We start from the raw sequence: 57,671 nt of genomic DNA, 5'->3' as shown, positions 1-57,671 counted from the left end.
ATGGTAAGCACCTCGAATAAAATGCTGTTGCTTTGCTTGTTTCCAATTTTCTGCAAAACGAGAATCTTGTTTATCGGATCCAGCCGAAGCACGAATAAACACAAAATGTAACGGAAACTTGCTTTCTATTGAATCAACTTCTGTCCAATTAATATCCCCTTGAAATTGCGATACATCCAAACCAAAAGTTAACTCTTTATGGGCTTTTAATATTTGAAATATTCGAGCCTGAGCCACTTTATCTTCTTTGGCTTTTCTTTCTGATTTGGAAGTAAGATAATAACGAATGGCAGTTCTATAATGGTAAGCACCATAAACTAATCCGAGAAATAAAACAGAAATCAGAATTATTTTAATAGGAAAAACCGACTTCTTTTTTTTGGAAGTTTTTCTGCGAATTGGTGGTTTTCGAGTAGTAGTTTTTGCCATAAAGGTGTAAAATCCAAAGTTTAAAATTCCAAATCCCAAAGGTCTTTGGATTAAAACAAGTCTTAATTCTTAATACTTTGATCTTAATACCTCTTTATAACTCCTTTTTTGCCAAAATATTATTTACAACCGATAATAAAACATAGGTTATTATTACCAACGGAACGGCAAGAAACTGCAAAGTAGCAATCATAATAAGAGACACTACTAAAAATCCGATTTGTAATTTGTATTTCTGGAAACTGAAATTTTTAATTTTTAATGAAAATAACGGAATTTCAGCATTCATTATATAAGCACTTAAAATCGTGATTATTATTAAAACCCAAGAATTTTGAATGTAAGGTCCTACAAAAGAATTGGTTACCAAAGGCAAACTCATAATAAACAAAGTATTGGCTGGAGTTGGTAAACCAATAAACGAATCCGATTGGCGGGTATCAATATTAAAATTTGCTAAGCGATAACATGCGCCAAGCGTTATTATAAAACCTAAATAAGGCACAGTAAGATTAGTAGAATAATTACCGTTGGTTAACATGCAAAACATTACAAAGCCTGGCACAACACCACTAGTTACCATATCGGCCAAGGAATCCAATTGCACTCCCAAAGGTCCAGCAACGTTAAATTTTCGAGCAAAAAACCCATCAAAAAAATCAAAAAATATCCCTAAAGCAACAAAGTAAAATGCCATGTCAAATTTTAAATCGGCAACCATTATTATGGCAATGCATCCGCAAAATAAATTTAGAAGGGTGATAAAATTCGGAATGTGTTTTTTGAGGCTCATGCTTTTAATTTTTAATTGACAAATTTAGCACAATAAGTTAAAGGGAAGTACGTTTTTTATAGAGATTTTTTAATTGAAAATTCTTAACGAACATATTTTACTAAAGGACGAAATAAACTCGGTAATAATTTCTATTTTTGACATCCAATAAATTAACAAAACTTCGGTTTTCAAAAGCATTACAATTGAACCAAAAAGTATTCTTTTTTCTTATAGTTACTACTCTAGGCTACAGTCAAGCAGTTAGAAAATATTCTAATGAGTTTATGAATATTGGTGTAGATGCTGCTGCATTGGGAATGTCGAATGCCGTAGTTGCAAATACCCACGATGTAAATTCAGGCTATTGGAATCCCGCAGGTTTAATGGGTCTTGAAGACGGTCAAGTGGCCGTCATGCACGCTAGTTATTTTGCAAATATAGCGCAATACGATTATGCGGCTTACGCAAAACCTATTGATAATGAAAGCGCTTGGGGAATATCAATGATTCGTTTTGGGGTAGATGATATTTTAAACACCACCCAACTTATTGATGCTAGCGGAAATATTGATTACAACCGAATAAGCAAATTCTCTACAGCCGATTATGGTTTTACCTTTTCGTATGCACGGAAATTAAAACTTCCTGGCTTTCAATATGGTGTGAATTCCAAAATAATTCGCCGTGTGATTGGAGATTTTGCCAATTCTTGGGGATTTGGTTTTGACTTTGGTTTGCAATGGGAACGGAACGATTGGCATTTTGGATTGATGCTTCGCGATATTACTACAACTTATAATGTGTGGAATATTAATGAAGAGGAATACAATAAAATTAAAAATACGGTTGCTGGACAAAATCAAGAATTACCAGAAAGCACCGAAATCACCATGCCAAAAGCACAATTTGGTATGTCTAAAAAAATTGAATTCCACAACGAAACGAGTTTATTAGCATCCGGAAATTTAAACATGCAATTTGCTAGAACCAACGATATTATTTCTTCCAGTTTGGTGAGTATTGATCCTGCCTTTGGATTTGAATATGGCTATACCGACTTGGTTTTTCTTAGAGCCGGATTTGGGAATTTTCAAACAGTAACCCAAATTGACAATACCAAACGAATTGGATTTCAACCTAATATCGGACTTGGATTCAAATATAAAGGAATTCAAATTGATTATGCTTTAACTGATTTAGGAGATCAAAGTGCTGCTTTATATTCTAATATTTTTTCATTGAAAGTAGATTTAAGCATTTTTAGATAATACAATTATGATGAAAAAATTACTTTCCGTAGTATTCCTTTTACTTTCTTTTTTAAGCTTTTCGCAAAATACTCCCTTATCCAATAAAGCCACTGTTAGTATTTTTACCTGTGGCAGAGGAAATGAATTGTACACTACTTTTGGACACACTGCTATCCGAATAAAAGACGAAAACACCAATCTAGATGTGGTTTATAATTATGGCGCCTTCGATTTTAATACCGAAAATTTTTATTTGAAATTTGTAAAAGGAGATTTGCAGTATTTTATCAATGCTTCATCTTATAACGATTTCATCTACGAATACCAAATGGAAAAAAGAGAGGTTATTGAACAAACCTTAAATTTTTCGCCTACGCAAAAACAAGAACTTTTTGATTTATTAAATGCCTCTTTATTTTCAGAAGAACGCAGTTATACCTACAAATTTATCGATCGGAATTGTACTACGATGGTAGTGGAAAAAATCAATAAAATGATTGGAAAAGAGTTGATTCAAAAAGTAGATGATACTTCCATTTCTTACAGAGAATTGTTGTATCCGTATTTTGCGAATCATTTTTATTACAAACTAGGAATCAACATTATTTTTGGTGCTAAAACAGATAACAAAGCGGTAAAACTTTTTCTTCCATCAGAATTAATGCACAGTTTGGATAAAGCTAAAATAAATGGTATTCCTTTAGTGATAAAAAAAGAAACGCTAATTCAAGGAAACGAATTAGAATCTGGATTTTCATTTGTAGATAGCATTTATTTTATAGCTCTACTCCTATTGCTTTTGGTTGTAACCAATAAGAAAAAAGTATTTGTAACGTACCTATTTGTTGCAGGATTACTAGGATTATTCTTATCTTTAGTAGGATTGTATTCGCTTCACAAAGAATTGTTATGGAACTACAACGCATTACTATTCAATCCTTTGTTTTTGTTATTGCCCTTTTTGAAAGGTAAATGGTTCAAAAAATTAATTCAAACTTGTTTTGTTTTTTTAGGAATATATAGTTTACTACTATTAACAAAACCACATGTTTGGTTAATGTTACCTTTCATTGCGGCAACTGCCTATATGCTTTGGAAATTACAAAAATCAGAACGTAAATAAATTTATTGACCTCTATAAAACAGTACGGTACTAAAGGTTTTAATGACAATATCTATATCTAAAAAGATACTTCGGTGCTTGATATAATACAAGTCGTATTGTAATTTTACCAAGCTATCCTCAATAGAATCTCCATACGAATAATTAACTTGAGCCCAACCTGTAAGTCCGGGTTTCATAACGTGACGGGTTTCGTAAAACGGCATGACCTCAGCAATTTCATTTACAAATATCGGGCGTTCGGGTCTTGGCCCAATAATTCCCATATCACCTTTTAGAATATTTAAAAATTGAGGGAATTCATCCAATCTAGTTTTACGGAGAAATTTTCCAAAAGCGGTAATTCTCGAATCATTAATAGTAGTAAATACGGCACCATTGACTTCGGCGTTTTGAACCATCGTTCGATATTTGTATATTTTAAAAACAGAACCATTTTTACCTATTCTTTCTTGGCTGTAAAAAAGAGAACCTTTATTACCTACTAAATTTCCAATATATATTAATGGCACAAATAGCAATCCAATAGCTAATCCGATGAGGGAAAAAACAATTTCTGAAATCCGAACAAAGGAAAGATATAGTTTATTTTGATTGCTTCTACTAAATGGAAAATACCTATAAAAATCTCTTGAAACATAATGCACAGGAATGCGTTGGGTAATAGCTTCATAGACATGTGTATATTCTCTAATAATAAAACCGTTTTCAAGCAAATGAATTAATTGATTGTATAAGCCCACAGTAATTGCTTCGGTTTTTTGGGAAGCGATTACAATTTCGGAAATATTATTATTTCTTACATAATTATCTAATTCATTTAGTGGAATAGGATTAATTGCACTTATATTTACTATTTCTGAATTTACATCCGAATTAACAAAACCTATGATTTTATAATGTGGATCGGCATTTATAAGTCCTAAAACGAGTTCATCAAGTTGGTCTTCATCACATACTAATATGGCTTTCTTAACAAATCGATGAGAGGCTAAAAATTTTAAATAAAATATTCTCCATGCTAATAATGAAAAGAAAATAGCTACAAAAAACATAACTATTTGTAACCTATTAGATGGTAAAAATGGAGTATAAACAGGAGTTAATAAATAAAACAAAACAGTAGTGCATGTAGTTAGGATTATACTACGTATTATTTGAAATTGACTACTAGCCACTTGAAGATTATACATTTCAAAAACAGAACCAAAAATATTAAGATACAAGACTAATACTAAAGTCCAATAATAGTTAGTAGTAGAGAATCTAAAATACTTGAAATCAAAGAAATAACTCACCAAAAATAGGGAAAGAAATACAAAAATCAGATCAAAAACCTTGAGAAGAATTTTTCGTTCGGATACTTCGAAGTGAATTTTCTTATTCTTATACATTAAATTTCGAGTTTAAAAACTGCAAGTTAGTAAAATATTAAAACAATCAAGTTACATTAACATTTCTAACCACTGCAATTTAATTATTTGCCAATCATATGACTCTACTTTCTTTCTAGCATTAGTGATTAAAGTTATAGTGAAATCTTGGTTTAAAAACAACTTCTTTATTGCTAAATTCATTTCTATATAATCATTCTCTTGCACTAAAACACCTTCTTTCTGATCTGAAATTAGAAAAGGAATTCCTCCAACATTGGTAGAAATTATTGGTAAACCTAACGCCATTGCTTCTATTACAGAAACTGGCATATTATCAAAATTGGACGTATTAATAAAAATATTATGTGTTTTTGAGAGTGAAATCCATTCTGATTTAGAAAGTGCCCCTGTAAAATTTACATTTACGTTATGTTCCTTTGCAAATAATTCGCATTCGTTTCTGTAATTTTTAATATCCGGACCAACCATTGTAAGTTGTGCATCTGGATAGCTTTTCTGCAATTCCAAAAGCACTTGAATTGCCATTTTAGGATTGTAAATAGGCGAAAAAGAGCGAACCCAAAGCAGTTTAGGAACCTTCATTTCTCTTATGTAAAACGGATAATTTTCAATCTCAATTGAATTTGGAATAGAAATTAAGCCATTAGAATATTTATCTTTAAAAGCATTATATAAATATTTTGAAGGTGCTACAATTCGGTACGCATTATTGAAAATCAAATTACAAATAAATGGGTTTTTGTCTATTCTATTTGGCAAATTTCCACCATGAAGAAATGGGATATATTTTAATTTAAACAATCGGCACGTTTGACTGACAAAAAAAGCATACCAAAAATTTAGAGTGCTATAAGTATCAATCACCACGTAATCACCACTTTTAGAATGGTAAATTGTAGCAAAAATCATATCTAAAAAGCGAAAGAAAATATTCTTATGCGAAGACGCATAGTAAACCGTATAGCCTTCAGAAGATAGCAAACTGCCTAAAGTTTCCATTACAGTAATAGTGGATCCATGATTGGATAATTTATTTCCAATATAGAGGATTTTTCTATTTGTCATCAAATCGAATATTTAATAAGGCAAGTGCATAAATAAAACATGGAGATGCCGTTCGCATTGCTGCATGATTAATGGTTAGAAACCAAAAAAAGAAAAATGAAAACAAGAAAATATTTTGTTTATTTCCATAATAAAAAACAATAGGAGTAACTATTAATAATAATAGTGCTATTACTCCAAGTGACCCATGTTCGGCTAACATTCGGGTGATTTCATTATGAGAAGCCGTTAGATACCCATTTTTTTGGGTACGAATTTCGGTTCCCTTACCTACTCCAATTCCAAATACTGGATTGTCTAAGAACATTTCAATTTCATCTACCGCCAACTCTGTTCTTCCAGAAAATATATCGTTTTTTTCAATTCCGTGAGCATTTTGACCAGCATACCGTTTATTAATCAAGCCGTCGGTTAAAAAAGAAGTATACGACCATGTAAGAAAGAAAAGTACACTAAGACTGATTAATAAGTAATTTAACTTCACTTTTCCACTATGTCTAGAATGTAGGTATATGAAGAAGATAAAAATGCCTATCATTCCGAATCCTGTCATCATTCCACCTCTAGAAAAAGTTAAAAGACCACGATAACTAAAATAAAAAACAATAAATAAATTGAGCAAGAAAATAAGTTTTGTTTTAGAAAATAAAATACTTCTTACAAAAAAAACAAACATTCCAAGCCCTAAAATAGTTGCCACTTGATTTGGACCAAAACCACCAGACAAATCCGAATTAGAGCCCGTTCCAATTAAAGCCGATTTAATATCAAAAGTATATATAGAAACGTAAACTGCCATAGTAATAATAGGCAGACCTATAAGTAGAAGTAAATTACCAACTTCCAAAACTGTTATTTTTTTTCCAATAACGTACACAGAAGTTATTCCCAAACAAATAGGACCCGATATATTAAAGGCAATTTTATTACGAAAATCTATATCGTAAGCAATAGTATCTCCAGCAATGTAGATTGACGGAATCAATAAAACCAAAAAAAGCCAATAAAGGGATGCTAATTTTGAAAAACCAGAATATATTATTCCAATAAGCATAAAAACAATAATAGAATATTTTCCAAATTCATGATTAGGACTTCCATCGGTCATTCTCAAAAAAACCTCACTACCAACAATATAGGAGCAAATATAGAGTACTTCGTTATTTTTATTTTTAGTCATCACAACAATAAAAATACCTATTCCTAAAATAGCGTAGCCATAAATTTTAGCAAGAAATGGGACATAAAAGATTAGTAATCCCAAAAGAACATGACTAAAAAGTAACGCTAAATAATGTTTATTTTGCATTGGTGATTATAATTTTATTTTGGAAACCCAAGAAATATAGTTACTAATAACAACTTGTTCAGTATAATTTTCTACAATCGATTTATGCAGTTCGTCTCCAAATTTAACTCTTAATTTTTCATCCTTCAGAATTGTTGCTAAATTAGTTGAAAATGCTACTACCTCCTTTGGTTCTGAAATAAATCCTGAAAAATTGTCCTTAACTACAAAAGGAATCTGTCCAACATTCGTAGTAACAACTGGCTTTTTAAACATTCCAAATTCTAACAAAGCAACTGGTAAACCTTCGGAATTAGAGGTAAACACACCAACATCCGATTGATTAATAATACTTTCGATGTCCTTTTTAGCACCATATAAAAAAATAACTTCTTCTAATTGGTATTCTTTTATTTTAGATTTTATGGTTTCGGAATAAGTATCCTTTAAGTCACTTCCCACCAAATGAAAAGTCCAATCTGGAAAGTTTTTACGAATGCTATTAACTACTTCCACCAACATTAAATGATTTTTTTGAGGTCGTAAATTTGCCAAATACAATACTCTTTTACCTTCAATTCCATGCAACGTTGTTTCGCTGGTATAATTCTTATTTTCAGAAATATAATTTTGCAAATAAATAACATTTTTACAAAATAAGTTCTTTTTAGACCATGCTTCTAAGTCCAAATTCACAGCAATTACCCCTTGAAATAGAACAGAGAAAATTCGAATAAAAAAAGAATTTTTACGCTTTGGCGTAACAAAATTCCCATAATGATCGTGCCAAATAACAGCAACACTTGGAAGTAGCAATTTTACCATACAAGCTAGAAAAAAAGAACTCGAATGCGCTTGAATAATTTGCACTTTATTATTTTTACAGTAATTCCTTAATTTCAGAATAGCTTTAAAATCAAAGCTTTTCTTTTTGTTTAAAAACAAATAAGAAACACCTTCCTGAATACTATTTTTTAATTCCCCTTCTTTTCTAGTAGAAACCAAACCTGAAAATTCAATACATTTCGCTAACGAATTAGCATAACTAACCGCCATTTTTTCGGCACCGCCAATGTCCAACGAATCAATTAGTTGCACTATTCGCATGGTGTCACAATTTTAGTTACCTCTTTTTCGAATTTTTCAAGGGTGTAGTAACGTGACCATTGCATTGCAGCAATTCTCCTTTTTTCACATTCTAAAGGATTCACAAGTAGTTCCTGAATTACCTTAATATTTTGCTCCAAAATAGCCTCCAAAATAATTCCTCTTTTTCCAAAATCCAACATATATGGTACACAAGAAACCGAACTAGCAATGGGCAAACATCCCCAAAACATAGCTTCAGCAACCACTTTAGGCCAACCCTCACTTTTGGAAGGAAGCATTAAAAAATGACTATTTTGATAGATTTCTTTCATCGTTTCGCGATCTTGATTTCCTCTTAAAAAAACCGAAGACTGCAACGAATTTTTAGCAATATAAGTTTCTAACGTTTCATGCTCCACTCCTTCTCCATAAAAGGATAATTCCGCATTTGGATGGTCTTGTAGTATCCTTTCAAATAGTTGTAAAGCCACTAAAGGCTGTTTTCCTTTCACTAAACAACCTACAAAAATAAATTTTATTTTATTCTCTAATCTTTTGGGAGGCAAAGTTGTAGCTTCCGTTTCAGAGTAAGTTGCTGTAAAAAAGGACTTCATATTTTTAGATTGATTTTTCCAATCACCATAAACCAGCACTTTCATATTGTGGGTTAAAAAGGTATTTCGCAATAGAAATTTTTGAAACTTATAACTCAGAGGTTGCTTTGCATTTGGATCCCAGTTCCCTGCATATTTAGCACTTTTGGCTTTAAAAGGGAAAAACATCTGAACCAAACTACCTAACAAACCCATATTTCCAGGGCATCGTAAGTGAATGTGTTGCGTGGTAGCCATGGCTCGAAATAGTTTCCAAATAATAATTGGAAGTACCCCAATTGCCTTTATACTTTCTTTAAAATTTATAAACGAAAACTCTGGAACTGCAATAAAATTAATAGTACTAGAATTGTATTTTTGTTGTAACGATGCAACCTCCCCTTTTCGTAAAGGTGCTATAATGGTAACCGAATTTACATGGCGCAACCAAATATTCATCTCATTTACGTAAGGCGAATACGCAAAAAAGTCGGTGCCTTTTTGGGTATGAACGACATGGGTTACTATTAAAAAACTCACAACAATTATTGGATTAATTTAGTATAAAAATCTATATTTTTTTGGACAATAAGTGCCGCAGCATATTTATCTAAAACACTCTTTCGGGCATTTTTACAAATTACGTCAACTTTTTCTTCATTTGAAAATGCCCAACAAATTTTATCCGCAATATCCAGCGGACTAAAAGGATTACATAATAATCCATTTTCTAAATTAGTTATGGTTTCTGGACCTGGACCTTGGTTGGTAAAAACTACTAATTTCTCCATCGCCATTGCTTCGGGAGCCACTAAACCTTGGGTTTCCATGTGGGATGGAAAAACACAAACTTGCGCTTGAGCATAAATTTCTGGAATGTTTTCATAATTCACCCTTCCCTGAAAATGGATATCTATAGCACTGCTTCCTAGTTTTGGAAGTTCTGTTTCTTGAAGCATCTCTATATAGGATTTCCCGCTCGGAAAAAACCAATCGCGTCCATAAATTTCTAATGTTGCTTCAGGAAATTGTTTCTTAACTAAAGGAAAAGCCTGTATTAATTGACGAACGCCTTTTTTTTCGCAAACACTACCTACAAAAACTATACTATTCTTTATTACAACACTATTTTTTGGTGTAAAAAAATCGACATCTATGGGATAATTAATCATTACAAGATGCTTGTCGTGGAAACTTAAAAACTCGTTTGTTTTTGTTTTCACATAATTGGAAACGGCTATAAACGCGTCGGCTTTTTTAAAGGATATTTTCTCTTGAAAACCTTTCCAAAAATCAATTTTTCGGTGTTCCGATTCGGAAAAAAAATGATGCCCACCATGCAATCGAATCACGTACTTTATTCCTGGTATTTTAGTTAAAAATGCCAATTCCAATTCGGCTGATTCAATACTATCTATTGGATTTTCTTTATGAATGGCAGCAATTTTTTTATTCATGGCTTTAAATCCATAAAACCATCCAAAACGTTTTACATTTTGGTATCCCAATCGGAAAATTCGTACTCCTTGGTCTTCTTCATAATCTTCTTGGTAATCATAACTCAAACCTACCACAGTAACCTCAATGCCTTGCGCTACTAATTTTGGAGCAAGTGTTTTTAAAAAACTACCTATTCCGCCATGAGCAAAGCCAGATTTGGGATATTCGTGGGTAATTAAACAGAGGTGCATAGGATACTTATTTCTTGTGCAAGATTTTGACTATTATTTTGTAGCGGATGTTTCACAATTTTTTGCATCCATTGTAATCTATCTGGACCAGTGGTTTCTGAATCATCCAATGCTTGCTGTATTTTATCTTTAAAATCCAATCGATTGTTTATCCATCCCACAGGAACTATTTCAGCCATACTTTTAAAATGTTGAAAACCATAAACATCCTTTACTTTAAAAGTTGAAGGATTTACTGGATCGTAATTTAAATATAAACAAGGTTTATTATAAACTGCAAAATCATGCGCCATGGTACTTCCTAAATTTACCACCACATCGCTATGCAAAACGGTATTTACTAACAAACTAATATCCGAAAAACTGGGGTAAATTTCAGTAAAAGAATTTTCTAAATCAGATGCAATGCGCCATTCGGGGTTAATTGAAATTACCAAATGATGGTATTTATTTAAAACAACATCAAATCGATTGGATACATCTACCGGACATTTTCTAAAAAGAATTTGGGGTCGGTTAGGCTCCTCGATTCGCATTAGCGACTCACATAAGTCTTCCAAATAAAGGGCTTCGTATGGCGAAGATGCATCGTTAGCCGAAAAACAAACCGTCTTTTTATTAATATCTAAATTATAGGTAGTAAAAAATTCTTCTTTGGATAATTGAAATTGCACTTTAAAATAAAATTCAAATTGTGGAGTTCCCACCACTTTTATAGTTTCCGCTTTTATTTCTGGATACAGTAGTTCCATTTCGGATTTCATCAAATCCGACCAAACAAAATAGGAATCGTATTTAGATAGCAATCGTGCCTTTGGAATATTGTCCCAAGAGAAAATAACGGTACCGTTTTTAATCCCTTTCTTTTTTGCTAAAGCAATAATTGGAGCAGTAGTTACCGCGCGCTGGTGCAAATTCAAAATATAATCGGGATTGATTTTAGCAAGTTCTGCTTTAATTATTTTAGTAGTGGGATGCTTCAAAATTGAGGCTTCGTACCAATTTTCTAATTTCAAAATCCAAGAATAATTTTTGGAGAAGCAAAAACCTAAAAGTTCCGAAATTCGCAACAAAACCTTTCGTTTGAATGTTTTGGATTTTCCATTCCAAAAAAGCATAATGGTATTGTTTTGCAACTTATTAGAATTTTGCAACAAACGAGCATACGCGATGCTTTCTCTTAATATCCGACTAATAAAACGCTCTTTAAAATCAGGAATTCGATAATAAGCAGTTATTAAATCACCTTGAATTTTCTTAATTTCTTGTATCGCTGGGGTTGGAATTTGGTGGTACAGAACTACTTCAAAATTGGCTTGATGTAATTCTTGTATAAAGTCGGAATAAATATAGTTTCGAACGGCAACACCATCCGGAACCAGCAATACTATTTTCATATTCTTAAAAATCTATACGTAACAGATTTATTTTTGAGCGATAAAAATCAAATTATTATACCCTTTTTTTCGGTTGTATTTGATGTTTTTCAATTGGTTATATTCTTCTAATGAATAAATTTCAATATTTCTAAAAGACGCCATTTGTATATTCTTCATTAATTCATTCTTAGTGTAATAATAGCCTTGAACCTTATATCCATTGTAACCAGTTACTCTATTTCCAACTTTATCCCCGTAATAAAAAGAAAATATATTTCTAATTTTAAAGAACATTGTTTTAAAAAAAGTCCCTTCCTGATTATGAACGGTTCCAATTATTACTCCATTCGTTTTTAAAATTTTATAAGCATTATTAAAGATTTGAGCTCTAGCTTTACTTTCAGGAACATAAGTGAGCATGCTGTTTAAAATAGTTACTAGATCAAACTTGTTTTCTACTTTATTATAATCTTTGGCATCCATAACATTAGTTTCTGTTATATTATCAATATTCCATTCTTTTAAATTTTCTCTGCACTTTTCAATCATGTTTACTGAAATATCTGAAGCAATGATTGTAGTAGGTTCATAAAAATTAGCAATATGATTTATTTCTCTACCGGTTCCGCATCCAAAAATTTTTATAGTATTAATAGTCCCTTTGGAAATATACAACTCTTTGGCTTTTTCAAACATAAACAACTCGAACTTGGCAGCATCTTTATTCCTATCTTGAACTTCGATTACGTTACTAATTTCCCAGAATTCTTTATTTTCGATTTTCATGATTATTTTTTTATTTGCGTAGTTGTATGAATTTTATGAAACAAATTTAACTTATAAAATTAATTAATCCCTATTTAAAATCTTTTTAAAAATAAATAGTAAACTAGCAATAGATTGCTTATACGGTTTAATTCTTTCCTCTAAAAAAATATAAATTTTAAAATAAAAGGGTTTGAAAACCCAATATCTTGAGTTTTCAAAATTGAATAATTGACTACCAAAACCTTCTTTAAATCTTATAACACCTTCGCTTCCCCCAACAGAAAAATCATAACTTTTGTAACCTTTTTCAATAGAATATTTAATTAATTCAGTGTGCATATAAACCGAAATCGGCAAATTGTGATATTCTTTTATTACGCCTCCATTAATATAAATCAGCCGCTTTCCGCAAATCATTACATAAATTGCTCCCACTACTTTATTTTGATAGACACAAGTCGCAATAATTGCCTGATCATTAGCTACATAATTCTGCAACGTGTCTTTCATAGAATTATACGAACGTAATGGATAACCTTTGTCTCTGGAATTTTGAACAAAACAATTATAAGCTTCTGCAATGGCTTCTTTGGTTTTTACCTGCTGAAATTGAAAATCAAATGAACTTGCTTTTTTTAAATTTCTTTTATGATTGGAACCAAATCCTTGAACAACCTCATCAAACGTTTTATCACACAAATCAACCAATCGCATTCCAAAAAGCGGAATTACATACTTGAATTTCATCCCTTCTAATCCGCTATAAAAAATACTGTTTGATGAAATCTTATCTAAAGTATAATCATGAAAACCAACCCCTTCTTTAATTATTGGTAAATTAATTTGAAAAAAACAACAGTTCTTTTGAACAGCATATTCTTTCAAATCATTTAAAATTGAATCAATTAAATGTTCTTGATTTTTATCCAAAACTGGACCACTCGGAACGATTAAAAATTTAAAAATAGAAAACCTAGCAATCACTATTCCGCATCCTCCAATTATTTCATCATTATCTGTAACAATGTAAAAATCGTGATTGAAACCATAAACGCTGTAGGCTTTTATCCAAAAAGATAATTGATTATACAATCCTCTTTCAGTTTCCTGAAGATAATTGTCCCATTTATCTAGCCAACTTTGGTCTTTAGTAAAAAAGGATTTTATCATGTTATACTTCTTGAAGGAATATCGTAATTATTTTTTATAAAAATAGTGCCATTTGTATCGATATCCAAAACGATATTTTGATACTTGGTATAAAATTCCAATAACTGGGATAATGTAGGATTCCAAATGGCTTTTTGTTCTATTTTTTGGGCTAAATAATTAAAGTTGGCAACCACTTTTTCATTCAAGGAGTTATCGGAATTTATAAGTTTACCCTCATAATTATTAGTGTTCACCGAAAAGTAAGTATGTGCAATAAACAAGCCCGATGCCTCTACTAAAGCATCAATGTTTTTGGGAGTCAATGCCGAAATAAAATCTACCAATTCAATAGTTTGAAAAATTGTAAACTCCTTTTTATCTATTGTATGTTTAAAGAAAATAGGGCTGTATTTTGCAACTTTGTACGTCGTTTTCTTAGCCAAATTCCATGCAAACAAAACTCTCAAGGAAAGTAAGACTAGTGGAATTGCATTTTTTAGCAACTTAAAAATGGCGCTCCAATCTTTTTTAACCAATAATGCCTTAGTAGAAGATACGGTATCAATATAATTTCGTACTCTAAGTTCGTCGTTATCATAATGAAAAATAATATTTTTCAGCAAGGAAACCATTCGTTTTAAAAAGGAATTTCCTTTTATAGAAGCATAATATTTTTCTAGATTAAACGGACTAGAATCCAATTGATTAAGAACTCCTGAGGTTGCAGTTCCGGCATCGATATAATTCCAAAGTACCGCAATATTTTTATTTAAAAGTGTGGCTTCGTACTGGTCGTTGGAAACACCATTTTTTTGAAATAAAGAAAAATTATAAGGTTGGTATCCGTGATCGATCCAAACTGGAATATTCGGGTAAGGCGGAATAAAATTTTGAAATTCTGCAAAGGCTTTTTCATCGTTTCGGATGGATTGCGTTAACGAATGGTAACACAATTCATGTCCGTCTTGGCGCCATTGCTCAATTTCGGAAGCATTATTTTCAAACGAAGCGTTATCTTCTCTTTTGGAAAAATCATTTAAGAAAAAACCTTTGGTGATTTTGATTCCTTTTTCTTTAAAAAATTCTCTTTGAATCTTTAAATTTTCGGCAGTATCAAAATCGCAATGATCGGTAAAACAAGCGATAGCGGAAAACGGAATTGGGGATCGGCTTAATTCTACTATTCCTTCGGATGAAATTAATAAAGCTAATTTTTCGGGAAAATCAAAATCCGATTGTGCAGAAACTATCTTTTTAGTATTATTTTCGTTACAATATTGTGTGATTGGCGCAGCAAATTCGGGGTTAAATCGCCATAATAATTGCTTCGGATTTTTAGCATTTACTTCCCAAATTCCCAAATTGCAATTGGCTTGAACGTACAATCCGTTTTGTAATCGAATCGCTTTAGTGGAAAAATCATTTGCAATTCGATCTTGAGAAATAGCAACCCAAGTATAATCGTGATTTCTAAAAGCGGAAATTGGCGAAGGAAATTCTACAAGAATATCAAAGGCATTTAAATGTTCTTGAGAAACCGTATCTAAAGTAATTTTACCATTAAGCATTTCATCCGAAAGGATAAATGAAATAATAGAAGAAGTTGCTTTAGAATTTTCTGACATAAATTAAATATCTCTAAATTGTTTCTGGTGATTTACATTCCAAATGTCGCTATTTAAAAGAGAATTTAAAAATTGAGTAGCACTAGTTCCATCTCCGAAATGAGAAATCACTTTTTCGGATTTCTGCAAATCGATATTTTTCAAAGCAGTACTAATAGAATTTAAATCGTAATCCACATTAATGATTTCGGCATGTAAATCCCTATTTTGTTGGCGGGTTCCAATATTAATTATCGGAATACCGTAATAAGGCGCTTCCCGAATTCCGGCACTACTGTTTCCTATAATAAATTGGGCGTTTTTAAGTAAGGTTAAAAAATATTCAAATCGCAAGGACGGAAAAACTCTAAAGCGAGAATTGCCTTGAAATTCTTGGTATTTTTTAATTATCTGTTGGCTTCCCAAATCGTTATTAGGATAAATTACAACATAATTATGCGTGTCATTTTGTAAGGCAGCAACAAAATTAAAAGTGTATTCTTCCATCTCTTTTGCTTCGGTAGTCACGGGATGGAACATTACAATGGCATACTTTTCAAAGTCAATTTGGTAATATTCTTTAGCCACAGTAAGTTCGGGCAATGTATTGGAAAACATAATATCCACATCTGGAGAACCAATGGTGTAAATGGAAGATTGCAATTCACCCATTTGAACCAACCTATTGGCAGCATCGGTATTGGAAACAAAATGAATATGACTCAATTTGCTCACACTATGCCGAATTAATTCATCTACCGTTCCCGACAATTCGCCACCTTCAATATGCGCTACCAAAATATTATTTAACGACCCAACGATAGCACCAGCAAGGGTTTCTACCCTATCGCCATGCACCACAATCAAGTCGGGTTGCACTGCTTTGCAATAACCAGACAAGCCTTCAATGGTTTTGGCCAAAGTCAAATCCATTGTGGTTTCGTGGGTGTGATTCTCAAAAGTATGTACATTTTTGAAATTACAGCGTTCAATTTCAATCAACGTATAGCCGTATTCTTCCTGCAAATGCATGCCAGTAACAAAAACGAAAACTTCCAATTCTGGGGCAGTTTCCAAAATAGAAATAAGCGATTTTATCTTGCTAAAATCAGCACGAGTACCGGTTAAGAATAGGATTTTTTTAGTGTTATTCAAAATCATTAAAATCTAATTGTTCATCATTTTCAATCCTTCTGGTTGCAGTTTTTCCGAGTAAATCGTTAAAATGTTCTGCCAGAATTTTGCCAGTTCCAGGGCGTTTTACCCAAATATTTTCTTTCGATAGTTTTTCTCCTTTTTGGATGGTTGCTATGGAACAAACGGTTGCAAAGGCAAAATCGATTGTTACTTGTTCTTCTTTTGCAGGTTCTTTTATTCCGCCGCGCATTTGCCAAATTTCTTTGGATGAAATAATCAGTTCGGCACATGCTTTTTCATCCATACTGCACACAATATCGGGTCCAGTTCGTTGCATGTGGTCGGTGAAATGGCGTTCTAAAATGCTTGCGCCAAGAGCAACAGCACCAAGACAAGCATTATTATTTAGAGTGTGATCGGACAAACCGAAAACCTTATCGGGAAATGCTTCGTGTAATTGCGTCATCGCACCAAATCGCACCAAGTGAATGGGCGTTGGATATAAATTAGTGGTATGCAACAAGGCTACCGGAATGTTGTGTTTATCAAAAATAGCAACGGCTTTTCGAACACTTTCAATGGTATTCATACCCGTGCTTAAAATTACAGGTTTTCCAAAAGTACAAATATGTTCCAATAACGGATAATTATTGCATTCTCCCGAACCAATTTTGTAGGCTGGAATATCCATTTTTTTTAATCGTTCGGCAGCCGCACGAGAAAATGGTGTAGAGATAAAAATCATGCCTTTACTTTCTACGTAATTTTTTAGTTCCAATTCGTCGTCTTCGTTTAGAGCGCAACGTTCCATGATTTCATAAATAGAAACATCGGAATTGCCAGGAATCACTTTTTTGGCGGCACCACTCATTTCATCGGCAACAATATGGGTTTGGTGTTTTACCACTTCCACACCTGCACGATAGGCGGCATCCACCATTTCTTTGGCAACAATAAGCGAACCTTCATGATTAATTCCGATTTCGGCAATAACCAAAGGTGGGTAATCAGGACCTATTTTTCTTCCGGAAATTTCTATGTAGGTGTTCATAAATTTATAATTCTAATTTTAAAAAATTCTCTAAACCAATAACCGTTATATTTTCTTGTAATTGGTAAGTATCGTTAGTTGGTGCAATAATATAGGTTCTATTTGGTTTTACAACTTCTAAACTTCTATAAAATCCTTTAGTTACCTTTGGTGCATCCGATGCTTTACATTCTATAGCTATAACTTGATTTCCTTTTTTAAGAAGCAAATCTATTTCATCTCCAGTGGCTGTTCGATAAAAAAAGTAATCCCAAGAAGGCATATTTACAATAATGTTTTCAAGAACCATCCCTTCCCAAGAGGATCCAAAAACCGGATTACCTAACAAGGAGTTAAAATTTGGAATTGCTAACAATTGATGTAAAATTCCAGAATCACGAAGGAATACTTTTGGCGATTTTACCAATCTTTTTTTAATATTAATTTCAAAAGGCGGAATAGTTCTTACAATAAAAGTTTGCTCCAACAAATCGATATATCGTTTAATTGTGGGATGGGTTAAACCAAGAGATTCTGCTAATTTAGAAAGATTTAACAGTTGTCCCTGATTGTGAGCACACATGGTTAACAACCGTCGGAGTTGTAATGCAGGAATTTGAAAACCAAGTTGTGGAATATCCCGTTCAATATAGGTTCGGATATAATTTTCTAGCCATATTGCACTATTCTCGTCATTATCGGCTAGATAACTATTTGGAAAACCACCTCGAAGCCAAAATTTTTGCAAATTAAAACTTTCTAGATAATTCAATTCATTCATTAAAAAAGGGGAAAGATGCAACATCCCAATTCGTCCAGCCAAACTTTCGGATGTATGCTGAAGAAGATCTTGAGAGGCAGAACCTAACAAAATAAATTTTCCGTTAATCCGATTGCTATCTATTGTACTTCTCAGGACCGAAAACAATTTAGGAACCAATTGAATTTCATCCAAACAAATTATTTTATCTGCATTAGAAGCAAAAAATATTTCAGGTTCTGATAATTTATTTAAATCGGATTCTTTTTGCATATCCAAATAAAGCAAACCATCAAAATGCTGATCTAAACTTTTTACCAATGTAGATTTTCCGCATTGACGGGGCCCGAGAATAGCAACCGCAGGAAAAACAGTAAGGTATTTTTTTAATTGATGCAATAGCACTCGTTGGATATAATCTTGCATATTGTAAATATAACTTTCAATTTGCAGTAAAAATACTAAAAAAAGGTATTGGAAAGTGATTTTTAGTGATTTTTTTGTCTAAAAAATGAAAAATAAAAAAATTAAACTAAAAATAGAAGGAATTAAATTATTGAATTACAATAAATTAAAAATTTAAATATAATAATTGTGCAAATTGAAAATATAATTTTCAATTTGCACAATTATTAATATTATTCACTTTCTAATATTTAAAAAAAAAATATTTCAGATGGTTAAAAGTTATTAGTTTCCTTATAAATTATTTTCATTTTTGGAAAATAGATACAGCAGTTGAGCAAAATCAAAATCTTCTTGCGTATCAATATCTACCTTGGCAAAAAGATGGTTTACTACATATGGAAATGCATCTTCGGTAATTATTTTTCCTTGTTTAATACCAGAGGATTTACTAATGTATAACAAGCCATTTTCAAAATAAAGCGGTACTAAATCTTGACTTCTTTGCCCAATTTCGTAATTGAACGGCTGGAATTTTTCCCCTACTATTTTTCCTAGTTTGTGCAGGTTTGGAGATACCGTAAAAAGGCTATCACAATTCGTATTCTGGAATTTTTTAAAGCAATCTTTCAAAAGATGTTCTGGTCGCAACGGATTGGTAGGTTGTAACAGAATTACAGTATCTACAGTATCCTCTAAAACACTCAAAGCATGTTGCAAACAACTAATAGTTGGCTCTAAATCTCCCGAAATAGAACTCGGTCGATCTATCACTTGGGCGCCATATTGCAGGGCTATTTCCTTAATAGCAGCATCATCGGTACTAACATAAATAGCGTCAATAATAGCACTATTGGCTTGCGCATATTGAATGCTATGCACCAATAACGGAATTCCTCCCAAAGCAAGAATGTTTTTATTGGGCAATCGTTTAGAAGCGCCTCGTGCCGGAATTACAACTATATTTTTCAATTTAAAAAATCTTGGATTCGTTAATAATATGATTCATTCCCTTTCGCCATTCTTCAAAAGAATATAAATCTTTAGGTAATTTGTAGGTATTTTCTGACAAAGTAAGGTATTCGTTTATGGCATTTTCCCACTCGGGAATACTATTTGGATTGGCAATCAATTTTCCTAATTTTCCATAGTGCAAAACTTCGGGCACACCTCCTAATGCTGAGGCTATACAATAACAACCGCAACTTAAGGCTTCGATCAAACTTAAGCCAAAACCTTCTTGACACAAGGTTGGAAAAAGATAGACATCCGAAACTTGGTAATATTGAGGCAAATCGGAATTTGGTATCCTTCCTAAAAAGGAAACTCCGGGAAGGTTCTCATTTCTTGAACTTCCAATAACCAACAATATACAATCTGGGAAAGAGTTTTTCTTCCACAATTCCAAAACAATATCTAATCCTTTTTTAGGACGGTCTTGCGAACACCATAGAAAAACATTTTTACCCGTTAAATGTAATGATTCTTTTAGTTGTTGCTTTTTTAAAGTCTCTAATGGGTGAAATTTACTAGTATCAATTCCGTTAGGCAGAATAGAAAATTTACAGGGTACGGAAGCGTAAAAATCCAGATGCGCTTGGTAACTATCTTTTGTAAGCAATACCATTTCATCAATATTTTTGAAAAATTGCTCTCCTTTTTCTCTATCTAAAAAAGGTGGAAAGCCATGGTAAAAAAATTGGATTTTGCAGTTTTCCCGAAACCCTTTTTCTTGTAAAAGAGTTACAATATCAGGAACTATCTTAAAATTATCTACTACTTGGATATTATAATTTTCTTCCTTTTTTAAAATCTTTTTCAAGGCAGACAAGGCACTTAAATGGGATTTCTTATATATTTTAGATTTAATCTTGTCTATGAAATTATTGGATGTATATTGGTAGGTAACCGTTTCAAACTTAGTTTCGGGCTCTGGGCAAATTATATAATCTATGTTATGATTTCCTTCTAGATAATTTTTATATAGCGTCGTCCAACTGCCAATTTTGGAACTTGGCAGTTCCAATTGGGAGATTAAAATCACGCTACACTTTTTCAAATCCTGCTTCATCTCAATTAATAGTTGGAAGGATTTTTTAATCCAAATTTTTTAAAAAATAGATTCCTAGTTTTTTTATTGCTCATAATTCTTAGAATTATTCTGCCGATTTTTCTAGAAAAAGCACCAATTTTTTGATCTAAAATTTTAGAACTATCCAAACCATTGGAAGTTTCTGGACTTAAATTAGAAACCATATCGACCATCCAAGGCTCGGTTTTATTTCCGATATGGTAGGCAAAATTCCCTTTGGTAGCAAGGCGTAAATAACCCAAACTATCGTTAGGAATATCAATATATTTTTGCTCCACACCACCATCAATTTTTATAAATGCAGGTTCTTTTGACCCTAAATCGAAAATATTTCTTTTTAGAGTTGCCACAAAATGACCGCAACCTACAACTGCTTCACCCGAATTATTTTTATTTTTTAAAACCAAATAATTTTCCAAATGAATGGCGTCGTACATTAATTTTTCATTGCCCAAACTCAAGTCAAATAAATGCATGGCTTCGGGATGTAGTACTTTTTGAAATTCTAATTTTCCTTTAAAAAAACCATAATACCAAGTACTGGCAGTATGATTCGTTACCGCTTTGCTACTCGGCACCGGACTTACCATTCCAGCTTCTGGGAAATTAACAAAAACGTCTTCAATTGCGGCTTGCCATCCTTGTTGGAACAAGACATCCGCATCGGTAATGGTAATTAAAGGTTCTAAATTTCCTTTGGAAGCTGCTAAAATAGCGTTAATCTTACCCAAATTTTCTTTAGAATGAAAAACCTGATCAATATAAACAGAATTTTTATATTGCAAATCGATATATTCTTTAACTAAAGGATGGCAATTATTATTGTAAATAGTAATTCGGGATTTGGTATGCACCGTCTTCAGTAGCGACTCGATACACAATTTAAAGCCATCAAAAGAATGTTCGAAATAGCCTTCAAAATTAGGTATATACACCGGAACAATCACACGATGGTAATTGTCTAGAACAAGTGATTTGTTGTCTTTTTCGGGGTTACTTCCTATTCTCATACTACTTTAAAGCCTTGGTATTATTACTTATAAAAGATATTTTACTTTTATAAGGAAGTATATATTTTATTAATTTTTATTCGATTCCATTCCAAATCCAATCTGGTTTTGGCTAGTTTATCGTTTAAAATAAATGCCTTATCCAAATCAATTGCGCCAGTTAAAGCCTTTAAAATTAATGCTTTTATTTCTAATACACTATTGGGATTTTCAATTAACAAGCCATTATCTATTCCAATAACTTCGCTTGTGGCTCCTCCTGGATTGGATTGTATAGGAAAAGTTCCCATTACAACTGCTTCCAAAAGTGTATTTGGAATGCCATCAGAAACACTATTACCGATGTAAAGCAACGATTTTCCCATTAATTCTAGCACTTCTGAGTGGGACAATGCTTCTTTGGAAAAAACCGTAAATGGTAAAGCGTTGTTTTTAACATAATCCAAAACAATAGGATGGCATGCAAACACCACCACTTCATAATTAGCTATAGTTTCTTTTAATTCTGTTAAGGCTTTTAAAACGTTTAGCGCTTTGCCGAATTTATTTTCATAGCCTTTAACCAAAATAATTTTTCTTTGGTTAATTGGCAATTTCATATTTTGAACTGCATCCAAGTCAAAGCCACCTCCTGTTGGGATAACCTCTAGGGAAGTACCTTTATAACCTAGGGATTTAGCTATTTTTACATCGCGAGAACAATCGGTTTGAAGGTAATTGACGCGTTTTAAAACTTTTTTAATCTTTGAAATATGATTTTTGTAATTTTGAAAATAGAACAAATCATTTCCCCAGCAAGCATAAATCCACGGAATATTTTTGTGCTTATTTAAAATTCTAACAATAGGGTAACTGCACGATTGCATTTCAAAACTATGGATTACATCGGGTTGAATTTGCTTTATCAAAAGTTCTAATTGTTCGTCAATTGTGACTTGCAAAAAAGGTTCGATACAAATATAAAACCAATTAAAATGTTTTCTTAAGAAATGTTCCCCTTGGATATACCCAATTTTCCGTGTTTTCCAATCGGTTATTTGGGTAACACTCTCTGGTAAATTTATTTTTCCAGTGGCAGAAATATCCCACCAATACAATTCTTGGTGGTCGTTATCCACATTAGTAATCCATCTTTGGGCATGAATAGAATTCATTGAAATGAAAAGAATTCGCATTTTTATTTTAAAAATTTATAACCTTTATTGAAAATTTTAAAAATTAAAATCCCAAATAACGTTTTTATTAATCCGAATAAATCTAACGTTTTTAACTGATAAAAAAACAATTTTTTTAATAAAGAAAATTTAGAATAATGATTTGCAATTAAAGCTTCTCTAAAAAAATATTGATATCTTTTTTTAGTGAAATTGACTAGTACCAATTTTGCAGGTTTATTTATTTTGTTTAAAATCTGAATGTGCTTCTCTCGTGCTCTAAATTCAGACTCAATTTCAACAATATTCAATTTATCTCTTTCACTTGATAATGAATTGCTACTAACTCTATATTTTATTAAAGCTTCATTTAAATAAAATACCGATGGGTTTTTATAAATCATTCTTAAATTAAAATCCCAATCGTCTAAATTACTTATATTTTCATCAAATAAAACGGATTGTTTTTCTAAAAAACTTTTTTTCCAGGTTGGACCACAAACGTAAAAATTAATTTTTTCAACCAGATAATCTGCAATTAAATTTTCGGAATTGATATCTTTATTTTTTAATGGTAAATCCGTCTCCAAATCAACAATTAATAGTTTAGAAACGCATACATCATAAGAAACGGAATTCCAATCATTAATAAAATCTAAGGCATTTGGCAAAAAAATATCATCACTATCCATCCATTTAATCCAATTTCCTATGCTTTTTTCATAACCATAATTTCTGCAAGCATTTGGTCCTTTGGTGCGAAGGTTAGGTCTTATATGAAATTTAATTCGAGTGTCCTTAATAATGTATCGTTCCATCAAATCTTGGGTGCTGTCTGAGCTTCCATCGTCAACAACAATGCACTCCCAATTAGTATAATTTAAAGCAATTATACTTTCGAGGGTTTCACTTATTAGGTGCGCTCTATTGAAAGTTGGAATAATTATGGACACTAAAGGTTTCATGATAGATTTCTATTTTTAAATATTCTTCTATTAAATTTTAACACACTCCACACACCCAAATAGTTTAAATGTAAATAAGTTAGTTGTATATATTCTGAAAAGGATTTATTTGGGTAAAAGAAATATTCTACTTTGCGAAAAATTAATTGTAGGTTTTGTTTATCCAATCGGTTTGCATAATGGTATAATAACCTTTGGTAATACTGCTTGGAGGCATTCTGTTTTTCTGCTATTAAATCGGTTCTACCACTGATGCTGAAATTGCTTATTCGCACTAAAACTATAGCGTCCTTTATAGAATAAATAGTTTTAAAATTGGAACATTCTAAAACAGCTAAATCATCGGAATGCCATGCTAAAGGAAAATCATGGAAGAAATTATTTTTTAATTTTTCAATTTCAAAAACATATTCGCTTAAGGAACTCCTTGTGATCCCTTTATATTTTCTGTAAAAAAAATCGTTAGTAGTTTCAAATAGAGGATGGTGAAAAACATCCGATAATTTTTCTTCTTTATCGTTAATAATTTGTGAGGAAAATCTTACAACTTTAATGTTATTTTCAATAATAGTATTTATATTTTCATAGAATTCAGCAACTGCAGTATTGGACAAACAATCATCGTCGCCTAAAATCATTATCCACGATGCATCTTGCACTAAATCAACACAGCGTTTCCATTGTTGAACTAAAGAAATGCCTCCTAGATTAGTGTCAAATTTTTGGTAAACCAAATCTATAGAACCGTTATATTTTTCAATTAATGACAAAGGAGATTCCGGACTATTATCATCTCCTATAAATACTTTAAAATTTTTATTGGTTTGATTTTCTAATGATTGTAATGTTTTATCAAAAAAAATAAATTTATAATATGGAATTACTATTGCAAGCATTTTTTTATGAATTTAATAGGACTTAAAATAAAATTTCCTAGTCTAAAACTATTACTTTTTTGGAATGCTACTTCTAATTCTTTTTCTACTATTTCAATACCATTAAAAATGGAGCTTTTTTGTTTCAAAAAATCAACATCAGAACCTATTATAATTAAATAAAGAGGGTCCAAAACATTTACATCAAGGGTTGTATAATTTCCGGAGTACATTTCACTAATTTGATTTTCATCTCCATCATCTTGAATTAAGGAAGCTCCATTAATGTATTTTTGATTTAAACATTGATAATGAATAAAATTATTGGAAATTAATTCCTGAAATTCAATTTTGTAAAGCTCTTTAACATGATATTCATTATTAAAGTTTCTTTTATCTGAATAATATAATTTATCTGGAGTAGAAATAATTAGGATACCCTCACTTTTTAATACTCTCTTTATTTCGAGTAGCATTTCTTGGTGTTTGTCATGGTGTTCTAAGGTTTCAAAACTAACAACAACATCAATAGAATTACTTTTAACTGGAATTACATCGGCACTTCCCACAACAAACTCTAAATTACTTTTATTGTATTTTATAGTAGCATTTTTAACAGACTCTGGATCAATATCTACCCCAATTACTGATGCAGCATCCATACTTAATAAATTAGTGCCATAACCTTCACCAGAAGCAATATCTAAAACTGATTTGCCTTTTATATAATCTTTAGCTAAAGCATAACGATGTAAGTGATCTATTGTATCTCTAGAATAAATAAAGGTTTCAAGCCTTTCCCCAGTCCATTTTTTTTTCATTTATTTCCAATTTAATAATGGCCTAACTAATCCCGGGAATTTCCCAGTGTAATTCCCTCTAGCCGTATTATCTCCATTTTCATCAATAATATTAAATCCAACTACTTCCATTTCATGAAATTCAACCTGAAAAGGATTGTACCGCATTATAGCAAAACTACAATTATACTCTCCTTCTGCTAAGAAATTGCCTGGAATAACAACTCTTTTTTTATAAATTCCTTTGGAAACAGGAATTATTAAATTATTTGAATCTTTATCGTGCGAACTTAGTATATGAATATTATGGTTATTAAAAAGATTAAAACCATGCGTAAACATTTGATTATCTTTTAAAACCTCATAAGTAAATTCAATACAAATTTCACTGGATATCAAATGATTAAGTGAAACCTTGTTCTCGCTATCCAGCACACTAACTTCTAAAAGTTTGAAAAAATCGGTGGAAGGCTCTTGATTTGGAGCCCATTTTTTAGTAGCAAAATTATTATTATTCTTTAAATAAAAATCTACTGCGTGTTGTACAGTACCATTGTAGGTGACACACCCATTTTCTAAAACGATTCCCTTGTTACACAGATTATTAACCGCACCCATATTATGACTTACAAACAACACTGTTCTGCCTTCACTTTTGCTAATGTCTCCCATTTTTCCGAGACATTTTTTTTGAAATTCGGCATCACCAACGGCAAGCACCTCATCTACAATTAAAATTTCACTTTCAAGATGGGCAGCAACCGCAAAAGCTAATCGGACGTACATTCCAGAAGAATACCGTTTTACAGGAGTGTCTATGTATCGTTCAACTCCAGAAAAATCAATTATTTCCTCTAATTTTCGGGTGATTTCTTTTTTGCGCATTCCAAGAATAGCACCATTTAAATAGATATTTTCTCTACCCGAAAGTTCTGGATGGAAACCGGTACCAACTTCTAGCAAACTTGCAATTCTACCTTTAACTTTTATTTCGCCTTTGGTAGGACCAGTAACCCGAGATAATAATTTTAATAAAGTGCTTTTGCCAGCACCGTTTTTTCCTATAATTCCTAGGGCATCCCCTGCGTTGACTTGAAAATTGACATCCTTTAAAGACCAAACAATATTGCTTGTTGCTTTAACACTTCGGTCATTGGTTTGCCCAATTTTAAGAAACGGGTCTTCCTTTCCTAATATTTTGGTTTGCCAAAACCGATCTATATCCTTAGAAATAGTTCCCGAACCAATTTGACCAATTTGGTAGGCTTTAGATAAATTTTCAACTTTTATTACTGGTTTTTCCATTAAATGGTATCTACAAAATTTTTCTCGGTTTTGTTAAAAATCACAATACCAAGTACTAAAACTACTAGGGTAACAATTACGGAATAAGACAAGCTTCCAAAAGTAAATTCACCTTTACCTAAAAAAGCATACCGAAAACATTCAATAATTCCGGTCATGGGATTTAATTCAACAATAAAGCCATAGCCTTTTGCTTTAGCATAACTTAACGGATAAATAACCGTGGTAGCATACATTAGCAATTGCACTCCAAAGGTAACTAAAAAAGTTAGATCTCTATATTTGGTAGTCATTGCAGTAATTATTAGTCCTAAACCCAAACCTAGCAATGCCATTAATACAACTAAAAAAGGAAATAAAAATAAGCCATTGGTAACATGAAAACTAGTTCCTAAAACTGGAAACCAATAAAAATAGAGCATCATTAATACCATTAAAAGGAGTTGTACTCCAAATCGAATTAAATTACTCACCACAATACTCAATGGCATAATTAATCTAGGAAAATATACTTTGCCAAAAATGGAAGCATTATCTTTAAAAACGGTACTAGTTTTAGTCAAACAATCCGAAAAATAATTCCAAGAGGTAATTCCTGTTAAATAAAAAAGATATTTGGGAAGGCCATCGGTACTGATTCCTGCAAGGTTTCCAAATACAAACGAAAAAATTATAGTGGTAAATAAAGGTTGTAAAAAAAACCAAAGCGGCCCTAAAACTGTTTGTTTATAGAAACTAACAAAATCTCTTTTAACAAAAAGCAGCAATAAATCGCGATACTGCCATAGGTCGTTAAATTTTAAATCAAAAAGTGACGTATTGGCTTTAATTACTATATCCCACTCGTTTGAATTCTCTACTTTATCCATTTATGATATCCATTACTGTAAAACTACATTGGAAACAAATATAGTAATTTAGTATATTAAAAAAATAGTTCTGTGAAGTTTTGATTAAATATTATTATCTTGCGAAAAAAATAACAGACATTGATTTTCTTTAACAAAACTAAGCCTTTTTTAAAAGACCTCATACCAAACGATTTTGTTGACATTCATTCCCATTTATTACCGGGGATTGATGATGGCGCAAAAACCATTGAAGATACTTTATATTTGATAAATGGTTTGAAGGAAATTGGATTTACAGAATTTATTACAACTCCTCACGTTCTTAAAAGTGTTTGGGATAATTCTAAAACTAAAATAGAAGAAACTCATAAAGCAACTTCTATTGAATTACATACAAATTCAATTAATAATTCTTTTAAAGCTGCTGCAGAATATATGATGGACGAAAGTTTTCTCCATTTATTTGAAAAAGAAAAACTTTTGGTATTAAAAGATAATTATGTTTTGGTAGAAATGTCTTACCTCTATCCTCCTTTAAATCTTTATGATATTATTTTCAATTTACAAGTAGCAGGATACGTTCCCGTTTTAGCACATCCCGAACGGTACAATTTTTATCATTCTAATCTAAATGAATATAAAAAATTAAAAAAAGTGGGTTGTTATTTTCAAATGAACATGCTATCTAGTGCAGGATATTATGGTCCTGATGTTGCTAAAACCGCAGACTATTTGTTACAAAACAATATGATTGATTTTGTTGGATCGGATGTTCACCACGACAAGCATTTATCTTTTTTTGATAAAAAAATTATTATAAAAAACATAGAACCTTTTAAAGAAGCTTTTCTAAATAATTATTTTTTTAAATCTTAATTATTTTTTAGATTCTTTTTTGAAAACAGAAAATATCTTATTTAACCCTGAAATTTCTATTTCATTTTCTACCCCATAGCCGTATCCATAGCCATAACCGGAAGTTTTACTATTTTCTGTATCATTAAGTAGAATGCACATATTAGGCAATTTACCTTCTTTATATAGTGTTTCAGCAAATTGTAACATTCTTTTTTCTAAATAATTTGCACGCATTACATAAATAAATGCATCCGCATTTTTAGCAATTAAAAGAGTATCGGTAACTAAACTAACTGGTGCTGTATCTACAATAATATAATCAAATTGAAGTTTTAGTTCGTTGAACATTACATTAATTTTATCATTCATGAGCAATTCAACGGGATTTGGTGGGATTACGCCTGATGCTAATGCATAGAGATTTGGAATGGCATTAACTTTGACTATAAAGTCATTTATAGTTCCATCTTCTTTACTTAAATAGTTGGTTAGCCCCTTTGAAGGCAAATCAATATAAGTGTCTAATTTTGGGTTACGAATATCCATGCCAATTATTAGGACTTTTTTTTCTGATAATGCAATTGTAGTTGCAAGATTAACGGCACAAAATGTTTTTCCTTCTTTGGAAATGGATGAAGTAATAAAAATAGTTTTACACTTATTTTTGGTTACATGAGCCAACATAAATTCTAAATTAGTTCGAATCATTCGAATTGCTTCAGCAAAACTTGAACGGCTGTTGACTTTAATAATGTCTTCATTATCATTAGATCTAGGAAGATCTCCTAAATAAGGAATTGAAACTTTTCCTACAATATCTTTTCTAGACTTAATTTTAGTATCTAAGAAATTTATTAAAAATAAAACTCCAAAAGGAATGAATATTCCTATTGCAAAAGCCACTAAATAAAATACTAATTTATTAAGAGATACTGGCCCAGATAAGTAAGCTTTATCAATAATCTTAGCTTTAGGAGAAGATGCAGCTAGGGATAGTTCTGTTTCTTCTCTTTTTTGAAGCAGATATAAATATAAAGATTCCTTTACATGTTGTTGTCTTGCAATTTCATTGTAAAAACGATCATTTGTAGGTACTTTGCCTACTTTGTTATCAAAATGAGCTCTAGTGTTGGATAAATCTAAAATATTAATTTTAAGGTCTTTTTGTTTGTTTTTTAATCCTTCAATAATATTTAATTTAACCGATAGTAATTGGCTATCCATATTTTTTATCATAGGATTGTCCTCGGTTGCACTTTTTAATTGTCTTCGTCTTTCTAAAACTAATGTATTATATTGGTCTACACTTCCATTAGAGCCTTCTTTGGAACTCATAATATTAGCTGGAATAAGTTCATTAGGTTTCATTTTAGAAATCTGATTCAACATAAATTCGCTAACTTTTAATTCCGTTTCTATATTCAAAATAGAACGATCATAATCAGTGGCTTGTGCCAAACTTAATTCAGAATCTGCTTCTAGAGAAGTTAGGTTTCTTGTTTTTTTAAAAATTTCTTGTTGTTGTTCAACTCCTCCTAATTCTTTAGTAATAATTTGTAATCGTTGATCAATAAAATCTTTTGTAAAATTAGCTACTTGATTTCTTTCTTTTATTGCATCTTGATTATATTGATTAACGACTTCATCCAAGAAATCTAAACCTCTTTGAGGTATAGGATCTGTATTGGATAAATTTATTACATTAGTTTTATCTACAAGTGAAATTATTAAAGAACCTCTAAAATCATTAGCGGAAGATTCTAAAGAAGATTTCACAATACTAATTGTAGGCAATTCATTTTTAGAAAATACATTGTTTTTAATTAAGGTAAAAGTTCCGAGTTCATTGTTAACTTTTTGTCCAAATATATATTCATTAAAAATTTCAGTATTATTCTCCGAAAGGCTATAGTTAGTGTCCGATTTAACTTTAATTGTAAGCTGTTTATTTATTTTATTATAATTTTTACTTCTATTATAAAATAGAATTTTTATTGGGGAATCTTTATAAAATTCTACATTCACTAATCTATCCTGACTAAAATAAGAAATATCTAAATCCAATCCTGCAACTACATTTTGAGATAAAGTTCTTGATTTTAGTATTGCTATTTCATTATCAACATTGTTTTTACTAGAAAAAAGATTCATATCACTAATTGCAGAAAATTCACTTGAACCTCCTTTTTTTTCATCTTTTATTAATATTGTGGAATTTACTCCATATTCTACAATGTAATATCTTAAATAAATAAAGGAAACAGACAAAAAGAATAACGCGCTAAAAACAAACCACTTCCAGTATTGTAAGTAGAAGAATAGCTGTTCTTTTATATTAATTTCACTTTTATTAGCTGTTTCTAAATTTGGTAACAAATTTTGCATAATTATTTATTAATTACTAAAAATATCATTGTTGTAATAAAACTTACCAAAGAAACAATTAAGCTTAAGTTTGGAAGTGCTGTGGCATCAATTTTAGCTTTTCTTGATTCAACAATAACCACATCGTTTTGATCTAAATAATAAAAAGGGGAGTTAACAAAATCGGCTTTAGTAATATCGATTCTATTAAAAGTTTTAACACCTTGAAAATCTCTTACTAAAAGTATATTTTTTCTTTTTCCAAAAATTGTTAAATCGGAAGAGGCACCTATTGCGTCTAATAAAGTAACTCTATTAGAAAAAAATGTTTTTATACCAGGACTAGCAACATCTCCTAGCACGGTTACTTTAAAATTCAATAATTGGATATTTATTATTGGATCCTTTAAATAAACGGATAGCTTTTCTTTAAGATATATTTTCACTTGAGCTATTGTGAATCCTGCTACATTAATGGTTCCAATCACCGGAAAATCTATGGTGCCTTTTTCATCAACAAGATAACCACTATTATTAGTACCAGAGTTATTACTAGTATTAGCGGAATTACTTGAATTAGTTAAATTGCTAGAATTGGATTTAATTCCATCTAAATTAAAAGGAACTGAAGCCTCGGGCTCTAGTGTATTAACTCGAATAGACAACCGATCGTCATTTTGAATAATTGGTTCATAATTAGAAGAACTATTAATGAAATTTTCTGATCCTTGTAGATATAAAAAATTTTTTTTAGACAAACATGAAGAAAAAATTAGTGGAAAAATCAATAGTAAAATATGCTTTTTTTTCATAATAAAAATTCTAAAATCAAATTCTGACAATATAATAATGGATGGCTTTATTAATTGTCAAGATTCTTATAAATTGGAGCTTCTTTAACATCAATATCTAAAATTTGATATACTGAATTAAGACTTTTATATTCTGGAACAATTAGTTTCATTTTAGAAACTAGTTTATTAATACTTCCAATAGTAGCAATTTCGATCAATTCTTCAATGTGCTGATTTACTATCTGATATTCATCACAAACCTCAATTGCAATCATTATTTTTTCGTGATGTGTGGTAATATTTTTAGCAGAATTATTTAACAATTCTTCATATAATTTTTCACCTGGACGCAATCCAATTGTCTTTATTTCAATTTCTTTATTGGGTGTAAATCCAGCCAATCGAATCATTTTTTTTGCTAAATCAATTATTCTAACTGGTTTTCCCATATCAAAAATAAAAATTTCCCCTCCTTCTCCCATTGTACAAGCCTCCAATACTAATTGACATGCTTCAGGAATAGTCATAAAATAACGAATTATATCTGGATGCGTTATAGTAATTGGACCTCCTTCTTGAATTTGTTTGGTAAACAATGGCACAACAGATCCATTAGAACCTAAGACATTACCAAATCGTGTTGTAATAAATTTGGTGAAATTTTTCGAATTGCTTTTTTGGTATTTAAAGTGTTTTGATTGTACATACATCTCTGCAATTCGTTTGCTTGCACCCATTATACTACTTGGGTTAACCGCTTTATCTGTAGACACTAGTACAAATCTATCTACGTGATATTTATAAGATAAATCTGCAATATTTTTAGTCCCTAATACATTAGTAAAAATTGCTTGAGATGGATTTTCTTCCATCATTGGCACATGTTTATATGCCGCAGCATGAAAAACTATATTTGGTTTATGGGATTTAAAAATAGATTCTAATTCGTCATAACTTCTAACATCGGCAATTTTATTTATTACTTCTATTGGAATATTTAGCCCAATAATTTCAAGTGACAATGAATTTAATGGTGTTTCTGCTTGATCTAGAAGGATAATTTTTTTCGGATTAAACGTTACTATTTGTCTTACTATTTCGCTTCCAATTGAGCCTGCAGCACCTGTAACTAATATTGTTTTATTATGAATTTTTGATAAAATTTTCTGTGAATCTAAAATAATAGGGTCTCGTTCTAATAAATCATTAATTTCAATATTTTTAATATTTTGGGAAATTTCTTTTTGATCTTCCCAATCTGTAACTAATGGCAATGAAAAAACTTTTATACCAAATTCCAAGCATTGTTCTACTATTATAAAGCGTTCCTCTTTTGTTAAACTATTATCTGCAATGATTAAAGCTTCTCCATTCTTATACTTCATTAAATTTTGAAGGCTTTTTTTAATTTTAAAAATAGGAAGGTTTAACAGTCTTTTTGTGGAATTTTGATTGTTTTTATCAATAAATCCTATTAATTTAAATCTCTTAGGTTTTTCTGATAGTAAAGCATTTGCAACTGCAATAGCATTTGCATCAGAACCATAAATAACGGCATTAATTCTATTTGTTGCTGGTGGCTCATTAAATAAATGATCAAATAATTGTTTGACAATTATTCTATAAAAGAAAAGTACACTATAAGATAATACTGTATTAATAAATGCTCCCGTGGTTAAAAATAATTTTTGTTTGCCTAATAACAGAAAAATAAAATTAAAAACTAAAACAACAGCAAATGTTGAAAATTGGGAGAAAAATAATTTTATTGCATCAATAAAAGAGGAATGTCTAATTATTCCAGAATAAGTTCTAAAAAACCAAAAGAAAAAGACATTAACACCTAGCCAAAATGCAATTCCATAGCCTAAATCCATTTTAGGAATGTACTCTAATTTTAGGCCCAATAATAAAAAATAAGTAGTTATTATAGATACTAATACTACAGTAAAATCAATAAATAGCACTAACCATCTTGGTAGATAATTTAAATTTTCAAAACTAAATCCTATGTTGATTATAGGAAATGCTTTGTTAATTTTTATGAAAATACTATTGTTTGTTGATTTTTTCAATGATTATTCTTTTCTATGATTGTAAAATTATAACAAATATTTTTAAATGCCTTAAATACAATTTAATACTTTTTCAATTCTTTCTTTTTCTACTTCAGTTAAATTAGAACCAGATGGTAAACAAAGTCCATGTTCAAATAAATTTTCTGCAATTTGTTCTCCGTAATAAGGCGAATTTTTAAAAACTGGCTGAAGATGCATCGGTTTCCAAAGCGGACGGCTTTCAATATTTGCATCTTGTAGCATAATCCTAACATCCTCTCTAGACTTTTTGCTTCCTTTATTAGGATCTATTACTATTGTAGTTAGCCAATAATTGGAATAAAAATCAGAATTGGGCTCTGAAAATACTTTAACTGCTTCATTATTTGAAAAAACATCTTTATAAAACTGATGAATTTCTCTTCTTTTTGTAATACGATTTTCTAAAACTTCCATTTGGCCTCTACCGATTCCTGCACAAATATTACTCATTCTATAATTATAACCTATTTCACTATGCTGGTAATGAGGGGCTTCATCTCTTGCTTGTGATGCAAGAAAAATGGCTTTCTCTTTTAGTGCTTTAGATTTAGTTACTAAAGCCCCTCCTCCAGAGGTTGTAATAATTTTATTTCCATTAAATGACAAAACACTAATATCGCCCAAAGTACCACATTTTATATTTTTATAAGCACTTCCTATAGCTTCAGCACTATCTTCTAAAATTGGAATACCATATTGGTTAGCAACAGATCTTATTTCATCAAATTTGCAAGGCATTCCGTAAAGATGAACCACAATAATTGCCTTGGGTTTTATTCCCTTTTTTATTCGATCTTTAATAGCTATTTCTAAAGTTTGTGGACACATATTCCATGTATCTAATTCGCTATCAACAAAAACAGGGGTTGCACCCAGGTATACAATAGGATTTGCTGAAGCTGAAAAAGTCATGCTCTGACAAATAACCTCGTCCTTAGGCTTTACGCCGAGTAAAATAAGTCCTAAATGAATGGCAGCAGTGCCTGAATTTAAAGAAGCAACATTTACATTTTCTTTTAAATAATTTTCTAAATCCTGCTCAAGTCCAATAACATTTGGTCCTAATGGAGCTACCCAATTAGAATCAAAAGCCTCGTTAATATATTTTTTTTCTCCTCCACCCATGTGAGGAGATGAAAGCCATATTTTAGAATTATTCATTTTCTATATTGTATTTTATGATTCTTCCCGGATTACCTACTACTACAGCATAATCTGGAATATCTTTAATTATTATAGCTCCTGCCCCTACCATTACCCATTTTCCAATTTTTATTCCTTGAATTATAGTTGCTCCTATACCTATCTGTGTTCCTTCGCCAATAGCTATATTTCCTGCTAGTGTTGCCTTTGGAGCTATTTGAACATAGTTATTAAGTAGACAATCATGCTCAACAATAGCTCCTGAATTAATAATACAATGATTACCAATTACCACTCCAGAATTTATTATTGCGCCTGCCATGACTACAGTACCGTAACCGAGTGTAACATCTTTAGATATTATTGAAGTTAGATGAATTGCTTTGCTAAAATGCACATTTAACCTACTCGATATATCTTTTCTAATTCGGTTATTACCTATAGAAATAATCATGTTTTTTATTTTAGAAAAATCAAAATTTTCAGATTTTTCTATTGCAAATTGCAAAAGCGAAGGTGATTTTGGATTATCATCAATAATTGCATCAATTAATATTGAGCGACTATTTAATATATCAATAATCACTTTACAATGGCCACTTGCCCCATAAAGAGTTACACTATTCTCCATCGAATGGTTCTATTGTTGCTGTATCTACAGCGTTAATTCCCTCGCTTGATAATACTTTGCTTATCGAACGATAAAGTATTTGAATATCCAAAGTAAAGGAAATATTTTCAACATACCAAACATCGTAATCAAATTTTTCATCCCAAGAAATGGCATTTCTTCCATTTACCTGAGCCCAGCCCGTAATTCCTGGCTTTACTTCATGCCGTCTATTTTGAAAATCGTTATATAAATGTAAATAATTTGTTAGTAAAGGTCGTGGTCCAATAATACTCATCTCACCTTTTACAACATTGAGCAGTTGCGGAATTTCATCTAAAGAGGTTTTTCTTATAAAATTTCCTACTGGTGTAAGTCTTTCTGAATCGGGCAAAAGAGCTCCTTTGGAATCTCTTTTATCATTCATGGTTTTGAATTTTACAATTTTAAAAATCTTTCCATTTTTTCCTGGACGAAGCTGAAAGAAAAATGGTTTTCCATTATTAACAATATATAATAATGCCGTAATGACTATAAACAAAGGGAATAACAAAATTATCCCTATTATACTGGATAAAAAATCTAAGAATGGTTTTATATTATTTAGGTACATTTTGAGTTAATATTTTATATTCTTCTAGCAGCGCTTTCCATACTAATTGTTGATCATATCGATTTTCTATACTTAATCTTGCATTAGATTGTAAAGAATGGTAAATCATTTCATCCTCTAGTAGCAATTGCATTGCATCAAAAATAGTTATTTCATTTTTAATTGGAATAATTATTCCATTATAATTGTTTATTATTATTTCATTACAACCATTAATATTGGATACAATGCTTGGTAAGCCCATAGCTCCTGATTGTAAAACTACATTAGGAAAACCTTCTCTATAACTTGGAAACACTAGTGCTTTTGACAAAGCCAAATAGTCTCTAACTTCCTCTTGATAACCTGTACTTATAATATTAGAATTGTTTTGAATTTCGAGTATTGATGCTTTTGAAATTGGGTTCAATAGATTCTCTATTGGTCCAACTAATAGTAGCTTAGCGTTATTATTGTTTTTTGAAATTTTAGAAAAAGCGGCAATCAATTCATTAATTCCTTTGTCGGCAACAATACGGCCAATGAAAATAAAAACGAAATCGTTTGTTTCAATTCCTAAGGAAGTTCTTAATTTCAGCAAAGAAGTTTCTAGAATATTTTTTGGATTAAAATATTCTAAATCAATTCCATTTATATTTCCATTGGCTAATACCTTGAGTGGCTTAGTAGTGATTTTAAATTTTATCAAATCGTGCTTCACTCCTTGCCCTTCCGGATAAATATGGGTTGCACATTTACACAAAATTCGATCCATTGTTATTAAAAGCTGTTTCATAACACCCGTTTTACTCGGAAAAACTAAACCCGTAAAAGTATGTATCCTTACAGGAACTCGAGCAAAATAGGCCGCAACCATACTTAACAAACCTGCTTTAGGAGTAATAGAATGAACAATTAGTGGTTTTTCTTTTTTAAAAAGCTTATAAAGTTTAACCAAAGAAATTATATCTTGTACTGGGGAAATTTCTCTTTTTATAGAAATGCTAACCGTAGTTACTTTTTCACGTTCTATAACTTGTAGTAGATGGTAATCTTCACCCGAAACTGCTATAACATTAAAATATTCGTTCAAAAAAGCCAGTTGACCTTTGAGTAGAAGATCTAAAGACATCGCAACGGTACTAGTTCGTATTAATTTTGGTTTCATCGTTTAATAATTTTAAAAAAAGACAACAGAAATTTATAAACTAGGAAGTTTTTTAAAATTATTTTTCGGAATAAGTCTTTTTTCTTATCATAAATAGGAAAATCAACATAAAAAAGTCCTTTAAATTGCAATTGCTTTTTTATTTCTTTAGCATATAAATAGGATACTTTATATTTTAATAATTGAAAAAATAAAGTAGTTACCAAAAAAGAAATTCTTTCTTGAAAAAACAATTTCAGCTCTATATCCTTCCTATTTACTTCCTTAAGATAAAAATCCTTTGTAATTTGAATTATTTGAATAAAATCAGCAATCACTTTTTCCTTTTTAGAAAAGTCTTTATTTCTAGTTATTGAATTATCCGATTGAAGAAATTGAGCTACAAGGTAATCGGTTGCCATTACTCGTTTAGCATTGAAAAAAGCGCGGGTATTAAATTCAAAATCTTCAATATAAATTTTTTCAAGGAAAAATAAATTATTGTTCACTAGAAAACTTCGTTTATATAATTTATTACAGGCAGAATTCAAATATCGAATAGTATTGTAATAGGTAACACCCGATAAAATGTTTTCATTTGTTGTATTTTTATAATGAAATGCAATACCGCCATTAGGAGCAATTCCTTGCGCTGCAAACTCAAGTATCTCAAGATTATATTTATCGGCAATTGAAATAAGATTTTTTAGTGTATTGTTTAAATACCAATCATCCGAATCTAAAAAAAGTAAAAATTCTCCTTTAGAATTGTTAATTCCAGTATTTCTTGCACCTCCCAAACCTTTATTTTTTTGCGAAATAATCTTTATGTTAGAGTATTGTTTTGCTAACGATTTAACTAAGGATAAGCTATTATCTGGAGATGCATCATCAATAACAATAATTTCATATTCTGAAATATCTAAATCATTATCCAATACAGAAAGGATACATTTTTCAATATATTTTTCTACATTATAAACTGGAACAATTACGCTTAATTTCATTTTTTTTAATTTAAAATAAAATCAAATAAATAAGTAAACGAAAAATAAAATAAAGTTATCAACCCTATAACTTTATGTTGATTTTCGAAAATTTTACTTTTTAACAATGGATATATAATAACCAAAGCCAATATAAACCAAGACATGTAGGCAAACCTATTACTATAAGAAACTCTAATAACTAAAATCCATAAGGCATTAGAAATTAGATAGGTGTTACAAATTAAGGAATAGGTTTTATCTTCAAATTTTTTGATGAAAATAAAATACCAACTAGCAAAAACTCCTATGGCACTGTACAATAAAAAATCCCACCTGAAGCCAACTACTAAAGTTACCCCTTCTTGAACTTGATCAACTCCTTCAAGGTATACTTTCAATTTTTCGTCAGCAAAACCCAATCCTAGAAAAAATTGTTCCAAAAAACTTCCAAGCACCAATGATAAAGGAATACAAATAAACCAAAGTAGCAAATAGGCTTTAGTATAATTAAATTTTGAAACCAATAAATATATAATTACCGTAATTAATATTGATTTATGAATAAAAATAATTGCAAGTAAAATTGACCATTTAATTATTTTAGAATCTCTTGTAATAGCAAATATAAAAAGTGATGTTGCAATGCCGTTTCTAATCCCATTGGTTGCATAAGCCCAAAAAGAGAAGGAGATAACTAAAAGAAAAAAAGCATAAAAAGAATAATCTACAAATAGTTTTTTTGTTGCAAAGTACAATGGAGTAATGTATAAAAAAGCGCAAACAAAAAAGAAACTAGTCGCACTAAAATTTTTGGCAAAAAAATATTTAAAGCTTTCAAACAAAAACTCTTTTTTAGTATCAAAAGCTGCTCCATTGACGTATTTTTCAAATTCAATATTATAAATAACCATATCTCCAAATCGGAAATTAATTGGTCGGAAGCCGATAAATAACAATATAACAAAAAGGAGTATAAATCCTAAAAAGTTTTTCATCATTAAATTTTCGGGAGATTCTAGAGTATTGGTCCAACTTTTAATGAAAACGAGAAGGGTTATTACAAGCAAAAAGTTGTAATAAATTAGAGAATAATTAGCCACAGGAAAAAATATAATCAATTTATAAAATTTAATATTTATTAAGAAAGGTAATTAGCTGCAATAGTTTCTAAATTAAATTTAGATAGTAATTGCTCCTTATTTTTTTTAATTACAGAAACATAATCGTCTTGAAATAGAACTTTATTTATTGCTTTTGAAAAAATAATTTCTTCATTAGTTACCGTTTCATCTAACGGAATATCCAAACGCCCTTTATAAAAACTAGGGGTTATAATACCACTTTCTGTAAGAATAAAATCTTCCTGTATAATTTGTTTTTTAGTACTCATTAATTCCAAAATACCATCGGTGCAATTGGAGGTAACAATTGGGGTTTCTGTAGCAATTGCTTCAACAATTACATTTGGTGTTCCTTCATAATACGAAGTCAAAGCTAAAATGGAAGCCCTTTTTAAATACGGATACGGATTGGATTTTCTTCCTAAAAAGACGACGTTTTCTTTTATTCCTAATTTTACAGTTAGTTCTAAAAGGTAATTAGTTAAGCCTTCATCACCATCACCAATAAAGACCAATTTCATTGAATTATCTAGGTTTTTCAATAAACTAAAAGCTTTTATTAAATGCCATGGCGCTTTAACTAAGGTCAATCTACCTAAAAACAAAATGACTTTATTTTGAAATAATTCTTCTTCAAAAACAGATTCTAAATGCTCATCGGACAACCTATCTATTGCTTCAAAATCATGTGGATTATAGAGTACTTTCAATTTATTTTGGAATTTAAATCCGCAATTTTTTATTAAATCCAATTTGACTGTTTCACTAATACAAACGACTTTATTAAAGAAAAAGTAAGTTGTTTTATAAGCCAATTTAAAAATTTTATTGAGAAAATTCTTTTCTTTAAACTCAATACTTTTAAAAGAATGAATACTCGCGACCTTAAACTCTTTAGAAAAACTTAAGGAACTAAACACATTAGCCATATCTCCAAAAGAGATTGAATGCGTGATCTTATTTTTTTTAATAATATGATGAATCAAAAAAGGAATTTTGCAATAAAACCAAAAGCGCTTCCAAAACGGCATCTCAATAAAATCTATTGTTGACAAGGCTATTTCATTCTCTCCAAAACGAACAATATCCGAATTTAATTGGATGATTTTCAATACTTTTACGGTACAACCTTTCTTTTTATATTGGTTATAAAAATTAAGAGCTAAGCGTTCCATACCGCCAACACCTCCGTAAGGCATTATTAAAAGAATGTTTTTCATTGTATTAATTCTTTAAATAATTTATCCCATTGTGGCATTATTGTTTCGGGTAAATATCGTTTTACATTTTCTTTGGCCGCCTGCCCCATTAATATTCGTTTTTCATCCTTTTGGATGAGTTCCATAAGTTTATTTGCAAAAGCATCTGTATCCCCATTTGCAACTAAAAAACCGTCTTCATTATCTTTTATAATGCTAGTGGGTCCGCATGGGCAATCGAAAGAAACACAAGGAACTCCACAAGCCATCGCTTCAATTAATACCATTCCAAATCCCTCAAATCTTGAAGAAAATGCAAAAATGGAAGATTCTAATAACTTTTCTTCTACATTTTTTACTGGTTCAAAAAAATGAACCGAATTCTCAATACGTAATTGTTTTGCTAAAGAAACTAAATTGGATTTAGGGTCGTATTTTCCGTAAATTGAAAGCTCCCAATCGGGATACTTTTGCTGCACTATCTTCCAAGATTGAAGTAATCGATCAAATCCCTTTTGAATTCCTTGCTTTCCAACAGCAATAACTTTTTTATTATTTAATAAAGCAGATTGTTTGGGATAAAAAGATAAAGGGTTAGCGATTACCTTGAGGTTTTTTAAATTCCATTCTGAAATATTATCTTCAGTAAGCACTATAAATTTATCAAAGCTTTTCGCCAAATAATTCATTATTAAAAACTTAATGGAAACTTTAGCTTTCTTAAAAAAAGAAGCATCAACTCCAATTTCTATTATTTTGGAAACATGACGTTCATAAATTATTACTGTTTTTTTGGATACTAATTTCGGAACAAAGAAGCCTTTTAACCCATCATCGCAAACAGAAATAATATCGGGTTGTATTTTGTTTACCAGATTTTTTATGCCTAAACTATATTTTTTAAGATATGGATATGGATTCCCAAAAACGGAAATATCATGTAAAATAATTTTAGAACTAAACTCATAAAACAAAGATGCATTATGATGATTTAAAACTAAAATATGCACTTCATAACCCAAAACATCCGCAAGGTAACTAGCTTTTATTGCTAAGACTCTTTCAAGTCCTGCGGCGCCTTTAATTCCGTTAGTTATGTATAATAATTTCATCTGTATTTATTTCTTTTTGAAAATTATTAAATATAAAACCGATTTAAAATATCTTAATTCTTGGGAAGATTTAAAATAGTAATAAATAAATAGGTTTGGAATAATTAGGCAAAGGATTAATTTACATCCAAAATTAACACGCAAGTTAAATGGCAAATAATTAGCTATAAAACTAATTACTAAAAAGGAAGTTGTGAGTATAATTAAATATAAAAAATATTTTTTCAAATACTCCGTTGGGTTTTTATTCAACCCTAATTTAAGCACAATATAAGGATCGTACCAAGCATTTGTAATTAAACGTGCCAATGCCGTTGCAATTAAAATTCCTAATAAACCAAGTTCTTTACCTAACAAAAAAGACAAACACAAATTAATTATTGCTGTAAGAATCACTAAATATTGACCTTGTTTAAAAAAACCAAACGTAGATTTGTAGGTCCAAACTGCATTTTGCATGCCGTACATATAAAAATTAACCGTCAAAGCAACAACTACAGGAAAGGATAAAATAAATTTAGTTCCAATCCAAATCGTAATAAAATCGTTTATCAATACCAATATTCCAATTGAAAAAAATCCGTAAAGCCAGAAGTTTGCAAAATTTATAGAATTAAATATGAAAGAGCGCTTTTCTATATTTTCTGTTACGTTAACATTGGCAATACTTCCCGTTAAACTGGAAAAAACCTGCACAATAAGACCCGATGCCAACCCAATAAGCAAATTATAATTGGACAATAAACCTACCATTGCAAGTCCGGAAAAATAATTTAAAATTAAATTATCGGTACTATTAACCAATAAACCTCCAATTTTAACCAAAGCGGTTGATTTTACATTAGAAAAAATATTTTTCTTAGTGTTTTCGTCCACTTTTTCCTTTTTATATTTCTTTAAAAAAGGATAATACTTATTAACTAACAATGAGATAATTAAGTTTCCTGAAAGTTGAAAAATCGATTGTACTATTAAATATAAAATGAAATTTTTGAAAACTACAAGTAAAAAAATTTGTATAACATTTTGAACAACAAAAACCAAAGCATTGCAAATAGATATTATATAACCATTTTGATCTGCATTAAATAATGAAATTTTATGATAGAAAAAATAGCTAGAAACTGTATTGAACAGAAATAGCAAGTAAATAATATTCAAATCTCGAGCTAAAGGAACTGAGGGATTTTGAACAATATCATGCAAAAAGAATAAAAGAAACAAGCCAATAACGGCCACTATTGTAGCTATTTTATAGTATATTTCTTTAAAAAAATTGATTACACTTGCAATTTTTCTTTCCTCTTTTTCAGCCAAGGACTTATATAAAGAATAAAGAAGCACACTTGAAATACCCATTTCAGTTAAGGAAAGTAAGGCAAGAATATTAGTGAAAAGACCATTTACTCCTAGATATTCTACTGATAAATATTTAATAAAAATGGTACGCGTTACAAATCCAAATAGCATTTGAACCACTTGCGCCAAAAGGCCAAACGAAATGTTTTTAATGGAATTGGATATACGAGAGTCTTGGTTCACTTTTCTTTTTACTTTGTATTAAATTATATTTGAACTAATTATAATAAATTGTACGCAAACAAAACCCTTGCGTAAAGGGCAAAATATCAAATTCATTAGAATGTATTCCAATGGCCTTAGTATCACCTTGTGAAAAATCAATGGCGCCATCTCTTCTAGTAACCGATTTAAGATATTCTAATGCTTTTTCTTTAGCAGGTATACAAATCGTAGAAATAGATTCAATAGAGGAAGCATTTGCTAAAAACCAGGCTAAAGTAGCCGTAGTAGAAGAATCCATTCTGGCGGATTTATCTAAAACAATCCAAGACCAACTGCCATTTTCATTTTGAAAGGTTATTGCAGTTTTGGCAAAAGAAATTACACTGAGTTCTAATACTTTTTTATAAGAATTTTCGGATGGTAAAATACTCCAGGCATCAATTAATCCAATAGCATACCAACCCATTCCCCTTCCCCAACCAAATAACCCAACAGGTAAATTAGTCTTTATATTATAGGTATGGCATGGAATGTTGGTATTGGATAACAATCCGTTTTCATTAAATGTGGTAATTTGTTTTATGGATAAATCGATGGCTTCTGGCTTATTAAACTTGACTCCATATAATACTAAAAATGGGCAGATAAATCCAATGGTATCCACAAAACGATAATCTGTTGTGTATTTTCTATAAGCTACAGTACCATCGGTTCCAACCAAATCCTGTACCAACTGATAAGCAGTATCATAAACGGATTTGTAATTATCGTGATTAATCCAAGGAATGTTTAATATTGCATAGGCTAAAATAACCCCATCAATTTCTGTTGGTTTTTCTCTCCAATTTCCGTTTGGAAAATTAGATTTTAAAAAAGCATCTACTTCTTTTCGGCACAGAGTATTTTTTGTTTTTTTATAACATTCGGTCAATCCAAGAATTAGAGCAGCTTTTTGCCAATGCTGGATAGCAGTGCGTTTATAATTTCCTTTAAGAATATCAATAATAATTAATCGTTTATTATCGGTAAGTTGTATTGTTGGCGTATTTTTCAACCATTGTATAGCTTTACGCATTACTTTTTCAGTCCATATTTCTCTATTAGCATACCTACCAATATAGATGCGACTTTGCCAAGTGTACCATTGGGGAATTATATCTATTGCAATTACTACAAATAGAAATAATAGAATAAAAACTAAAGTATTATTATACAACATATCAATTATTTCCTGCTAAATCTGTATTCACATTAGGTGTCATTTGAGGCATTTTATTGGCTTTTAACTGTTCTTAATCATGGATAAACTCTTATTTCAAGCGATTGAAAAAATTTACAATTATTAGATTATAATAGTAGTTCATAAATTTTTTCAATCTCACTTTCAGTGCCTAAAGTCAATTTAGACAAATTTTCAGATAATTGCTTTCGCAAGTTTTCGTTTTGGAGTAATTCAATCACTCCTTCGGCTATGGATTGCGGATTCATTTCCGTTATATATCCGGTTTCTTTATGCGTTATTTGATCGTTTACTGTGCTGAAATTAGTCACCAATATGGGTTTACCTACTATTTTAGCTTCATCAATAGCAATAGATTTTCCTTCAAAACGTGACGTTTGCATAAAAATATCCGCCATCTTTACGTATGGATAATGATTTTCTTTTATTCCAACAAAGCTGACATTTTCAACTAAATTATTTTTAGCTATTTGTTGCACTAATCTTTGTTTTTCAATCCCTTCTCCCAAAATAATCCAATGAAAATCATACCCTGCCTCTTTCACTATTTTTAAGGCATCTACAGCAAAATCATACCCTTTTTGGTTTTCTAATCTACCAATAGAAACAATTTTTAATCCGTTTGGGAAATGATATCGAATTGGTTCTATAGCTAATTTACGAATTAGTTTTGGAGAAACAATATTGAAAATGATTTTAATTTTATCTTTACAACTTGGGAAATTCTGCACCAAAACTTCTTTACATTCTTTAGAATCGGTTACTATATAATTTAATTTTTCAAAATAAGGAAGATCACTGTTTTTATCCATTTCTAATTTTTCATAATCATTATGGATAAAACCTATTTTTCTAACAGCATCTACTTTTTCAACGGCATAATAAACGGGAGATTTTTCTAAAAAACCAAAAACTGCATCGTATTTTTTGGAAGATTTTTTCACACATTTGCTTATGTATTTCCAAACTCGTTGTTCACATCTAGAGAGATTTTTTTCGGTTTTAAAAATATAACCCGCAATAATTCTATTATAAATTATATCCCATCTTCCTATTTTTAATGCTTGAAAAAGTGCTTTCGAAAGGGACATATCAAAATAATGGTATTCTTCTATTGGAGGCAATATAGTAACTTTGGAATTTACTTGTTTTAGAAACAAACCTTCAACAGAAAACAACTGCAAATCTATATTATACAGATCATAATCAATTGTTTGAAGTAAAGAAATTAACGACTTTTCGGCTCCTCCACATCGCAAATTACCCATTACAAAAAGAAGGTTTTTTTTAAGCTGTGCCATAAATTAATTTATAGAAATTAGTAATTTCGGTTTCGGTACTTAAATTCATTTCTTTTAAATTAAAAATGAATTTTTCAATTAGATTTGGATTCTCTGTTAAAGCTAAAATTTGTTGTGCTAACGCCATTGGATTCATTTCACATATAATTCCGTTAACTCCATGATCAATCTGATCTTTTGCAGTTGGATAATTAGTAGTAATTATGGGTTTACTTAAAATTTTAGCTTCGTCTATAGCAAGTGATTTTCCTTCGTATCGAGAAGGCTGTACATATAAAAAAGATTGTTTTACATACGGATACGGATTGTCTTTTAGTCCTAATAAGATAAAACTGTTTTCTAATTGATATTCTTTTATTTTAGTTTCTAAATAGACCCTTTCGTCACCTTCGCCTATAATATACCATTTAAAATATTTTCCCATTTTCACCAGTTGCAATGCGGCTTCCAATGCAAAATCGATACCTTTTTCTTTGCTCAATCGTGCTATAGTTAGAATACTTAATGCCGTAGTATCAAATTTAGAATCTACAATTTTCTCCTCCGAAAGTTCTTTAATTAATTTAGGTGAAACAATATTGTGAATTACTTTTATTTTATCTTTAATATTAGGAAAATTGAAGTTTAAATCGTCTTTACATTCCTCGGAAATTGTGACCATGTAATTTAATCTTTCAAAAAAAGGAAGGTCAAAATCTTTTTGCATCCCAGAATTAGAATAATTGGTGTGAATCCAACCAATTTTGGTTTTGGCTTTTACTTTTTCGACCACATAATAAATGGATGATTTTTCTAATGCGCCAATTGCAGCATCATATTCTTCTTTCAATTCTGGAATTGCTTTACTTAAATGCTTCCAAGATACTTGTTCGGCTTTGGAGGTGTTTTTTTCAATTTTGTTTTTCAAAAAGAAGAAAATTCTATGTATTGCTAAAGTAAACTTTCCTTGTTTTAAAAATTCACAAACAGAGGTAAAAATTGATTCAGAAAAATATAGAAAGTCTCCATATACAGTAATTAATTTGACGCTTTTCGGAATAGATTTTAAGAAAATTCCTTTGCCGTGAAATACTAATACAGTAACATCAAAAAGAGAATAATCCATTGCATTAAGCAAATTAATCAAACTTTTTTCGGCTCCTCCAGCATCTAAACTGGGAATTACAAAAAGAATCTTTTTTTTCATTATTTAAATTTGGGAAAGATAAATTGCAGCTTTTTTTGACATTTCTTTAATTCTTGGGATGTTGTTCGCCAATGTTTGAATAACTTCTTCTTCGTCTCGAACCATTTCTTGAAACTTTTCAATTAATTTAGAACTATCCGATATTTCTTTTAGGTTTAAAACTAGTTTTTCTTCCCCAAAAATATCTTTAGCTATTCCTTTTGATTTCACGCTATAACCTAACACCATAGTTGGAATTAAAGTAGAATAAGCCGCAATAGTTGCATGAGTTCGAGCTCCGATAAAAAATCGCATTCGAGAAATATATCCTTTATATTGAATAGCATTCAAATTGTTTGGCAATAATACAACCCTGCCCGTATTTTTAAATTCGTTATAAAAATCTTGTAAACAAGCATAGTCATCGTTCCCTTCTTCAATAACATGGGGCGTAAAAGCAATAGTCATAATGGTTGTTTCTAAAATATGCTGTACCAAATTAAATGCTGCTTGGTGAGAATCTTTATTCTTTTTCCATACTAATGGACTAAAATTAAAACCGAGAGTATTGCCTACTTGCCATCCTAGTGGCAATGGTAATTCTTCTTTATCCATAGTAAAAGCACCGTCAGCACAAAGTTCTACATTGGTTAAACCATGATTTGTTAGTATTTCATAGGTAAGAGATTCTCTAGCAAGAATTAAATCGAATAATTTAAGGTCTTCCAATTTTGAATCGGATAAATCCTCCTCTCCAATGGATGCTCCCCATAGCACAAGTTTCTTTCCTGCATTTTTTACATTTCGGTCAATTTCATAGATGCCAGGTTGTTCTCCATAACAATAATTATCGCCACCTATAGAAAGGATTATATCATAATTTGGAATTAATTTTATTAGATCTGAATGTATTACTCGGAACGCATAATTTTCATTTTGAAAGAGTTTATATTGGAGAACACATTGCATCCATTGCAAGGAAAACTTTTTTATTGATTTTGCTCTATCTAGATAAATGGTATCAATAAGCGGAATAATAACATCCGTTTCGGGTTTCCAAGAAGCCAAATCAACTTTGGCGTTTGGAATTTGTTTTTTAATCAAAGCAACTCCCGATCGCACTATAGCTTCGCAACCTCTATTATTACTACCTCCATGATAAAACATTAATATTTTCATAGTCTATCTATTTTTATATCTACTGTACATGGTTGCCAAATGTAGTTTGAGTGTAGATTTCTGTTTTATGGATTTAAGTAAAAATTTATCGTATCTATTGCTGTTTTTGAACAACAACCCAAAATGGTGACGAATCTCATTTTGAACCTCTTCATTATTAATCATTTCCTTAACAAAGGAATACCTCTCTTTGAAACTTAATTTATTAGAAGGATTAAAATAAATATGCACTAATGAGACAACATTTTTTAAAAATTTAATCGCTTTAATTTGTTGGATTTCTTCTTCGGAAAATTTTAGTTTCATACTTGATTTATAATCAAAATGATACATTAGCAATATATTTTGAAAATAATTGTGTTGCACTACATTTCGGGTAGCACTTCCCTCTACTTCTCTATAATTATAACCAGTATAATCTATATAAACCATTGATTGAATTATATTAAAATACAACATATTAAAAATATTGTCTTCACTCAAAGCATTTTTTGGAGGAAATTGAATGTTATTTTCTTTTATGATAGAAGCTTTAAATAGCTTATTGCATGAGGAAAATAAATCATCGTTTTCTAATAAATAAGGTAAAATGGTGTCTTTAATATAATCACTATCTAAAGTTATATTTTTGGTAAAATTGTAGGAGGTAATAACTTCTTTTTCATTGAAATAGGTTTTCATGTTAGACACAACCAAGTCACACGAATAAGTTTCTATAGCTTCTAATAATACAGAATACAAATGCTTTTCAATCCAATCATCACTATCCACAAAACCAATATAGGTGCCCTTGGCTATTTCTAAACCTTTATTTCTAGCAACACTTACCCCTTTGTTTTCTTGATTTATGATGCGAATTCTAGAGTCTTTAGCTTTATATTTTTCAAGAATAAACAAACTACAATCAGTGGAACCATCATTAATAAAAATAAATTCACAATTGGAATATGTTTGTTGTAATAAAGAGGTAACACACTGGTCCAAATAATTGGCAGTGTTATATACTGGAACGATGATACTTATTAATGGATTCATATTATTAAAGTATTTTTAGGCACATTGATTAACTATTTGCGTTATACAATTGATATCCAAATCATAAAACAAAGGCAGTCGCAATAAACAATCGGTAAATTTGTCACTATTTGGTAAATTTCGTCCGTCGTGTTTGCCTTTAAAATAATCACTTGCATGAAGCGATAAATAATGAAAAACAGCGGTAAAACCTGCATTTTTCAACTTAGTTATTAGTCGATTTCGATGTTCTAAGTCTTTTGTAACAATAAAAAAAGCATGAGCATTGTGGCTTGCATATTCTGGAACAAAAGGCAGTTGAATGTCTTTTATGTTTTTATCTGAAAATATTCTATTGTAGGTATTCCATATTAATTTTCTTTTTTCTTGAATAGCATCTAAACTTTCAAATTGTGCCCATAAAAAAGCAGCAATTAATTCGGAAGGCAAAAAGGAAGAACCTATATCTACCCACCCGTATTTATTGACTTCTCCTCTAAAAAACTCAGCCCTATTGGTTCCTTTTTCCCAAATAATTTCGGATCTTTTAATAAATCTTTCGTCGTTAATTGCTAGTAATCCGCCTTCCCCTGAAATTATATTTTTAGTTTCATGAAAAGAAAATGCTGCCAAATGTCCAATAGAACCTAAAGCTTTTTTAATTCCTTTTTTATTAGTATAATAACTATCAATAGCTTGCGCAGCATCTTCAATAACCAATAAATTATAACGGCTTGCAAGATTCATAATGGCATCCATATCACAAGCAATTCCGGCATAATGCACTATAACAATAGCTTTAGTATTAGGTGTAATTAAAGCTTCAATAGAACCAGCATCTATATTAGGATTATTAGAATACGAATCGGCAAAAACTACTTTAGCTCCTTGCCGTAAAAAGGGTAAAGCTGTAGAAACAAAAGTATAACTAGGCATTATCACCTCATCGGAAGTTTGAATATTTGCAAGTAAGGCACACATTTCTAACGCATCGGTACCGGAAGTCGTTAACAAAGCTTTTTTAATACCATACTTTTCCTCAAAGAAAGTTTGACAAAGTACGGTAAATGGACCATTTCCAGAAAGTTTGCCATTAGCAATAGCTTCACCCAAGTATTGAATTTCTTTTCCTGTAGTATGTACTTTATTAAATGGAATCATAATCTATTGTATTTTTAAACTAAAAGTAATCGCATGCTTTATATCTTATCGAATTCACTAATTTTCTTTTTTGTGTTTTTTAAAATCATTTTAAAATAAAGTCGTGTTTTTTCTAAAAAATGAAAAATAAAAAACAGAAAGAATGACTTATTAAAAAATTTATATTGTTTAGAAATCAAATCTTCTAAATAGGTTAATTTATTTTCTTTCAAAAACAATTTAACTCTTAAAAACCTTTTTTTATGCAGCGTTGGCATGATGTTCCAATCTAATAATCTTTGAAGAAAAATTAATTTTACTTTATTAAAATATTCCTCTTCCATAGCTTTTGGATTTGGAAAATTTTGAATTTTAAACTCCTCCAATTTTTGTATAGCAATCAAACATCCATTAAAAACTTTTTCACTTTTAGTCTTATTACTCGCTGAATTAGCATGTTGAAAATAGTTGTAATAGGGTAATGAAAAATAGCTACAGCGCTGTGCTTTCGATTGGGCCATAGCATTAAAAACCGTGTCTTCCCCAACAATAATCCCCGGGATGAAATAGATGTTTTTTATTAATTCTTTTTTATAAAGGGTTGAAATAAAAGTTCTTCTTTCATGTACAAACCCATTATGAACTAATTCATCCGATCCGACTTTTGGAGAATCTTCAATAAATATTCCCTTACTATCACAATAGGTTAAATTCAAATACAAAATGTCTAAATTTTCTTTAATTGCAGCTTTAACAACTGAACCTAAAGTATTTTCATTGATAGTATCATCGGCGTCTATAAAAGTTACATAATTCCCTCTTGCAATGGATAATCCTAAATTTCTTGCCGAGGACACTCCCTTATTAGTTTGTTTTAAATAAATAATATTTTCATGAACTTCAGTAAATTGTAATATAATATCTTCTGAACCATCGGTTGATCCATCATTAATTAATATTATTTCATATTCCGATTTGGATAAATCTTGTTTCAAAGTACTTTTAATACAATTTAACAAGTATTTTTCAGCATTAAAAATCGGAATTATTATACTTAATTTTATCACTTTACTCTTTTTTATAATCTTTGTTTTGAAATTTCAAAACCTTGTTCCTTTTTTAAATTTTTAAAAATTCTTTAACCTTTTTATTTTGTATTTTATATGGAAAACTTGTTATTAGCCCTTTCTGAACTTCATTAATTCTATTTTTTTCGGGCAAATAAAAACCTGAATCGCTTAACAATTCATTATCAATAGTTTTACTCTCACAAAACTGAACATTATAGACACCTAACGATTCAAAATAATCATAAAATTTAACGTTACTTCCTGACAATTTATCTGAAAATTTCCACCACTTAGCTTCAATATTATAGGCATTTGCAACTATTATTCCGTGTAATGAAGTGGATATAATTTTTTCACATTTTAGAATAGCATCAATTACCAGCTCTATATTTTCTGTCAATAAATTAATTATCAAAATGTCTTTATTGCCATCATAAATTGTTTTAATTTCTTCAAAATCTACATAATGACAAACAACTCCATATTTATATTTTTTACTTTTTGTATTTCTATAAATTAATGGCAAAAGCAACGCAGGATCTCCAACTATATCTGGTACTTTATATCCAAGGCTTCTTAATCTTTTAATCGTTTTAAATCCTCTTACCGCTTTAAAATCACCTCCTCTAATGATTCCTTTTTCATCAACAATTCCTGTTCCCCATACAATTGTATTAGGATTTGAAATTTCTAAAATACTTCCTACCATTATAGAATGCTTAATATATTTGGCCAAAATGAAATTGGGATCAAATAATATTGGCACCCTTCCAGTTAATTTTTCAACTAAGTATGGTGTTATAATATCTCCAAAATTCTCTTTGTTTTCTTCTCTGTATTTATGAAAATCTTGAAAAGTCCACCAAAATACTTTAGGTTTATTGCTCATTCGGTATATTAAAAAAGAAATCCCTATTTTCAGATATCTTTTTATCGTCCCAAAGCCACCATTGCGTTTTTTTAAGGTAGGAAATTTGTTTTTCATTGAATCTATATTTTATAATTCTAGCAGGATTCCCAGCTACTATTGCATAATCTGGAACGTCTTTTGTAACTATTGATCCAGCACCAATACATACGCCATCACCTATATTAATATTTGGCAATAGTGTTACATCATCACCTATCCACACATCATTTCCAATCTTAATAGTATTCGTTTTAGAAAATTTAATTGGATATTCTTTAAAATTTTCAAAATACAAGCTGTATTGAATGGAAGGAAGTGTATAATTATGATTGGAGAGTATTACTTTTAAATTTTCTCCAATAGCACAATAATTACCAATTTGAAATTGGCCATTTCCTTTTATTTTAAAATTACCGTTATGGTAACTTTTATTTCCAGCAATTATTTTAAAACTATCCGTAATTAAATAGGGCGGTGGCTCTTGATACAAAATCAAGTACCTTAATTTATTGATGATTTTATTTTTTAATCTTTTACCAATTCCCATTTTGAATTATTTGAAAATACTACATAATTACCCGAAGGTATTTTTCCTGTTTGATAAATATCACCCTCAATAATACTAAAGCTTAAACAGTTACTTTTTATTTCAATAGTGTTTTGTCTATTTGCAAGACCAATAGTGATGTTATATTTTCCAGGCATTAATTTTAAATCTCTAATAGTAACATTAAAATGAAAATCTTTATCCGATGCGAATTTACTATTGGACATTTCAAAACTTCGAATTGCAATTAGCTCTAAACCAAAGTTATTTGAAATGATTATGCTAGATTTAATATCATCCAATGTCGAATTCAATTTTACAAAAACTTTAATAGTTATTTCATCTCCCATTATAAAATTAGAAACCTTTGTGTCTTGACTACCAAAAACTTCTACTCTGTTGATATAGCATTCCGCGTTTTTTGGTTCAAAATCAATGTATGTTTTTTCATTTGACACATCATATAATTTCACATAATTATCAATTAACGAATTAACCGAATCGTATGCAACACAATTTCCTTTATCTAATAATATTCCTCTAGTGCATAAATTTTGCACGGCAGCCATATTATGACTCACAAACAAAACTGTTCTTCCTTCGGATTTACTTACGTCCCCCATTTTGCCAAGGCATTTCTTTTGAAATTCAGCATCTCCTACCGCTAAGACTTCATCTACAATCAATATTTCACTTTCTAAATGGGCTGCAACCGCAAATGCTAAGCGTACATACATTCCTGAGGAATATCTTTTTACGGGTGTATCTATATAACGTTCTACTCCACTAAAAGCAATAATTTCATCTAACTTTCTAGTAATTTCAGCATGGCGCATACCTAAAATAGCACCGTTTAAATAAATATTTTCACGACCAGTCATTTCAGGATTAAACCCTGTACCAACCTCTAATAGAGATGCAATTCGGCCGTTTATCTTAAATCTTCCTGTGGTAGGTTTAGTAACTTTGCTTAATAGTTTAAGCAAGGTACTTTTACCCGCACCGTTTCTGCCAATAATCCCAACTGCATCGCCTTGTTCAATTTCAAAATTAATATCCTGTAAGGACCAAACGTAATCACTTTCTCCTTTAATAGCTCGATCGTTTGCATCACCAATTTGCAAATAAGGATCTTCTTTTCCTCTTACCCTACTCCAAAAACGATTCAAGTCGTGACTTAAAGTCCCAGTCCCCACTTGTCCAAGTCGGTATTGTTTGGAAATATTTTCAGCTTTTATAGCTAACTGCTTCATTCTATATTTTTTATACTTTTAAAGTAATTTTCTTATAATACTTCAATCCTTCCTACTTCCTACTTCCAACTCCCTACTTCCTACTTCCTACTATACTGTATCCATAAAACTTTTCTCTACTTTATTGAAGATTAATACTCCTAAAATTAGTATGGCCAAAATAAAACCAGAACTAAGCAACAAACTATTAGGATTAAAACTACCAGAACCTAAAAAGCCATATCGGAAGCATTCAAAAATACCGGTTAACGGATTCAAATTTAAAATCCATTGGTATTGTTCGGGGAAGGAAGTTCTAGAGAAAACCACCGGAGTTGCATACATAAACAACTGAATTCCAAAAGAAAGTAGAAAAACTAAATCTTTATACTTAGTTGTTAATGAGGAGAAAATCATTCCCAATCCCAAAGAAAAACTAGCCATTAACACTAGTAACAAAGGGGTTGCCAATACCCACAAATTAGGGTGTAGCGTATTTTTTGCAAAAGTATAATAAAGTACCACTGCCACAAAAAGAGCGAATTGTATAACAAACTTCATTAAGCCGGAAACCACAATAGATAATGGCATTATCAACCTAGGGAAATATACTTTTCCTAATACTGCAGCATTATCCTTAAAAACTGTAGAAGTTTTAGTTAAAGTCTCTGAAAAATAATTCCATATAGTAATGCCCGATAAGTAGAAAGCTATTTGTGGAGTACCATCGGTAGATAATTTAGCTATTTGTCCAAATAGTAACACATATATCAAAGTTGTTAAAATAGGTTGAATAAAAAACCAAATTGGCCCTAATATGGTTTGTTTATAGAAAGTAATATAATCTTTTTTTACCAACATTAATAATAAATCCCTATAACGCCATAACTCCTTTACATTTACTGAGAAAAGTGAGTTTTCAGATTGGATTTCTTCAGTCCAAAGTTGATTAGGCTTATTCATTATGCATTATTTTTTTATTTGAATTTTCAAATTTCGCAAAATAACAAAACCACTTTTCATAGCATTACGCATACAGGTTTTTTTATAAAAAAATATTTGAATAGTAAAAATCACTCCGCCTTTGCTACTTATTTAGGACTTAACACCTATTTATAAGGCGCCTATTTATTAAGCCTTTACCCTAATAAAATTAAAGAATCAGCGAATTTTCAACATCAAATAAATGCTATTAAACCATTACCATTAAAAAATATTCAATTATAGGACGCACAATACTAATCTTAAAATTAGTAATTTTCAAATAATATAAAAGCAAACGAAACTATAAGATAAATAATTTCTCTACTTTTTATGGACTGTTATTCGATATTTTAATTATAAAATGAATCCTAATTTAAATTTTGAGTTTAAATTAGGAAAAGGTTTTGTGAATCCTTATTACGATATTATTTAACAAAAGTACTCTCTTTTATTTTAATCACCAAATAATTAATTTGTTAAATAATCTATTATTTTAATAAAAAAATAAGGTATTCTTATTGAATTAAAAAATAAATAACTCTATTGGTTGAATTACTGGTATTGCTTATCATAATACTTAGCATAGGCACCAGAAGTAACGTTTTTAAGCCATACGTCATTAGATAAATACCAAGCAATGGTTCGTTCTAATCCTTCTTCAAAAGTTACGGATGGTTTCCAGCCCAATTCTTTATTTATTTTAGACGCATCAATAGCATAACGCAAATCATGTCCAGGACGGTCTTTTACATATGTAATCAACTCTGCGGATTCTCCTGCTTGACGACCTAATTTTTCGTCCATTTGTTGGCAAAGTAATTTTACCAAATCAATATTTTTCCATTCGTTAAATCCTCCAATATTGTAGGTTTCATGATTTTTACCTTCGTGAAAAACCAAATCAATTGCCACGGCGTGGTCTTCTACAAAAAGCCAATCACGGGTATAATTTCCGTCACCATAAACTGGTAATGGTTTTTTGGTGATAATATTATTAATAAACAGCGGAATCAATTTTTCAGGAAAGTGATTCGGACCATAATTATTAGAACAATTAGTAATTACATATGGCAAACGATAAGTTTCTCCGTAAGCACGCACAAAATGATCAGAACTTGCTTTAGAAGCGGAATATGGGGAATTCGGATCGTATGGTGTCGTTTCGGTAAACAAACCAGTTGCTCCTAAAGAACCATAAACCTCATCGGTAGAAATATGATAGAATCGTTTACCTTCCATAGCACCTGCCCAAATGGTTTTAGCAGCGTTTAAAAGATTCATAGTTCCAATTACATTGGTACGCACAAAACTTAAAGGATCGGTAATAGAACGATCTACATGTGATTCGGCTGCCAAATGCAAAACGCCTTCAAATTGGTGTTCTTGAAATAAATCGTTAATAAAATCAGCATCTACAATATCTCCTTTTATAAAAGTATAATTGGGTGCATCTTGAATATCGGTAATGTTTTCTAGATTTCCGGCATAGGTTAAAGCATCCAAATTAAAAATTTGATAATTAGGATAGTTAGTTACAAATCTTCGCACCACATGAGAACCAATAAAACCTGCTCCTCCAGTAATTAATATCTTTTTCATTTTTTTATTTTATATATCTTTATTCTAAAAATCAATTATAATTTACCATCTACAGCACCGGTCAATACTCCTTTAACATCATACACCACGGCATTGGTTTTCTTTAAAGGATTTAAATCTAAATTTAAAAATTCTTTATGGGAAACCCCTAAAACAATAGCATCAAATTCATCTTTTGGTAATGAATTAGTGGTGATCAAATCGTACTCGTGTGACACTTCTTTCGGGTTTGCCCACGGATCGTAAATAGTCACATCAATTCCGTAATCTTTCAAACATTTGATAACCTCAACTATTTTAGTATTTCGAACGTCGGGACAATTTTCTTTAAATGTAATCCCAAGCATTAACAATTTCGAATGATTAACAGGAATTCCTTTTTTAATCATTAATTTAACAATTCTGGAGGCAACATATTCGCCCATACTATCGTTCAATCTTCTACCTGCCAGAATAATCTCGGGATGGTATCCTGCTTCTTGGGCTTTTTGAGCCAAATAATACGGATCTACGCCTATGCAATGTCCACCAACTAGGCCAGGTTTGAAATTTAAAAAATTCCATTTTGTTCCAGCGGCTTCTAATACGGCTTGGGTATCAATTTCTAAAATATTAAAAATTTTAGCCAATTCATTTACAAAAGCAATGTTGATATCGCGTTGCGAATTTTCAATTACTTTGGCAGCTTCAGCAACCTTTATCGAAGGAGCTAAGTGCGTGCCTGCGGTAATCACCGATTTATATAATTCGT

The 57,671-nt window shown here is 30.6% G+C and carries 52 protein-coding genes (2 of these 52 only partly in view); 3 read left to right on the top strand and 49 right to left on the bottom strand.

What is annotated here, in order from left to right; all coding sequences use genetic code 11:
* Together ACIQ2J_RS03270 and ACIQ2J_RS03265 are read right to left on the bottom strand one after the other, a co-directional pair.
* A protein-coding gene (locus ACIQ2J_RS03270) for a GH25 family lysozyme (protein ID WP_396166649.1) crosses the window boundary here: on the bottom strand, window positions 1-429 show its 5' portion. Its footprint begins 417 nt before the window's first position; only the first 429 of its 846 coding nucleotides appear in the window; the start codon lies at window positions 427-429; its stop codon lies off the left edge, out of view.
* Window positions 430-523: 94 nt separating this feature from the next.
* Window positions 524-1,222 (bottom strand): CDP-alcohol phosphatidyltransferase family protein, encoded by a 699-nt coding sequence (locus ACIQ2J_RS03265; RefSeq protein ID WP_396166647.1) that lies wholly within the window; start codon window positions 1,220-1,222, stop codon window positions 524-526.
* Window positions 1,223-1,488: 266 nt separating this feature from the next.
* On the opposite strand from ACIQ2J_RS03265, the gene ACIQ2J_RS03260 reads away from it, so the two are divergent.
* Together ACIQ2J_RS03260 and ACIQ2J_RS03255 are read left to right on the top strand one after the other, a co-directional pair.
* A complete protein-coding gene (locus ACIQ2J_RS03260) occupies window positions 1,489-2,472 on the top strand; it encodes a PorV/PorQ family protein (protein WP_396166666.1) in 984 nt (327 codons plus the stop codon).
* Between the two features lie 7 nt (window positions 2,473-2,479).
* Window positions 2,480-3,577, top strand: a complete 1,098-nt coding sequence (locus ACIQ2J_RS03255; protein ID WP_396166644.1) for a DUF4105 domain-containing protein — start codon at window positions 2,480-2,482, stop codon at window positions 3,575-3,577.
* A 2-nt stretch (window positions 3,578-3,579) separates the two neighbouring features.
* Here ACIQ2J_RS03255 and ACIQ2J_RS03250 read toward each other — a convergent pair whose 3' ends face one another.
* The 22 genes from ACIQ2J_RS03250 to ACIQ2J_RS03145 form a co-directional block, all read right to left on the bottom strand.
* A complete protein-coding gene (locus ACIQ2J_RS03250; protein ID WP_396166642.1) occupies window positions 3,580-4,971 on the bottom strand; it encodes an exopolysaccharide biosynthesis polyprenyl glycosylphosphotransferase in 1,392 nt (463 codons plus the stop codon).
* A 51-nt stretch (window positions 4,972-5,022) separates the two neighbouring features.
* On the bottom strand, window positions 5,023-6,039 hold the full coding sequence (locus tag ACIQ2J_RS03245; protein WP_396166639.1) for a glycosyltransferase family 4 protein: 1,017 nt from the start codon (window positions 6,037-6,039) through the stop codon (window positions 5,023-5,025).
* A complete protein-coding gene (locus ACIQ2J_RS03240) occupies window positions 6,029-7,348 on the bottom strand; it encodes an O-antigen ligase family protein (protein ID WP_396166637.1) in 1,320 nt (439 codons plus the stop codon). The genes ACIQ2J_RS03245 and ACIQ2J_RS03240 overlap by 11 nt, the downstream gene beginning before the upstream one ends.
* A 6-nt stretch (window positions 7,349-7,354) precedes the next feature.
* Window positions 7,355-8,434 carry a glycosyltransferase family 4 protein gene (locus tag ACIQ2J_RS03235; protein ID WP_396166634.1) on the bottom strand — a complete coding sequence of 360 codons (1,080 nt, stop codon included), beginning with the start codon at window positions 8,432-8,434 and terminating at the stop codon, window positions 7,355-7,357.
* On the bottom strand, window positions 8,425-9,549 hold the full coding sequence (locus ACIQ2J_RS03230) for a glycosyltransferase family 4 protein (protein ID WP_396166630.1): 1,125 nt from the start codon (window positions 9,547-9,549) through the stop codon (window positions 8,425-8,427). Before ACIQ2J_RS03230 ends, ACIQ2J_RS03235 begins: the two co-directional genes overlap by 10 nt.
* Window positions 9,550-9,554: 5 nt before the next feature.
* Window positions 9,555-10,700, bottom strand: a complete 1,146-nt coding sequence (locus ACIQ2J_RS03225; RefSeq protein ID WP_396166628.1) for a glycosyltransferase family 4 protein — start codon at window positions 10,698-10,700, stop codon at window positions 9,555-9,557.
* Window positions 10,685-12,097, bottom strand: coding sequence for a hypothetical protein (locus ACIQ2J_RS03220; RefSeq protein WP_396166626.1), 1,413 nt, complete (start codon window positions 12,095-12,097; stop codon window positions 10,685-10,687). The genes ACIQ2J_RS03225 and ACIQ2J_RS03220 overlap by 16 nt, the downstream gene beginning before the upstream one ends.
* Window positions 12,098-12,124: 27 nt before the next feature.
* A complete protein-coding gene (locus ACIQ2J_RS03215; RefSeq protein ID WP_396166623.1) occupies window positions 12,125-12,865 on the bottom strand; it encodes a class I SAM-dependent methyltransferase in 741 nt (246 codons plus the stop codon).
* A gap of 63 nt (window positions 12,866-12,928) precedes the next feature.
* Window positions 12,929-14,017 (bottom strand): lipid II:glycine glycyltransferase FemX, encoded by a 1,089-nt coding sequence (locus ACIQ2J_RS03210; RefSeq protein WP_396166621.1) that lies wholly within the window; start codon window positions 14,015-14,017, stop codon window positions 12,929-12,931.
* The gene (locus ACIQ2J_RS03205) at window positions 14,014-15,624 is read right to left on the bottom strand and encodes a hypothetical protein (RefSeq protein WP_396166619.1); all 1,611 of its coding nucleotides are present in this window, start codon (window positions 15,622-15,624) and stop codon (window positions 14,014-14,016) included. The genes ACIQ2J_RS03210 and ACIQ2J_RS03205 overlap by 4 nt, the downstream gene beginning before the upstream one ends.
* Window positions 15,625-15,627: 3 nt before the next feature.
* Complete coding sequence (neuC, locus tag ACIQ2J_RS03200) at window positions 15,628-16,764, bottom strand: UDP-N-acetylglucosamine 2-epimerase (protein ID WP_396166617.1); 1,137 nt, start codon at window positions 16,762-16,764, stop codon at window positions 15,628-15,630.
* On the bottom strand, window positions 16,751-17,791 hold the full coding sequence (locus ACIQ2J_RS03195; protein ID WP_396166614.1) for an N-acetylneuraminate synthase family protein: 1,041 nt from the start codon (window positions 17,789-17,791) through the stop codon (window positions 16,751-16,753). The genes neuC and ACIQ2J_RS03195 overlap by 14 nt, the downstream gene beginning before the upstream one ends.
* A 4-nt stretch (window positions 17,792-17,795) precedes the next feature.
* A complete protein-coding gene (locus ACIQ2J_RS03190) occupies window positions 17,796-18,956 on the bottom strand; it encodes an ATP-binding protein (protein WP_396166612.1) in 1,161 nt (386 codons plus the stop codon).
* Between the two features lie 273 nt (window positions 18,957-19,229).
* Entirely contained in the window at window positions 19,230-19,907 is a 678-nt protein-coding gene (locus tag ACIQ2J_RS03185; RefSeq protein WP_396166610.1) for a cytidylyltransferase domain-containing protein, read from the bottom strand.
* 1 nt (window position 19,908) lies between these two features.
* Entirely contained in the window at window positions 19,909-20,979 is a 1,071-nt protein-coding gene (locus tag ACIQ2J_RS03180) for a glycosyltransferase family 4 protein (RefSeq protein ID WP_396166608.1), read from the bottom strand.
* A 32-nt stretch (window positions 20,980-21,011) separates the two neighbouring features.
* Window positions 21,012-22,037, bottom strand: a complete 1,026-nt coding sequence (locus ACIQ2J_RS03175; RefSeq protein WP_396166606.1) for a glycosyltransferase family 2 protein — start codon at window positions 22,035-22,037, stop codon at window positions 21,012-21,014.
* A gap of 47 nt (window positions 22,038-22,084) precedes the next feature.
* Window positions 22,085-23,212, bottom strand: a complete 1,128-nt coding sequence (locus ACIQ2J_RS03170) for a glycosyltransferase (protein WP_396166603.1) — start codon at window positions 23,210-23,212, stop codon at window positions 22,085-22,087.
* Between the two features lie 2 nt (window positions 23,213-23,214).
* On the bottom strand, window positions 23,215-24,156 hold the full coding sequence (locus tag ACIQ2J_RS03165; protein WP_396166600.1) for a glycosyltransferase family 2 protein: 942 nt from the start codon (window positions 24,154-24,156) through the stop codon (window positions 23,215-23,217).
* The gene (locus ACIQ2J_RS03160; RefSeq protein WP_396166598.1) at window positions 24,153-25,052 is read right to left on the bottom strand and encodes a glycosyltransferase; all 900 of its coding nucleotides are present in this window, start codon (window positions 25,050-25,052) and stop codon (window positions 24,153-24,155) included. Before ACIQ2J_RS03160 ends, ACIQ2J_RS03165 begins: the two co-directional genes overlap by 4 nt.
* Entirely contained in the window at window positions 25,040-25,852 is an 813-nt protein-coding gene (locus ACIQ2J_RS03155) for a class I SAM-dependent methyltransferase (protein ID WP_396166595.1), read from the bottom strand. Before ACIQ2J_RS03155 ends, ACIQ2J_RS03160 begins: the two co-directional genes overlap by 13 nt.
* Window positions 25,853-27,136 (bottom strand): ABC transporter ATP-binding protein, encoded by a 1,284-nt coding sequence (locus tag ACIQ2J_RS03150; RefSeq protein WP_396166593.1) that lies wholly within the window; start codon window positions 27,134-27,136, stop codon window positions 25,853-25,855.
* Window positions 27,136-28,005 (bottom strand): ABC transporter permease, encoded by an 870-nt coding sequence (locus ACIQ2J_RS03145; protein WP_396166591.1) that lies wholly within the window; start codon window positions 28,003-28,005, stop codon window positions 27,136-27,138. Before ACIQ2J_RS03145 ends, ACIQ2J_RS03150 begins: the two co-directional genes overlap by 1 nt.
* Before the next feature lie 120 nt (window positions 28,006-28,125).
* On the opposite strand from ACIQ2J_RS03145, the gene ACIQ2J_RS03140 reads away from it, so the two are divergent.
* Window positions 28,126-28,863 (top strand): tyrosine-protein phosphatase, encoded by a 738-nt coding sequence (locus ACIQ2J_RS03140; protein WP_396166589.1) that lies wholly within the window; start codon window positions 28,126-28,128, stop codon window positions 28,861-28,863.
* On the opposite strand, the gene ACIQ2J_RS03135 is transcribed toward ACIQ2J_RS03140, so the two are convergent.
* The 25 genes from ACIQ2J_RS03135 to ACIQ2J_RS03015 all read right to left on the bottom strand — a co-directional run.
* Window positions 28,864-31,230, bottom strand: a complete 2,367-nt coding sequence (locus ACIQ2J_RS03135; RefSeq protein WP_396166587.1) for a GumC family protein — start codon at window positions 31,228-31,230, stop codon at window positions 28,864-28,866.
* A gap of 2 nt (window positions 31,231-31,232) precedes the next feature.
* Window positions 31,233-32,021: a polysaccharide biosynthesis/export family protein gene (locus tag ACIQ2J_RS03130; protein ID WP_396166584.1), complete on the bottom strand. Its 789-nt coding sequence runs from the start codon at window positions 32,019-32,021 to the stop codon at window positions 31,233-31,235.
* 50 nt (window positions 32,022-32,071) lie between these two features.
* Complete coding sequence (locus tag ACIQ2J_RS03125) at window positions 32,072-34,078, bottom strand: polysaccharide biosynthesis protein (RefSeq protein ID WP_396166582.1); 2,007 nt, start codon at window positions 34,076-34,078, stop codon at window positions 32,072-32,074.
* A 51-nt stretch (window positions 34,079-34,129) separates the two neighbouring features.
* Window positions 34,130-35,263 (bottom strand): DegT/DnrJ/EryC1/StrS family aminotransferase, encoded by a 1,134-nt coding sequence (locus ACIQ2J_RS03120; RefSeq protein ID WP_396166578.1) that lies wholly within the window; start codon window positions 35,261-35,263, stop codon window positions 34,130-34,132.
* Complete coding sequence (locus ACIQ2J_RS03115; protein WP_396166576.1) at window positions 35,256-35,876, bottom strand: acetyltransferase; 621 nt, start codon at window positions 35,874-35,876, stop codon at window positions 35,256-35,258. Before ACIQ2J_RS03115 ends, ACIQ2J_RS03120 begins: the two co-directional genes overlap by 8 nt.
* A complete protein-coding gene (locus tag ACIQ2J_RS03110) occupies window positions 35,866-36,468 on the bottom strand; it encodes a sugar transferase (RefSeq protein WP_396166574.1) in 603 nt (200 codons plus the stop codon). Before ACIQ2J_RS03110 ends, ACIQ2J_RS03115 begins: the two co-directional genes overlap by 11 nt.
* Complete coding sequence (locus tag ACIQ2J_RS03105; protein WP_396166571.1) at window positions 36,455-37,615, bottom strand: glycosyltransferase family 4 protein; 1,161 nt, start codon at window positions 37,613-37,615, stop codon at window positions 36,455-36,457. The genes ACIQ2J_RS03110 and ACIQ2J_RS03105 overlap by 14 nt, the downstream gene beginning before the upstream one ends.
* Window positions 37,612-38,601, bottom strand: coding sequence for a glycosyltransferase family 2 protein (locus ACIQ2J_RS03100; RefSeq protein WP_396166569.1), 990 nt, complete (start codon window positions 38,599-38,601; stop codon window positions 37,612-37,614). The genes ACIQ2J_RS03105 and ACIQ2J_RS03100 overlap by 4 nt, the downstream gene beginning before the upstream one ends.
* Before the next feature lie 5 nt (window positions 38,602-38,606).
* The gene (locus ACIQ2J_RS03095) at window positions 38,607-39,581 is read right to left on the bottom strand and encodes an EpsG family protein (RefSeq protein ID WP_396166567.1); all 975 of its coding nucleotides are present in this window, start codon (window positions 39,579-39,581) and stop codon (window positions 38,607-38,609) included.
* Between the two features lie 140 nt (window positions 39,582-39,721).
* Entirely contained in the window at window positions 39,722-40,924 is a 1,203-nt protein-coding gene (locus ACIQ2J_RS03090) for a glycosyltransferase (protein WP_396166563.1), read from the bottom strand.
* Complete coding sequence (locus ACIQ2J_RS03085) at window positions 40,921-42,015, bottom strand: glycosyltransferase family 4 protein (RefSeq protein WP_396166560.1); 1,095 nt, start codon at window positions 42,013-42,015, stop codon at window positions 40,921-40,923. The genes ACIQ2J_RS03090 and ACIQ2J_RS03085 overlap by 4 nt, the downstream gene beginning before the upstream one ends.
* A 6-nt stretch (window positions 42,016-42,021) precedes the next feature.
* On the bottom strand, window positions 42,022-43,557 hold the full coding sequence (locus ACIQ2J_RS03080; protein ID WP_396166558.1) for a lipopolysaccharide biosynthesis protein: 1,536 nt from the start codon (window positions 43,555-43,557) through the stop codon (window positions 42,022-42,024).
* A gap of 34 nt (window positions 43,558-43,591) precedes the next feature.
* Window positions 43,592-44,758: a glycoside hydrolase family 88 protein gene (locus ACIQ2J_RS03075; RefSeq protein ID WP_396166556.1), complete on the bottom strand. Its 1,167-nt coding sequence runs from the start codon at window positions 44,756-44,758 to the stop codon at window positions 43,592-43,594.
* Between the two features lie 128 nt (window positions 44,759-44,886).
* A complete protein-coding gene (locus tag ACIQ2J_RS03070) occupies window positions 44,887-46,080 on the bottom strand; it encodes a glycosyltransferase (RefSeq protein ID WP_396166554.1) in 1,194 nt (397 codons plus the stop codon).
* Entirely contained in the window at window positions 46,067-47,266 is a 1,200-nt protein-coding gene (locus ACIQ2J_RS03065; RefSeq protein ID WP_396166552.1) for a glycosyltransferase, read from the bottom strand. The genes ACIQ2J_RS03070 and ACIQ2J_RS03065 overlap by 14 nt, the downstream gene beginning before the upstream one ends.
* A gap of 3 nt (window positions 47,267-47,269) precedes the next feature.
* Window positions 47,270-48,424: a polysaccharide pyruvyl transferase family protein gene (locus ACIQ2J_RS03060; protein WP_396166548.1), complete on the bottom strand. Its 1,155-nt coding sequence runs from the start codon at window positions 48,422-48,424 to the stop codon at window positions 47,270-47,272.
* 3 nt (window positions 48,425-48,427) lie between these two features.
* The gene (locus ACIQ2J_RS03055) at window positions 48,428-49,459 is read right to left on the bottom strand and encodes a glycosyltransferase family 2 protein (RefSeq protein WP_396166547.1); all 1,032 of its coding nucleotides are present in this window, start codon (window positions 49,457-49,459) and stop codon (window positions 48,428-48,430) included.
* A 15-nt stretch (window positions 49,460-49,474) separates the two neighbouring features.
* Entirely contained in the window at window positions 49,475-50,599 is a 1,125-nt protein-coding gene (rffA, locus tag ACIQ2J_RS03050; protein ID WP_396166546.1) for a dTDP-4-amino-4,6-dideoxygalactose transaminase, read from the bottom strand.
* A 38-nt stretch (window positions 50,600-50,637) separates the two neighbouring features.
* Window positions 50,638-51,645, bottom strand: coding sequence for a glycosyltransferase (locus ACIQ2J_RS03045; RefSeq protein ID WP_396166543.1), 1,008 nt, complete (start codon window positions 51,643-51,645; stop codon window positions 50,638-50,640).
* Between the two features lie 52 nt (window positions 51,646-51,697).
* Window positions 51,698-52,537 (bottom strand): polysaccharide pyruvyl transferase family protein, encoded by an 840-nt coding sequence (locus ACIQ2J_RS03040; protein ID WP_396166540.1) that lies wholly within the window; start codon window positions 52,535-52,537, stop codon window positions 51,698-51,700.
* The gene (locus ACIQ2J_RS03035) at window positions 52,527-53,105 is read right to left on the bottom strand and encodes a CatB-related O-acetyltransferase (protein WP_396166537.1); all 579 of its coding nucleotides are present in this window, start codon (window positions 53,103-53,105) and stop codon (window positions 52,527-52,529) included. The genes ACIQ2J_RS03040 and ACIQ2J_RS03035 overlap by 11 nt, the downstream gene beginning before the upstream one ends.
* Window positions 53,084-54,358, bottom strand: a complete 1,275-nt coding sequence (locus tag ACIQ2J_RS03030) for an ABC transporter ATP-binding protein (RefSeq protein ID WP_396166534.1) — start codon at window positions 54,356-54,358, stop codon at window positions 53,084-53,086. The genes ACIQ2J_RS03035 and ACIQ2J_RS03030 overlap by 22 nt, the downstream gene beginning before the upstream one ends.
* A 90-nt stretch (window positions 54,359-54,448) precedes the next feature.
* The gene (locus ACIQ2J_RS03025; RefSeq protein ID WP_396166532.1) at window positions 54,449-55,300 is read right to left on the bottom strand and encodes an ABC transporter permease; all 852 of its coding nucleotides are present in this window, start codon (window positions 55,298-55,300) and stop codon (window positions 54,449-54,451) included.
* A 573-nt stretch (window positions 55,301-55,873) separates the two neighbouring features.
* The gene (gene rfbB / locus ACIQ2J_RS03020; protein ID WP_396166529.1) at window positions 55,874-56,920 is read right to left on the bottom strand and encodes a dTDP-glucose 4,6-dehydratase; all 1,047 of its coding nucleotides are present in this window, start codon (window positions 56,918-56,920) and stop codon (window positions 55,874-55,876) included.
* 35 nt (window positions 56,921-56,955) lie between these two features.
* Window positions 56,956-57,671, bottom strand: the 3' portion of a protein-coding gene (locus tag ACIQ2J_RS03015; protein ID WP_396166527.1) for a nucleotide sugar dehydrogenase. Its footprint extends 562 nt past the window's final position; only the last 716 of its 1,278 coding nucleotides appear in the window; its start codon lies beyond the right edge, outside the window; it ends in the stop codon at window positions 56,956-56,958.

The sequence above is a fragment of the Flavobacterium sp. genome (assembly GCF_044357305.1).
GTDB lineage: Bacteria > Bacteroidota > Bacteroidia > Flavobacteriales > Flavobacteriaceae > Flavobacterium.
Note: the sequence above shows the minus strand (reverse complement) of the source record. Positions and strands in the feature narration are given on the sequence as shown.

What these genes read in the sequence shown, in the direction of transcription:
- ACIQ2J_RS03210 (WP_396166621.1), bottom strand. Translation starts at nt 14,017, where the DNA reads ATGATAAAATCCTTTTTTACTAAAGACCAAAGTTGGCTAGATAAATGG.
- ACIQ2J_RS03245 (WP_396166639.1), bottom strand. Translation starts at nt 6,039, where the DNA reads ATGACAAATAGAAAAATCCTCTATATTGGAAATAAATTATCCAATCAT.
- ACIQ2J_RS03090 (WP_396166563.1), bottom strand. Translation starts at nt 40,924, where the DNA reads ATGAAAAACATTCTTTTAATAATGCCTTACGGAGGTGTTGGCGGTATG.
- neuC (WP_396166617.1), bottom strand. Translation starts at nt 16,764, where the DNA reads ATGATTTTGAATAACACTAAAAAAATCCTATTCTTAACCGGTACTCGT.
- ACIQ2J_RS03030 (WP_396166534.1), bottom strand. Translation starts at nt 54,358, where the DNA reads ATGAAGCAGTTAGCTATAAAAGCTGAAAATATTTCCAAACAATACCGA.
- ACIQ2J_RS03165 (WP_396166600.1), bottom strand. Translation starts at nt 24,156, where the DNA reads ATGAAACCTTTAGTGTCCATAATTATTCCAACTTTCAATAGAGCGCAC.
- ACIQ2J_RS03195 (WP_396166614.1), bottom strand. Translation starts at nt 17,791, where the DNA reads ATGAACACCTACATAGAAATTTCCGGAAGAAAAATAGGTCCTGATTAC.
- ACIQ2J_RS03175 (WP_396166606.1), bottom strand. Translation starts at nt 22,037, where the DNA reads ATGAGAATAGGAAGTAACCCCGAAAAAGACAACAAATCACTTGTTCTA.
- ACIQ2J_RS03120 (WP_396166578.1), bottom strand. Translation starts at nt 35,263, where the DNA reads ATGAATAATTCTAAAATATGGCTTTCATCTCCTCACATGGGTGGAGGA.
- ACIQ2J_RS03265 (WP_396166647.1), bottom strand. Translation starts at nt 1,222, where the DNA reads ATGAGCCTCAAAAAACACATTCCGAATTTTATCACCCTTCTAAATTTA.
- ACIQ2J_RS03170 (WP_396166603.1), bottom strand. Translation starts at nt 23,212, where the DNA reads ATGCGAATTCTTTTCATTTCAATGAATTCTATTCATGCCCAAAGATGG.
- ACIQ2J_RS03135 (WP_396166587.1), bottom strand. Translation starts at nt 31,230, where the DNA reads ATGCAAAATTTGTTACCAAATTTAGAAACAGCTAATAAAAGTGAAATT.
- ACIQ2J_RS03205 (WP_396166619.1), bottom strand. Translation starts at nt 15,624, where the DNA reads ATGTCAGAAAATTCTAAAGCAACTTCTTCTATTATTTCATTTATCCTT.
- ACIQ2J_RS03100 (WP_396166569.1), bottom strand. Translation starts at nt 38,601, where the DNA reads ATGAAATTAAGCGTAATTGTTCCAGTTTATAATGTAGAAAAATATATT.
- ACIQ2J_RS03155 (WP_396166595.1), bottom strand. Translation starts at nt 25,852, where the DNA reads ATGAAAAAAAAATGGACTGGGGAAAGGCTTGAAACCTTTATTTATTCT.
- ACIQ2J_RS03150 (WP_396166593.1), bottom strand. Translation starts at nt 27,136, where the DNA reads ATGGAAAAACCAGTAATAAAAGTTGAAAATTTATCTAAAGCCTACCAA.
- rfbB (WP_396166529.1), bottom strand. Translation starts at nt 56,920, where the DNA reads ATGAAAAAGATATTAATTACTGGAGGAGCAGGTTTTATTGGTTCTCAT.
- ACIQ2J_RS03065 (WP_396166552.1), bottom strand. Translation starts at nt 47,266, where the DNA reads ATGAAAAAAAAGATTCTTTTTGTAATTCCCAGTTTAGATGCTGGAGGA.
- ACIQ2J_RS03095 (WP_396166567.1), bottom strand. Translation starts at nt 39,581, where the DNA reads ATGATGAAAAACTTTTTAGGATTTATACTCCTTTTTGTTATATTGTTA.
- ACIQ2J_RS03110 (WP_396166574.1), bottom strand. Translation starts at nt 36,468, where the DNA reads ATGTACCTAAATAATATAAAACCATTCTTAGATTTTTTATCCAGTATA.
- ACIQ2J_RS03255 (WP_396166644.1), top strand. Translation starts at nt 2,480, where the DNA reads ATGATGAAAAAATTACTTTCCGTAGTATTCCTTTTACTTTCTTTTTTA.
- ACIQ2J_RS03160 (WP_396166598.1), bottom strand. Translation starts at nt 25,052, where the DNA reads ATGCTTGCAATAGTAATTCCATATTATAAATTTATTTTTTTTGATAAA.
- ACIQ2J_RS03260 (WP_396166666.1), top strand. Translation starts at nt 1,489, where the DNA reads ATGAATATTGGTGTAGATGCTGCTGCATTGGGAATGTCGAATGCCGTA.
- ACIQ2J_RS03190 (WP_396166612.1), bottom strand. Translation starts at nt 18,956, where the DNA reads ATGCAAGATTATATCCAACGAGTGCTATTGCATCAATTAAAAAAATAC.
- ACIQ2J_RS03240 (WP_396166637.1), bottom strand. Translation starts at nt 7,348, where the DNA reads ATGCAAAATAAACATTATTTAGCGTTACTTTTTAGTCATGTTCTTTTG.
- ACIQ2J_RS03040 (WP_396166540.1), bottom strand. Translation starts at nt 52,537, where the DNA reads ATGAGCAATAAACCTAAAGTATTTTGGTGGACTTTTCAAGATTTTCAT.
- ACIQ2J_RS03025 (WP_396166532.1), bottom strand. Translation starts at nt 55,300, where the DNA reads ATGAATAAGCCTAATCAACTTTGGACTGAAGAAATCCAATCTGAAAAC.
- ACIQ2J_RS03105 (WP_396166571.1), bottom strand. Translation starts at nt 37,615, where the DNA reads ATGAAACCAAAATTAATACGAACTAGTACCGTTGCGATGTCTTTAGAT.
- ACIQ2J_RS03220 (WP_396166626.1), bottom strand. Translation starts at nt 12,097, where the DNA reads ATGAAAATAGTATTGCTGGTTCCGGATGGTGTTGCCGTTCGAAACTAT.
- ACIQ2J_RS03225 (WP_396166628.1), bottom strand. Translation starts at nt 10,700, where the DNA reads ATGCACCTCTGTTTAATTACCCACGAATATCCCAAATCTGGCTTTGCT.
- ACIQ2J_RS03055 (WP_396166547.1), bottom strand. Translation starts at nt 49,459, where the DNA reads ATGAATCCATTAATAAGTATCATCGTTCCAGTATATAACACTGCCAAT.
- ACIQ2J_RS03115 (WP_396166576.1), bottom strand. Translation starts at nt 35,876, where the DNA reads ATGGAGAATAGTGTAACTCTTTATGGGGCAAGTGGCCATTGTAAAGTG.
- ACIQ2J_RS03145 (WP_396166591.1), bottom strand. Translation starts at nt 28,005, where the DNA reads ATGGATAAAGTAGAGAATTCAAACGAGTGGGATATAGTAATTAAAGCC.
- ACIQ2J_RS03060 (WP_396166548.1), bottom strand. Translation starts at nt 48,424, where the DNA reads ATGAAAATATTAATGTTTTATCATGGAGGTAGTAATAATAGAGGTTGC.
- ACIQ2J_RS03215 (WP_396166623.1), bottom strand. Translation starts at nt 12,865, where the DNA reads ATGAAAATCGAAAATAAAGAATTCTGGGAAATTAGTAACGTAATCGAA.
- ACIQ2J_RS03235 (WP_396166634.1), bottom strand. Translation starts at nt 8,434, where the DNA reads ATGCGAATAGTGCAACTAATTGATTCGTTGGACATTGGCGGTGCCGAA.
- ACIQ2J_RS03035 (WP_396166537.1), bottom strand. Translation starts at nt 53,105, where the DNA reads ATGGGAATTGGTAAAAGATTAAAAAATAAAATCATCAATAAATTAAGG.
- ACIQ2J_RS03130 (WP_396166584.1), bottom strand. Translation starts at nt 32,021, where the DNA reads ATGAAAAAAAAGCATATTTTACTATTGATTTTTCCACTAATTTTTTCT.
- rffA (WP_396166546.1), bottom strand. Translation starts at nt 50,599, where the DNA reads ATGATTCCATTTAATAAAGTACATACTACAGGAAAAGAAATTCAATAC.
- ACIQ2J_RS03070 (WP_396166554.1), bottom strand. Translation starts at nt 46,080, where the DNA reads ATGGCACAGCTTAAAAAAAACCTTCTTTTTGTAATGGGTAATTTGCGA.
- ACIQ2J_RS03085 (WP_396166560.1), bottom strand. Translation starts at nt 42,015, where the DNA reads ATGAAATTATTATACATAACTAACGGAATTAAAGGCGCCGCAGGACTT.
- ACIQ2J_RS03075 (WP_396166556.1), bottom strand. Translation starts at nt 44,758, where the DNA reads ATGTTGTATAATAATACTTTAGTTTTTATTCTATTATTTCTATTTGTA.
- ACIQ2J_RS03250 (WP_396166642.1), bottom strand. Translation starts at nt 4,971, where the DNA reads ATGTATAAGAATAAGAAAATTCACTTCGAAGTATCCGAACGAAAAATT.